The following is a 57,671-nucleotide window of genomic DNA, read 5'->3' as shown; positions in this document are numbered from 1 at the left end:
ACGACCACGCCAGCCGAGGCCGACGAGCGTCCGTCCGATCCGAGTGAGAAAGTGCTCGTCCCCGCCAACGGCTCCGCAGAGGTCGTCCCGTTCAGGCCACAGTACCTTCACGTGCGGTTCGTCACGCCCGGCGGTAAGACAGAGCACTGGCCCGAGTCTGTCCGCTCGATGGGCGAGTTCCCTGACGAGTACGCGGACGGTGACGAGGTTGACGTCTCGGTCGTCGTCAGGGACGACACTGGCGAACAGATCGAGGCAACCCTGACTGCCACCTACGACGGTGGCATCCTCGAGCCTTTCAACGTCCCGGCAGAGTTCTCCACGTAAACGACCTATACCTGCTCTTTTTTCACGCTACAGTAGCGAGACTCCGTTCGCTCAATCCGATCGATTGTACGCTGAACTCCGGCTTCGTGAGCCAGTTCCGTCGCCTCGTTGAGGTACGATCGACCACGATCTGAGTTACCTCGTTTGAACGCTACGAGCGACAGGACGCGAAGTGTTTCAGCAGCACCCTTCCTTCGGTCGGTCGAACGGTAGGTTTCCAGCCCGGCTTGTGCTCGTTCTTCCGCCTCCGACAATCGTCCCTCTTGATATGCGATTCGTGAGTCGATCTCGTCACAGGCAGCAAGGCCGGCCTGCGTTTCCATCTCTTCGGCCAGTGTTCGTGCTTCTTCGACGTGCTCCCGTGCAGAGTAGTACTGCTCTGCCTCCAGTTCGATACGGGCAAGGTTTCGATAGGCAGCCGCCACTCCGTATTTGTAACCGCTTTCTTCGAACGCGTCTAGACTGTCCTCGGCGTACTGCCGGCTTTGTTCCAGATTCCCGCGCTGGCGCTCGATTTCGCTGAGCAAATGGAGTGACTCTGCGACAACTCGCAGGACGTCCACCTCTCGACTCAGTTCGAGCGCCTTCGTCGCGTGGTCGACCGCCGTTTCGAGGTTTCCACGCTCCGACTCAACGCTCGCGATGTTCCACAGTGCGTTTGCTTCGGTGTGTCGTTCTCCTAATTCTCTGGCCAATCGCAGTTTCTCCCTGAACCGATCGAGTGCTCGCTCAAGTTCGCTCCTGTCTCGCGCCAAGACGCCCATATTACCCAGTGTATTAGCCTCGTTTCGACGATCGTTGATTTCACGGGAAAGATCAAGTGCCTGCTTGTATCGTTGGGTTGCACGATCGTACTTCCCGCGTTCCGAGAGAATCGCCCCGGACGCAGTCAAAGCACGCGCGCGTGCCTCTTTGTTTCCGACGCGTTTCGCTGCCTCGATACAGGCCTCGTACCGATCCAACGCCTCGTCGAAGTCGGCCCGTTTGTACGCAATATGGGCATAATCCAGTCGAGCAGGTGGCTCCCGGTCGTCGATGTCACCGTCCTTTACGACTTGGATGGCCTCTTCAGCGAACACAGCGGCTTCGTCCAGCTGACCTTGGTCACTGCGAATCGATACTTTGCCTGTCAAGCAGTCACACCGGAGTCGCTCGGCTTCGTCGGATGGGAGTTCGGTCAGCGAATCCAGCTTTCCTTCGAGCAACTCGTACTCCGCGAGCGCCGTGTCATGCATCCCGTGAACCTCGTACATCCGTCCTCGCCAACTGGAGATTCGAGCGGCCAGCACGTCGGAGCATTCGGACGGGAGCTCCAGATCCGTCTCCGAACTGGTGCCGAACATCGGTGCGAGTCGGTAATAGGTCAGACCGATCTGGAAGAGACGCGTGACGAACTCCTCGCTCCACGTTGTCGGATGGTATTCGATTTGACTGAGGTATGGAGTATCGTGTTCGATTTCCTTCGAGATACGGTCTCGATGTACTGGCTCGTCGACAAGAGATAGAACGGGCTGGATGGATCGTTCAAATCGCGTAGCTGGGTCGGGGGACGAGTGGACAAACTGTTCGAGAAAACGGACAGACCAGAGTTCGCTGTTCGTCCGATATTCACGCCCGAACTCCTCGTTCGTCGATTCGAAGAGGAGTGTTCCCTCTAACTTTTCGAGACTCCGAGAAACGACCTCCGTATCGTACTGGATAGACAAACTGTGGAGTAGTTCTGGAGCGATGGGGAGACCTGCAGCGTTGAAGACGTTGACGAGAAGAGCGAGATCGCCGAGGCAGTCCGACTCGGCGTTAACGAACTCGTCGTACCAGTACAGCACGTCTTCTTCGAAAGTAGTCGCCGTCGATGTCTCGTACGGCGCCATCGAGTCAAGTCTGGTCAACAAGAGCTGCTGAGCCAGAAACATCTCGCCCGGCCTTACCGCATCATCAGTGCGGCTGGTCTCGTGGACGCGTTCCACGATCGTTCCCCCGTCCAAGTCCATCGTTCCATCCGTTGCTTGGGCAGCCGTATCGACGAGACTCTGAGCTTCACGCTCGGTGAGTTCGGGCATCGACACCCGTGAAAGCACCTGCCGGCGAATGGAGTCCAACCGCGCATCTTTGAGAGGTTCTGTTGGATCGTCCCACTCCCGCTGTCGAGAGTCGAGCAAGAACGTCACATCACCGTCGTCTCTGAATGTCTCGACGACGGAGAGAATTTGACGGGACTCCAGACGGAGAGCGTCCTCAACGACTACCAACGTGTGGCCCTCAGAACGCTGTAGATAATCTTCAAGTGCAGCGACCGACTCGAAGGATCGACCGTGGTCGGCTTCACGATACACGACTGGGCCACGATCACGAACAGCCCACTCACGAGCGACCATCTTACAGACGGTGCTCTTCCCTGATCCCGGTGGCCCGAGGAGGACAGTGTCCGCTCCGTCGCGTAATTGGTCGATGAGTACGCTCGTCAGGGAGCGTTCCTCCCGGCCGTCCGACTCGATCGTCCGCTCGATGGCCAGCCCGTCGTCTATCTCGGCGAAGGAAAGCCCGACGCGTAGTGCTGTGTCAGGGGGAAGCCCATCCGATGCGAAGTCGGTCTCCGAGAGTAACTCGAAGCCCTCCTCACGAAGATCGAATGGGAACTTCCCTGATCCCGATGCTGTGTGTGGGGACTCGTTTCCCAACGGCGAGAGATGTGGCTCCTCTCTTGTCGGGATCGCTTTGAAATCCTCGGTTCGGTCAGTAGCTGTGGATTCAAGCTCACGAACCCGCCCGAGCGCCCACTCGACACCCGAATCATCGTCCGTTGCTAGACCGCCTTGCATCGCCCCGTCCTCAGAATACACGGTCACTGTAGCTTCACGGTTCGCTGACGGTGTGGAGACGATGATACCGTAAGAGGGGCCATTCACGAACTGGATGTCGACGTCTCCTCCGTTGGCAAGCTCGCCGAGTATCCCGGGGTAGTACGATAACAACGACTCGCCGAGGTCGGTCGAGACGAACAGTTTCAGTGACCCGTTTTCCTCGACCACGAGACGGCGGAAGACACGGAGGAGATGCGGGCCGGAGAGTGTCGGCAGATAGGCGTGGACGCGTCGACCGGTCGCTATCTGCTCCGAGATAACCTCGAGTGGCCGAAACGGCGGCGACTCCGCAGACCCAATCTTCCGAGCGTTCGCAACGAACTCTCGAGCGACCTCCTCGTCATCCGGAAGCGATTCGAGTAGTTGCCGGGCGCCGAATATCGAGCGAGCTTCGGATTTGTAGTCTCGGTACTGTTCAGTTAGGAGAGCACCGTGTGGTGTAACCGTATAGCCGTCTGTTCTCTTCTCTATCAGATCGGTCTCCTGCAGCTGACGAAGGGCTCGAGAGACCGTCGACCGAGAATGCGGAAGTTCGTCGACGATCTCGTTCGTCATCCACTCGCCATCAGAGAGTAACTCGAGAAACTCGATACGCTGCGCGACCCGATCGAGAACATCGTCAAGATCAGCCGAACTCTCTACCATTTGATGCCAGTTTCACAATCCCCGTACTATGAATTCGACGGAAGCGGCCGAACTTCCGACATAGTGTGTCGGGGAGTGAAGATAGGATGTCTCCGACGAACCATCCTGTTGCGAACTACCCATGACGGAAATCACGAACACTGACTACTTACACAACAGCCGACCCTTCGTCGTGCGAGCGGTTGGACAGGCCGATGACGGTCGTCGCATCGAAGGACTCGGAGCATCCTACCTAACGAGAGGTCGAGCAACGGACAAGGCGATCGCGGACGCCGAACAAAACGCCGAGCAGTTCGATGTCGGATTCCAAGTCCTGAACGTCGACTACCGGAAGACGGTGATCGCAGTCAAGGAGGACGAGTTCGATATTCAGAAGCGGACGCTGGCGTTCCCGCCGTACAAGGTTCGGATTTCTGCGTATCACGGTGAGAAGAGCGCGGACGCGTCGAGCAGCGGCTGGCTGCGCTTCTCGGGGACGCTCGGGAGTGCCGTGCGGAAAGCACAGTCGCGACTCGGAAAGTTCGACTGAACTGTATCAGGTGGTGAGTTAGTATCTCACCCGTTGACTACCTGATGGTACTGTGCCTTCTGACTCCTGAATGTCTGAACGTAAGCATCCACTTGGGACGGTTGCCGAACTCGATGAAGGGGCTATCAAGAGTCTCGACGACGACCTGCGCGGAGATCTGATTCTCCCTGATAGCGAAGAGTACGAAGATGCTCGTAACGTCTGGAACGGGCTGATAAACAAGTATCCCGCCATCATCACCCGCGTGAAAGGCGCAACCGACGTGGCGACCGCTATCCAGTTCGCTCGCGAGAACGGTCTCGAGATCTCCATCCGAGGCGGTGCGCACCATCAGGCTGGGAGTGCTATCGTCAATCAGGGCCTCGTGATCGACCTTGAGGACATGGACGGTGTTCATGTCGATCCCGAGGAGCAGGTCGCGCGCGTTGAGCCGGGCACCCGCGCCGAGGACGTGCTCGCCGAGACCCAGCAGCACGGCCTCGCGTTCCCCACCGGGAGTGCCGGCGACGTCGGCATCCCCGGTTCGACGCTCGGCGGCGGCATCGGCTGGATGCGCCGCAAGAACGGCCTCGGCGTCGACGCCCTCCAGAGCGTCGAACTCGTCACGCCCGAGGGAGAGCTGGTCAAGGCCTCGCCCGACCAGAACGAAGACCTGTTCTGGGCGGTGCGCGGCGGCGGTGGCAACTTCGGCGTCGTCACCAACTTCGAGTTCGAGCTGTACGAGGTCGGCCCCATCGTCGGCGGCCTCGGCATCTTCTACCCCGGTGACGTGGCCGAGGACGTGCTGGAGGCCTACCGCGAGTTCTCCGCCGACGCGCCCGAGGAGGCGACGACCATCCTACTCGACGCCGAGGTGCCCAACCTGCCGCCGATGCCCGACGAACTGGCCGGGCAGGACGCCGTCGGCATCCTCGGCTGCTACGCGGGCGACCCCGAGGAGGGCATGGAGGTGTTCGAGCCCCTCCGCAGCATCGCCGAGCCCATCATCGACATGAGCGAACCGATGCCGTACGAGATGCTCCACGACCTCGGCACTCAGATGTTCCCGTGGGGGCGCAAGTACTGCCACCGCTCGGTCTACGTCGACGAGCTGACCGACGAGGTGCTCGACATCTTCCACGAGCAGGCCGAGAAGGCCCCCTCGCCGCTGGCTGCCACCGGCATCTGGGCGATGGGCGGCAACGTCGGCCACGGCCCCGACGCCGCCTACCAGTGGGACGACAAGGAGTACATGCTCACCGTCGAGGCCAACTGGGAGGACTTCGACAACGCCGAAGTCTTCGAGTGGGCGCGCGAAACCGAGCGCATGCTCCGCGACGCCGGTGCCGAAGGCGCCTACGCCGGCTTCACGGGCGTCGAAGAGCAGGAGTGGGAGGACTGGGCCGATCAGGTGTACGGCGACGCCTACGACCGCCTCGCGGAAGTCAAGGCCGAATACGATCCGGACAACGTGTTCAGCCAGAACGTCAATATCTCCCCTCTGAAGCAACTGATCTCCCAGTAGGGGCGTCCCGTATTACGGACTCAACAGCGGTGGCCACACACTATTACCACCCGTTTGGGCCTCTTCGAAGTACCCAAGGGCCATCTGTACGGCGTCCCGCGGGGAATCAAATCGGGAATCGTGGTCGCGACCGTTATCGGCGATGTACTTCCGGGTGTGCTCGTAGACGGAGACATCAGCGTTGGTGTCGAATACGTAGTCTCCCGGCAGATGGTTTCCGGCCTCGATACCTCGAAGGTGATAGGGAGTTAAGCCTCGAAGTCATCAAGCCATTCCAAGACCTCGCCACGGACACGACGCGGGTACGCCCACGTATCGTCGTAATCCGGACGGTCGGGGTCTCGGAGGGTGAAGGCCCACGTCTGCGTCCAGTCTTCCACGCGAACGATGGTCTCGCCCTGTTCTGCGATGAACGCGGGCCTATCGGATTCGCCGATTGCTCCGTAGACGATGCCGAATCCCTCCTGCTCGAGTTCGTCGATGAGGTGCTGGAGTTCGTCCGGGAAGTCGGCGTAGCGGGTCACGCGTCATCACCGCCCTTCAGAGCCTCGTACTCATCCCATCGTTGCTTGAGAAACTCCTCCTCACCCGCGTTGACGCCTTTCAACTGGTGTGTGCTAACCGGGTCTGTCCAGACTTCGTCTCTGATCTCCTTGGGGGAGCCGTCGATAAATGCCACGTCGGGGTACTCGCGTAGGTACCACTGCACTGCCTTGGCGTGTGCGAGATGTAGTGCGTACTCGTCGATAGTGTATCCCATCACGAGTCATCACCGGCCTCTTTGACCGTCTCCGTGATTCCGAACGCGTACTGCGCGGCGTCCCGTGCGTTGTCGAACGCGGTCTCGCCGTCCGAGCCGCGAACGGCGTACTGCCCGAACGACTCGTAGACGGACGCGCCGCTGTGGATGTGGTGGACGTAGTCACCGGCGAGTTGGTTGCCCGCTTCAAGTTCGAGTCCTGCTTCTCGCCACCGCTGGGCGACTTTGCGGATGGCGTCGTTCTCGATTGCGTCGATGTCGCACGTCTCGACGCGATGCGGCTGGTTGTAAGTCGCTTCGTCGCTGTCGTAGGTTTTGTCTTCGCTCACTGCATTCTTACCGGGATTGAACTACCCGCGGATAAAGGTACAGACGAAAAACTGCTCAGCAGAAGGAGAATGGCCTCCGTCCAGATGACGCTCCAGTATGTCTCCCTCAATGTTGAAGGGTTCATCCCACGTCGCAACTTCGCACACGGCATCGAGAACAACGCCCCGCCTACCGACGAACACGCAAGACCCACGATGTCCGCGAGGATACAGGACGGACACTACCGCGCTGTCCTCACGCAGGTACACGCGTAGATCGACGACGCCACCATCCCGTTCGGGCTTGACAGTGATCGTGCCGGCGGGATAGGGATCGGTCTCCCAGATGTAGTTGGCGACGTGGAAGTCGCCGTCATCAGGGCCGTGTTTCGACGTTTCCGCGAAGGCATCATCCACGCGCTCTCTGATGTCGGTGAGTGTTGTGTGGAGCGTCCGCTTGTCGACGAATCCATTCAGTACCTCTTCGTCGTTCTGCGTCACGTTCCACCCGCTATTCAGCAGAAGCGATCGGATAAGGGCACTGTCCGAAGGGGTTAGAGAAACAGCGGACGCGGCGCGGCTCAGTCCGCCGTCGCGGTGGACGCCACCTCAACCCGCCTGTACTCAGAAGGGCGGTCGTCGAAGTCGTCGAACGTCGTCTGCTCTGGATGCATCTGCTTGCGGACGAGCGGCCCGTCCAGACCTCCAGCCGCGAACGTGAGCGCGTGCTCCGTGTACCACGCCCGCTCCCGGGTGAGCATCCACGCGTCACTCACCCTGACGAACGGGTACCGGTACGTTCGCGGGTTCTTTTTCGGCTTCGTGATCACCTCCGCGCGGTCGTCGTCCTTCTTCAGCCACGTTCCGTACTTCATCGTTGGTCACCTGCCTCCTCGGCGAGAACGTCGAAGTCGTCGCGAAGTACCTCGCACTCCGTGTGACGGGCGAGACGAACGACTGCCTTGTGTGTCTCTTCTACGTCGCCGCAATACGCGGTGTCCCCGATCATCATCCCCGGCACGTAGTCGATTACGACGACTCCCCCGTCACCCGCGACATACAGTTCGACGAAGACCTCGCCGTCACGGATGTCGAGTTGGGTGGCGGGGCGGCCCCCGGCGAGCTTCTCGGCGCCGGCGAAATCGACGAGCGGCTGGCACTCGGTGAGTGCCTCGTTGAGGAGAGACTCTACGTCACTCATTGTTGGTCACCCGCCTCCTCGGCGGTTGGGAACTCGTCGTCGTTGTGCGTCGTCTTCACGAGAGTGTCTCCACGTTTGGTGACCTCGATCTGCCAGAGCTTGCCGCCCTCAGCGACGGTCACCTCAACGTCCGCACCGCCCCACGAGATCAGCCAGCAGTCCTCGCGGCCACGACTCGTCACCAACATATCCGCCTGCTCGCCCACCTTGTCCTCGACGGTTTCCACAGACAGCTCAACGGCGGTGTCCGGCTCTACGCCGCCGTGAAGTGCCTCGTGGATGCGGCGCACGGCCTGCATCTCGGGGCAGGTCTCGGCATCAATCCGACGTAGCTCCGCGTCGAACGCGGCGAGCGCGTCGCCGTCAAGGAGCGCGATGTACCCGCACTCGGTACAGTCGGACGACACGTCGGCAAACTCTATCACATCTCCCTCCAGCGCGTTCACGTGCTCGCAGGATGGGCAGACGAAGCCGAAGTCACCATCGTCCGTCGCGGGAGTGAACGTCGTGCAGATGCCCGACGCGTCGGCGCCGGTCGCGCGCCCGGCCTGCTCGGCACCGACGGCGAAGGAGTACCAGTCGCTGGCTGCGTTGATGTAGGTCTCACAGAGAGCCTGCGTCGCCTCCGTGGCGTCGTCGGGGTCAGCCGTCGTCCAGTCGATGGTGAACTCATCCACCACGTCACCGCCACGACGCCGGATCTCGACGTGGTGACCGTCCTCGTCCTCGTTGATGCTGAACACGACTTCTGCGCGGACGTAGAACTTGCCGCGCGGCCCGCCAAGGCGCATCAGGAGGCCCATCTCGAGGCGGTCGTCGCTGACCTCCCGCGGGCGGATGCGATAGTTCTCGACGGGGGCTACGTCGCCCTGCCAGATTGCTCGGATACTGTGCTCGTTCTGTGACTCGTTCTCGCTCATTGGGGATCACGTTGGTTTGTCGTAGCGTCGTGGGTCACCTCGGGTGCGTCGTGTTCTTCTCATCCCTTCGTAGGAGATGGGGGCATATACGCTTTCAAACGAAAATCACTTTCAATCGGGGTAGGAGTCCTGTACCGCCATAATCCCATTTCTCAACGTGGTGAGACCGACACGTGAAACACGTGAAACAGGGAGTGGCAGATGAAACACGGTGGGGGTGCTAATCGCCGGACGGCAGAACACGTGAAACACACCCCCGGCTATACAGGACAGATGAAATGGGGGTGTGGTGTCTGCAGCCCTCGCGCCGACATTCAAGTACGAACCTGCCCGAAAAACATACCGGGTGGAAGAGGGAGGCCGCCCGGGACGATGACGCCGGCACGGGACGGGAGGCCCGTGCCCCCGCGCCTATTCCTCGCCGAACCGAGTGTCCCCATACCTTCTCCAGTCCTCGACGATGTCGGCGAGCGCCCGCTGCGCCCGCCTGTGAAAGTCCGCCACGTCCTCGGTGTCAAGCTCCGGCCCCGCGACGCCCTCGGGGTAATCCCGGTCGGCCATCTCCTGCATCCCCAGCGCGCGCTCCTCGATCAGGCTGGCCATCCACTCCTCGCGGTTGGCGGCCCACGCCAGCGCCGCCGTTACGTCTGCCACTTCGAGATCACGCTCGTCCGCGTACTCCTCGATAGTCACGTCGGTGCCACCGATCTGCAGGGCGACAGACAGCACGGAGATCCGACGGCCCGCGATGCGCGGCTCGCCATCCTCGGGTACCTCGACGTGCGCGTTAACCATCGAACACCTCCTCGATCATCTCGCGCACGTGCTGGTTCTTCCGCCAGTAGTACGCGACACGCCTCCTCTGCTGGCGCTCGTCCGCGTCCATCCCCTCGGCGATGGTTGCCTCCAACTCGTCCGGGCCGTCGACGCCGTACTCGTCCTGCCACTCGCGTTCCTCCTCGTCCTGACGGGCGAGTTCCGCCCGCAGATCCTCTTCAGGGAGGTCGGCCAGCTCCTTGCGCTTCTCCTCGCGCAGTTTCTCTTCGTCGTAGTCGGGGAGCGACAACGGTTCCGTTTCGCCGTCGTCGGCTTCGATGTCCTCAAGCATACACGCGTCTACGCGGTCGCGGCACTTCGTTCCTGTCAACATATATATGGATAGTCAAGGGCAGTAGGACGGGAGCGTAGTCCGCCCGCCGAACGCGGCGGACGGAAGCTCCTCCAGAACCGTGGAGATGCCGCCCGAGGCGCACGGACGGGGACTCCACCTAGCCCATCACCGAAGCGGGTGTCGGAGTGGGCGTTGCGTTCCTCCAACCCGCCCGGCACACGCGTCTCCATCGGCGAGCATCAAAAACGCTGCCCCGCGGGCATTAACGCCGGCTACACGCCGGCACTTATCCGACAGGGTAGGCACCAAAGCAGGTATGGACGAACTCGAAGAAGTCAAAGCGAAACTCGCCATGGCGGCCAGCGGCCTCGCCAAGACACACGAGAACGCCGAAGGTCTCGACGAGGTGGACGACGAAGCCCTCGCCGACATCGAGAACGCGAGGGAATCCGTCCGTAGTGCGTTGGAACGCGTCGACAACGAGGAGTAGCTCGCCGAGTCAGTCGTCGGCGGGCGCGGGTGCCTCGTCCGGCCAGACGACGCGCCTCTCCCATCCGATCTTCGCGCCGTCATCGAGAGCCCGGTACTTGTCAACCCGGTCAATCACTCGGCGTACAGTCCCCCGAGAGAGTCCGGTCTCCCGAGCAAGCCCGCGCTTCGAGACCTTGCCGTCTGACTCCTCCCATCGCTCAACAACTTCCATCACGGCGTCCCACTCGTCGTTGTGGGCGGGGACGAGGTACCTGCCGGCGTCATCGAACTCGGTTCCCGTCCACGGCCGCCCCTGATACTCGCCGCGGTCAATCCGCCGCTCGATCTCCTCGATGGCGTCCTCGATCTCCGCCTGCTTCTTCGCGTCGTCGGCGGCAGCCAGCATAGCCTCCTTTGCTGCGGCCCACGGATCGGAGATGTCGATGCGGTCGCGCTGGTGGCTGTGCAGTTCGACGCCGCGCCGTCGCATCGTGATCATCAAGTCCATTCGCTCGTCGAAGTCGCGCCCGAGGCGGGAGAGCGACTTGACGACAACCGCATCCACGTTACCGGCCCGGATCCGGTCGATCAACGACTGGTAGGCGTCCCTGTCCGGATCGTAACCACTCTCGTGTTCTCCGTCGTTGTGGATGGCCTGAAGTTCCAGCTCGTCGTGTTCCCGGCAGTAGTCGGTGATAAGCCTCCCCTGCGTCGGGATGTTGTCCTCGGCGCCGGACTGGGAGAGACGCGTGTAGCCCTCTGCTCGCTTCACGAGTCATCACCCTCCTCCTCGGAGATGAACTCGGGTCGGACGGGATGCTTCTCGTTCAAGTCGAACCTCCAGATCACCTTGTCGGCGTCCGCCGCCCCCTCGCCGCGGAGGACATCGACGGGGATAGCGGTCGCGCGACTTCCCTCCGAACGCTTCTGGATGGAGGTGGTGCGGCTGTAGATGTCGTCCGCGCGCTCATCAGACGCGCGCCCGAACTCGACGTAGATGCGGCGGTCGTCATCGTAGAGCCAGCGCACTTCGGCGTCCTCGACGTCGGGGGCTTGAGTCCACATCAAGATTCGCGGGGGGATGGTGGTTCCGCGGGAGCCACCGAGCGGCCAGATGTCGGTCTCGAACTCGTTTTCGCGGTCTTCCATCAACGTGTGTAATTACGTGTCTAATCTTTATAAGCTCAGTTCTGGGCTACTGATGTGGCCAGAAACCCCGGTATCTGACCACCCCTGAGCATCGCTCGCCGAGAATAGCAACCCGTTGCGCTCAGGTCAGAACTAGATCCCTGCCCGTCCAGCCGGGGTCGGGAACTCCTGACTACTGGAACACCTCCCTGACATCTTGGTTCTTGGAAACGCGGACAGAACAGACGGGTGGCACCTTGATGAACTCCATAGGCGATACGCCTCGTCAACAACCGAGCACACTCGGCGGTAGTTACTTCGAGTTGAAATGAGAACGCGACGAACAGAAATGGGGCTACTGGAACAGCTACGGGGACTCCATGGCCGCGTTAAGCGCAGTAAATACAAACCTTGGCAGGTCTACCTGCTCGCAGCAGCCATCGTAATTTGTGCCAGCCTCTACTTCGACATCGTCCTACTCACCGATGCCCTCCGCTCGCTTGAGGGAGCCGCTTCGGGGCTCCAATGGATCGTGATTCTGGCCATCCAAGGAGTCCTGATCGGGTTCGTCGCCGAGTACCTGTACGAGCAAGGAGATGGGTATGCGAAAGTTGGAAGCAACGAGTTCGACTCAAAGGACAAAACCCTCGCCGCTCGCGTGGGCATTATGACCGGCGTATCCGCCGTCATCACTCTCGCTGTACCTTCTGCCGTCCGGAGCGTCGCCGAGTACCTTGTGATCCAGACGGTGGGCGCAGTGATCGTCCTCGGTATCCTGCTCGTCCACGAAAGCTCCAGTGACTGGAACCCAGAAACGGAGTGGCCCGCCCTCGCTGCCGGGGTATTACTCGCAACCGCACCAACCGTCCTCTAGGATCGCCACTCTCCATGTGGAGTGTCCGCGGTCGCCGGGATCGCGGACACTACCCCAGCCACTATCACCGATGAATCAACGCAACCAACGCGGGTTCTTCCGGGCCTTCTCCGTCAACCCCTCGACTTCTTCGAAGTAGACGTGGTACCGGTTCCGCCGGACACCCTCGTCACTCACCTCCAATTCCCCATCCGAGAGACGCTCCCTGACCACTGACTGCACCTGATCGACATCCGTGTCGGCGGCCGACGCGATCCACTCTATCGAGCGCCAACGCGGGTACTCCCCTTTGAGGACGTGATCGACTCGATCCTCGGGCGTGTAGTCTGCCGGGTAGTCAGGTTCCAACTCGTCGGGGTCATCCGGCGGCATGAATGCCTCCTTCGCGCGTTCCAACGCCTCGTCAAGTGCGTCCACATCGCAGGCATCGTCGTCGGTCATACCACTTTGATAACTCTGCCGCTACTTAGACGCCGGCACCAGCCGTCAGCGAGCAGCACTTACCGCCGACGACAGCAGACGTCCAGTCGTGATCTCCTCAACTTCGTACTCGACACAGATCCGACGGCGGATCAACCGCTCGACCTCGCCGCGCGCGTGATACACGACTACCACCAACTCGCCGTCGTGCATCGAAGGAAACAGAACCATCACCCATGAGGACGGGAGCGGCTGGTAGTAGTCCTGCACGAGGTACTGGTATAGGTCTCGCGCCGCATCGACGTGCGCCCGACTCGCCGGACGCGTGTAGACGTACCCGCACTCGTTACAACCCAACCTTCGTGGTGTACGGTACGTCGTCACCACCATAACACTACGCCGCTGACCGGCAAAAGAGGCAGCCAGCGAGTATCAGAACTGAGGCGGTCGCTGGGAATACTCGCACGCATGTGACCAGTTCAGGCTCGAACTGGAGTGTGGCCACCGAACCCCATCCATCTCCTCGTCGACATCCACATAGAACTCTTCCTCCACACCTTCTGAAAGAGAGATGGGACGGTAAAGTGCGTCCTGCGTGTGCTTCTTTGTAATCGACTCCAACTCCTCCAACGCAGAGGGACGCTTCTTGCGCCACCGATTCACGACTCGCTGGTGAGCTCTGATCACTTCGCGAAAGCAGTTCTCATGTCGCCTCGTGTCCTGCATCAGCATCACCAGTTGGGGGCCCTCTATGGGATAAGCGGACTGACCGGGAGCATCCTTCCAAATCGCCTACTCGGCAGATCCAGCACAAACCCATTTTTACGATGATGGGCAAAGTCGCGTCGGAATGCCCGAGACCCCCGACGAATACGACGAAATGAGCACTGCAGAAGGACAGTCAGCAGTTAGCACCGGAACGCGTATCATGGAATTCGCAGCCGAAGACGGAGACACCTTCACCGTCTTCGAACGTATCAGAGGTGGATACGTGGGGCGGCACATCTCCTCCGATGATACAGAAACCTTCTACGAAATCAAGCCAGACAAAGTGGCTCAAGAGATCACAGGATGGCCGGGGCAAGTAGAGTCAGAAGCCGCTGAAGTCGCAACTCAACCACTAATGGCTGCTGGTTGGGAGATCACCTACTATGACGAGGAAAATGCCGCGATGCGAATGCAAGACCTCTACCGTGAGGACTAATCTTCGTGGGTGAGCAACCGCCTATCTGGATACCGTGATCCAGATACTCTGTACAGTTGATATTCCTCGAGATAATTCGGCAGCCTCGCCTCTCCAGTACTCTCGACTCCGAGAACAGAATCGGCGTCCTCGTTCTCGGCAGCACGGACACCTTCGTTGCAGAACTACGAACTAAGTCAAGTTCGCTTCGTAATCTCGCAACAGATTCATTCAGTTATGTCCGGGGTCGCTGGGATTCGTTACTAACGGGCCCTTGAACCCACCGAGGACGAGGTAACAAAGAAAACGTGGTCACACGGTGACAACCGGGCACTACAAATCAACCTGCTTGTAGCTGTGAAAGAACGCTCCCTCCTCGGTCACACACTCGGATGTAGCCGATCGGATCACCCTCATACTTCTCGCCGGGTTCGACGTGGTCATAAGCGCGTTTGCCACACTCAGGGCACTCGTCCACAGGCTTCCCATTAAGCACCACGCCCGACTATTCCTCGCGTAGACACCGTAAAAGCCGGCACGCGTCGTCGCAGAAAGTCTGAACCAGAGGTCGGGGGCGACGGCAGCGACAGAGGAACCTTGGTCTTGCATCTCGACGACAGCCTCCGTACCAAACTCGTCTCCCCTAACTCGACGAGCGTTACCTCTGCTCGCTGTACCGCTCGCCGATGTGCTCAATGAACTACTCCTCACTATCCACGGCGTTATCGACGTTCTTGCCGAGCGTGATCACGCTGAACGCAACGACGGCCGCATCACCTACAACTCAGACTAACTCTCGAGCGCGGTCGGTACCAAGGTACCAGAGAAAATAGAGGTACCAGCGTACCAACCTACTCTCGCACGAGACCCTGATTACATCTACCGTCTCGAATACGTGGAACCCCCTCGGACAGTGCCCTTAACCGACGCACTCCCTCCATCACCAACTGCAGTCGTGGAAGACACATACATCGACGAAACAGGCACGGAAGTCGACAGAGAAAGTGTAGTCGCGGTATTTGACGACGCAGACGTCTATACCATCATCGAAGTCAACAATCTCGTACTCCGCCGCGTCTGGCGGTTCGAAGACGCCAAGACGGCCATCGATGCACGGGAGTACCTCACTCGCGAGAACGAAGCCAGCTACACCCTCATCTCAAAATCACCAGAAGAGGCCATCGAAACCGCGATACAGAGCCCACTTCTCGAAGTCGACATCGATAGCTGACCGTTACCCGTCTGGGTTACAGTCCTCGCACTATGCGTCCGGCTCCATCAGGGAGTGACGGTGCGTGACTCGACACCTATCAAATGGTCTCCTCCCTCCACGTTCCGCAACCGCCCGAATTACACCCTGTCCGAGCAGCCTGCTGCGCAAACCCATTTTTACCATTACTGGCTACCCGGGGCCGTGACGGAGGACATAGACGCTCCCGAAGAAACTGGCACAGGCAAGAAGGCAACCTCTCGCTCAAATGGGAATGAAATCAGCGCCTCTGCAGCCGAATTCGTAAGGGAGAGACGCCATTGTTCCCCAGTCCATGAATACGTAGCAGATCACGGTGTGTCGGTGCCGAGTACCAACGTCGAACACACCAGCCTTGAAGGACGGAACATCGCACTATCGCAAGACGTGACCGACGACGAGCGAAAACTCATCGCCGAGGCCATCCGAGAAACCAAACCGCAAAAGAAGGCTTGCTTTGCTAACGCGATTCAATTGTGGAAATACGATCATCGGTTTGCATATGCAGAGGGATTTGCCGTGCCACCCGGCTTCGACGTTGCAATCGAGCATGCATGGTGTCTTCTTGATGGCGAGAAGCTCGTCGACATCACAATAGAGTTTGACGACTACTTCGGCGCGGTCGTCACTGACGAGGACACGCTTGCGCACTATACAAGGGATGACGAGCTTGGTCACGGTGTCATCGGCAACCACCACGACCATTACCAGTTCCTCCGAGAGCGAGGCTACGCCCACGCACAGGAGATGTAAAACTGTGAAAGCAACTCCTCACTAACCCCGTGGTGGATTTTCCACGAAGTCTACGAGCCTTGTACGATTCTTAAGGTCGACACCTTGCTCCGAATACCGAGATCGGCATCGGACAAAAGCCCTACCCCGACGATTAAACGCCTCTACGAAGTGACGTTCAGGTGGCTCGAATACCAGCCGGCGCCCTCTTGATCAAGTGCCCCATGGAAGACCTTGTTCAACTGAACGTCCCCGTCGTCATCTGGGATGACCGGCTCATCCCAGAACTCGACGTCGTCGACGACGAACTGAACGCGCGGGTTCTGGTTCAGGAGGAAGTTGACGCGTTCGGAGAGTAGCCGGTGGAGATGATCGCATATTTCGTCAGCATCTTCGGCGCCCCGGAGATAGGAGTCGAGGCCGTACACAGTCACGTCAAAGGGGATGTCGCCCATGGAGTTAACCCGGCGAAGAAACTCGACAATACTCATCTCGGTGTCGAAGGTATCCCCATCTTCGAGAACATCGCGCGAGACGACGTGGTATCCAATGTCGAAGTTCATCTGATTACTGTCAACTGAGTCGTTATACCACTTAAACCCGGCTCCTTGATCGTTACAAGATGTCGCCTCAGCTGGGGTCACCGCCAGCCGGATCCGGGTACTACCGGCTTAGCTGAAGTCTTGTAGGTCGAGCTGGGTGTCCGACCGTTCTTCTACATAGTCCGCGATGTCGGCGTAGTCATCCTCATTCTCGATTTCCGCGAGGCGGCGCAGCGCGGCAATCGATCCCTCTGTCGTCCACTTCCCGAATTTCTGTGCGAGCTGGTCGGTCTCGAACAGGTACTTGAGGTAGTGGGCTTGGTCGATGGCGAGCGGGTCACGTTTATTCTCGATCCGGTCGGCACGCTTCCCGGGGGATAGGATACGGAGCTGGTCGCCGTCCTGTTCAAGGAGGCTCTCTGTGACGAGTTCGGAGACGTCGACGCCGCGTGTGCGGAGATCTTTGTTCAGCGCGTTATAGGACACGGTATTCCCCCGACCGAGCACGTACGTGAGGTAGATGGCGCTGAGGGTGTCCATCTCGTCGCTCATGATCTGGACGCGTTCGGCCATCAGCTGTTCGTCGACGATGTCGCGTATCGTTTCGAGGGCCTGCTCGACGGACATCTGTTCGCCGTCGGCGGTGACGTTCGGGTAGTGCTCGGAGTACACTTCGAGGCACTTGCCCATCGTGACAGCGAACACGTCGCCCTGCGTGAGCCGCGACCCGCTCTCTTCGAGGCGGCTGATCTCCTCGCTAGCGCGGAAGTAGATGTCGTCCTCGAGCGAGCGCCAGCTCACTTCCTCCGGATCGTCGTCGCGGTCGCGGCAGACAACGATCATGTCGTACTCGATGTTGGCCTTGTCGTGGATGTGGGTGCTCCCACGCATCTCGCCGCGAATCGGGTACAGAGCGGTGACGTAGAACCCAGCGTCAAGGACGGACTGGAGAACGGTACTCCAGCCCTCGGTGGACTTGTGGTGGTACGTGAACGCCATCACACCGTCGTCCTTCAGCTTCTGGTTGGACTGGTCGAAGACGTTAGTTAGACCCGTGACGAAGTGTTCCTCGTCGCGGTAGGTGTCCACGCTATCCTCGCCGGCTGGGTCACTAACGACCTCGCTAGCCTTGGGAGTGAGTTCGGCGGTGAAGTGATCGTACTTATCTTCGAGGACTTGCTTCAGCCAGACATAGTAGAAGTCCGCCGTCTCGGAGTACATCACGTTGTCAAAGTACGGCGGGTCGGTGATGACCGCGTCTACGCTGTTATCCTCAATGGGGAGGTACTCGGAAGTTCCGCACCGAAGGTGTACGTTCCCCTCTTCGCCAAGATCGTCAGGATCGTCAACGAGGATGCCTTCGATTTTCCCGACGCCATCCTCCTCCTTTGTCTCTCCGTCTTCGACGTACTTCTCGTACGGATTCTGGCAGAACTCCTTCCCTGCACGCATCTTGTCGAACTCACCCGTGAATGTCCCACGGCCGTACTTCGTTCCCCAAACGTTGTTCTCAACCGGGGTATGTCGTGCGGTAATCGTGTGACGCTTGTAGATCCCGGTCAGTTTGTTGTAGGGCTTATCGTACTCACAGAAGAGGTTGTTATAGGCCAGTGAACTAGAGAACGCTAACAGCAGGAACTCTTTGAGATTCTGATCATCTAGACCGTTGATTTCTGCCAACAGCTTCGAGAGGCAGAGCAACTGCCGGTCGTTGAACATCTGATCATAAGTTTCGAATCCGTGTTTCCGAGCGCGGTCAGAACTCCCACGATAGCGTTCCGTGGTTGGGTACGGCAAATCGTCTTGCTTCTCGTCCAGTTCGGCAGAAGCTTCCGCAAAGAGATTCCGGTCGAATTCGGTCGCCGATTTGTACCCTTTCTCGTCGGCTTCCGGGCAATAGTATTCGACAGCGTAGAGTGATTGATTTGCTTTCCCGAACCGTTCTACGCTCTCAATGATCGACATCTCTGGGTGCTCATCGCAGTGGGGGCAGGTGTACGTACCCCGACTTACGTTGCCCGCATCACTGGGAACATACTCGTGTGAACACTCAGGACAAGTGGTCTCCGTCCGGTAGTCATCGGTCTCAAAGACGTGCCAGCAATCGGGACACGCGACGTTGTAATGATCGTCTTTGGATGAACGGGCGTTTGAGATCCGGTAGTCCTTGAATAGCGGAACATCTTCCCCACAGTTCCGACAGGGAAGTTCATTGACCCAGAAGTGGTACATCGAGTCCGCATAGTGATCGTCGCCCTCGCAGTGCGGGCACTCAGTGCGGTAGTAATCCTGAATCTCTTGACCGACACTTTCTTCAATACTCGCTAGGGTTGCGTCAAGTTCGTCGAGGTCGACCGATTCAACCTCCTTCTTCACGACGAACCACGCAACAGGGTTCAGTTCACTCCCGATGGCATTGCACCCCATCCGAATCGACTCTACGATGCTTGTCCCTCCTCCCATAAACGGATCGAGGATGGTTTTCCCGTCGAAGTCGACATCTTCGAGGTAATATTCCCACAACGCGTCAGGATTCTCCCAGTCAATCTCCGGAAGACCGTTGTCCTCACCGAATGTGGACTGACGCTCGCCGTCGACCGTCATCTCCTCGTCTGCGAGAGCGTACAGGATCATCGTCCGGAACACCGACCCAAGGCGGCGCGCCCACCACTTGTGCATCGTGTAGACGGGCCGGTAGTAGCGTTTCGCGTGTGCTTCCTTCTCCGCAATCTCGTTCACTTGGTCGATAGGGAACGAAATTTCGAGGGGTCGACGGTCGTTGTCTTCGGACATAGGTTAGTTAGTGATGGTAATTCGGGGAGTGATGCATTCAGGGAGACTAAGGCCACCGTGCGTGAACGTCGAGTACTTCCCGCGAGCTGGCCACGTGTACCGACCGATTGGCATATAGTACCCGTCTGCTTCCACGACGAGGCTCTCGCCGACGAGATCGTCCGCGTTCGTCTCCGCGACACTCACAAACCGCCCGCTGAACGTTTCCTGTAGTCGATTCTTCTGTGGCTCCGTTACGGGGAACGTGTTTCCAGCGTCCAGTCGGACGTACCCGTGGTCGGCACCGACCACAATCTGCTCAGCGTCGAGCTGGTCAAGGATCCGTCCGAACGTCCGCTCGGTCTTCTCGTACATCTCCTCGATGGACGAGAGTTTCGTTTTACCCTCCTGAATGTTTTCCAATAGAGCGTCCGGGAATCGGCACCACACGAGGTCTTCGTCGCCGTCAAGCGAGGGATCGTCGCTCTTCACCGTGCCCATTTTGTACTCACGCTTGATGTCTGAATAGCCGACGCGTTCGCGGTACGGCGTCGTCTCCGACGGCACCGTCGAGAACGAGTACCCCACCGACGGGTCGTAGCCTTCGTCGGCGAGGAAGTCGACGAACAGTCCAGCCTCTCGGACGCTCATTGCGTCCATCACCACGAACGCGCCGTCGTCCGGGATGTCGAGAGACGCATTGTTCACGCACCGGTCGGGCAGAATGTCCGTATAGAACTCCTCGTACACGTCGAGAAGGAGGTGCTCGTATTCCACCATCTGGTTCTCTCGCCTATAGTGGTCGGCTACTGACTCCCCCGCCGGCGACCAGATTCCCCACATCGCGTCCCACACACTCTCAACCGGGTCATCGTCCTCGACCAGCCGAGTGAGTACGTCAGTCCTGAACTTCACGCTCAATCACCACCGTTGCCTCGATGTGGTTCGCGCCGGGCAGCTGTTCAACCAGCTCGATGAGTTCCTCCTTCGAGAGATCGTCGACGTCGTAGGAGAGGTCGACGTGTGTGACCGTGTCCGTGTCTTCGTTGACCCGGGACTCGGCGTGACTGCGAAGGACGCGTGCGGACGGGCCTTCGAGGGTGACCTGCTTCGTCTCGGTCTGTGTTGCAACCGTCCCACCGCTACTTCCACCATCCTCGCCGCCAGCAGACGATCCTTCACTGGAGCCGCCACTAGATCCGCCGCTGAGTCCCTGCTGACCGCCACTACTGCTACCGCCGGCCGTGGTGGTTCCGCCACCTCCCTCGGAGATACCAGAAGTAGTGGTCTCTGTCTTCGTGTAGACAGCCTCGTCGAGATTCATCGGGCTATGAATGGTCAGCCCGTCGTTAAGGTCAGGGAGTGGATCGTTCTTGTGGGAAGCATAGAACTTTCCTCGGTCTCCTTCAAGCACGACCTTCTCGTCCCGGTAGAGTTTGCTAAGAGCGGACGTAAATACGCCCTTGTCGAGGATGACTGGCATCCGGCGGAACTGCCGGAAATCGTTCAGCATTGAGTCAAGGGAGATGCCGTTCTCGGCGTCCTCAACTTCGTCAAGGATTTTCTCGCCGACGTACGTCTTGTCGCGCCCAACTTTGTCCTTCACATCATCGACGTCGGCGATAACGGACTTCTTTCGCAACCGGACACCGCCACGCGGATCCTCACTCCACTTGATCCAGTTGCCGTACCGGTCTTCGAGTTCGTTGCGGAGTTCGCGTCTCTCGTCCCGGATGATCTTCCCGAGTTCGCCCTGTTCGTCTTCGACCTTCCCCTGAAGGTTTTCTGCACCGAGGACGCGTGCGGCCTTACTGATGATGTCGTCATCGCTGCGAATCTCCTGATTCGGCGCGACGAATAGTACCGTATTCTGATAGGTGCGCCCCTCGAAGAAGTCGTCCAACTCACTCCGGAGCGCGCCGTTGGAGAGGTAGTCAAGCAGGACAGAGACTTGAATCTCCTTGGACTCCGGGATGTCCTCATCGGGGTACACGTTGACGTCGCCGTCCCACACGTCGTCACGGACGACATCGACGAGCTTCCCTTCGATGTCCTCGTGGTCGCCATCGAGAACGCGTTCTTGCTCGCGGGTGACGAGCGCGGTGAGCTTCGGATCTTCGGTGATGAAGTAGTTATCCTTGGAGCTATCGCGGTCAAGGTAATGCGCTGTGCCGTATAGGTTTCCGAGGGACATGTCGAGCTTCGACACGGACGTCTTCTCGGGCTTGTACGTCCCGATCAGACACTCTGTGACTGACGCTTCCTGCCGGCGTTCATCGAGCGTGTACAACAAGATGACCTTCAAGAGGTCGTCGCCGTGGTCGATGTCCTCGACTGCCTCGATGTCGGAGCGATAGCGGTTGAAGAGTGTCTGATTGATGCCTCGGAACGCGGCGGCGTTGATGTCTGACGTGATGATGAGATCGGTCTCGTCGTGGAGTCGGCGAACGGTGTCGGCGAGCACGTTCATCGCGCCACGCACGTTCTGCCGCTCGCGTCCGCCTTCGTAAAGGCTGTCGAGCAGGTCAAGGAGTTCGGGATGGAACGGGTAGGTCTCCACCATCCGGTTCTCGTATCGTTTCTCTTCCTCGATCTCGATGGGGTAAGAGTAGTTGTCGACGTATTCGCGGACAACGTCGCGGACAGCACTCTCGTCGATGTCTTCGCGACGCGTCTCGAACAGGCGGTGGAGAATGATGCGTTCGCGGTCGCCCGTGGAGTTGAGGTCGACGGCGTACGGGCTGGTGCGGTTCAGGATGCGTTTCAGATCTTCGCTCTTGTCCAGCAACGTGACGAACGTAAACAGGTTGAAGTCGGGGTCGTTCGCCACTTCGAAGAGGTTCTGGAGGAAGAACTCGTTGCGTTCGACGAGTTCCTCGTCGGCGGTATCGCTGAACGACTCCCACCATGTCTCGATCTCGTCGAAGAAGATGGCGACGGTCTCGTCGACGGCGAGTTCCTCAATGTGGTCGGTCGTCGGGTAGCGGTTGATGTCGTCAAGGATGTCCTCACGGCCGAGGTCTTCGAAGATAGGTTCCCAGATACGGTCGGCGTCGGTCTTGCTGGTAGAGAGAATTGACGCACGCGCCGTATTGGGGAGGTTGAGTGGGATGTCCCACTCGTCTAGCCAATCTTGTGCGAGTTCGGGGCTGTCGAACAGGTGGTATAGGGTGAGGAGACCGTGTGACTTACCGGCGCCGTAGGGGCCGGAGAGCGTGATGCCGCCTTGGCTGTCACGGCCGCGAAGTTTGTTGTCGACGTGGTCGAATGCCGTCTGCAGGGCGTTCGAAGGATAGGTCATCGAGAGTAGTCGACTCGGATCGTTCTCGAGTCGGTCGTCCGATGACCCGACCTTATGGGCTTGGAGTACCCCTTGAAAACGTCCCTCAACGACTTCGTCGCGAGGGGTGAGGAAATTCGAGATCTCCATGATAGTCACTACTCGGTTAGTGCCTCACTTGATATTTTCCACATGCCTACGCACCCCCCGCAGTACTGTTCGAACGTCTATCCAATTCTGGCAGCGATAAAGAATAACCCATTGCCTTGTTGAGGTTTGGGTCAGTTTTATTCAGCCGAAAACTCGTTCCTGATGCCCTTGACGGCGTAGTTCGGCTCTTGGGCCCTGACATAGAGACGAGTCGATCGCTGACACTATTTATAAGAATCGAGTCCGAGAAGGAGAGGTTCACACAGCTATCCGGATTAACTGCATCTGGAACGCATTTGTCACCTTCTCCCACCAGTGGCCCTGATTAAGACGTTTGGTGGAATTGGAGCAGGCATCAGTTTCTACCTGCTCATGATGTTAATACCTAGTAAGCTGTTGTTGGAGGACGTAATATGACGTATCCACGAACCCACGTTGATCACCGCGACCCTGATCACCATGAGTCGATACATCCGACCCGGAATATCGGCAACGCACATGTCGTCGCTGGCGTATTCCTCACATCGCGGTTTCACGAGGCGCTCCAAACCGTTCTCCATCCGCTCGGGGAATCGCTTGATACCTATGACTTGAATGCCCTCAACGACCTTGGCATTGTTCACGCCGATGGTACGCTAAACGACCTCTCTCCAATCGTACGTGCCTACGTTAGTCTCGACGATTACTGGTCGCGTACCCATCGAACCGCCCTCAACGAGTTGTTCGCCGACCGGCGGGCTCACGTGCTGGAGTGCTGCACGCGTGGTTTTCGTTCTCGGTTTAAGCGGCACACATTCGAAGTTGAGGCTGGACGCGATGGTGCTGCGCTTGATGCCACGCTCGAACCACTTCTCGACAACGGCTTTATATCTCAAACAAACGGCGAAGAGATCACATACACGGTTGACGAACATCACGCGTTGTATCGGCACGCAGAACGGCTCTTTGATGCACTACTTGACCAAGCACCCATACTCTGCGGTCTCCTCCCACCGACCGACCATTAATGGCGTGCCATCTATCGAAGGACTTCAACGCTGATCTCCGCAGAAGATGTAGATGTTGAATGTTAGGACTTCGCGTGAACCGGACTTCTGCCACCAACAGTAATTACCCCACGTTGACAGAAAAGCGGTTTGTGGGAGGTGGCTACCCGAGCAGTTCATCTACGGCGTCCTCCAGCTCGTCGTTCCCGTCAGCTTTGGCCTCGCCTTTACGCTGATCTTCGAGGCTCCCGAGACGGTCGCGGCCAACCTCAGTACCGTACTCGTTCTCGATGCGTGAGAGGGTCGCGTTGAACACCACCGCGTCAAGGCCGTAGTCGTTGAACAGCGGCCCGATGTTGTGTTCGTCGGCGATGTGCCGAATGGCCGCCCACGGAATCGGGTCAGACGCCGGGATGTACCGTTCTTCCTTCGCGTGCTTCCACGCCTCCCACACCTCGCGGCGGCTGAGCGGGCCTTCGGGTGCCGAGGGATGGCGGACGCCTGCCTCGCACAGGATGTACGTCAGCGCATTGTACGCCACTTTATACTTGTGTTCGTAGGCGAGTTCGTCGCTGATGACGACGAAGTAGTCCTCTCGACTGCCGTGGTGGCCGAGCGGGTTGTTGAGGCGGTCGCCCTCGCTAAGCCCGGTGACGTCACGGAGCGTTAAGTCCCACAGTCTGGACTGCTGATGGTCGTCAGAATCGGTGTCAGAGTCCTCGTGCCGATTGCGTTCGCGGCGCGACTGCTCCCGGGCGGCGTTCTTGCGGGCTTCCTCGCTGGCGGCAGGGTGGTCTCCAGCTGGCTTTGCGGAGGCGGCGAGTGGGCGGATGTTGCCGTCCAACTCCTGCACGTAGTCGTCGACGTCCATCTTGTCCCCACCGGGGCGCGGCGGCGTTCCCACCCGTGCCTCGATGCCGCGGTCGGCGAGGTATTCGCCCGTCTTGACCGCACCCTTGATGCCGTGTCCGTGCTGCTCGATGCTGAGCACGTCCGTGATGCGGCTGGGATCATCTCGCTCGAGACGCGCGACGTTCGGCTCCTCGGAGTCTTGGAGGATGAACACCCGGTCGATCTCGTAGTCGTCGAGGACGCGGACGAGTCGTTCCTGCGCGTCACCGCTGAACTGGGTGGTAACCGGAGAGATTGCCGAGACGCCCTGATCGTGGAGCGTGTACGCGTCTGCGATGCCCTCGGTGATGACGGTCGGCTCGCCCTCCTCGATGGAGTCAAGGCCGCAGATGGGTTCCTTCAGAGGCACGTTGTCGCGGCTGATGAGCGGCTTGTCGTACTTGCCGTCCTTCCAGTCGGCCGGGTGGCCAGAGTCCCGCGAGATGGCGAACACGGGCTCGCCATCGTAGATGTACGGGATGACGTACCGGCCCTGCCACATCGTGTAGAGGTTGCCGTCGTCGTTCTCGCCGAACAGGCCGGTCGCCAGCATCTCCTCGCGGCTGAACCCCTGCTCGTGGAGGTGAACCATCAGGGCCTCGCCGTCCGCAGGCGCCCACCCAACCATCTTCTCCGCGATCAGGTCGTCGCTCCAGCCGCGCACCTCGGCGAAGTACTCGCGGGGCGTGTCAACTTCGACGTCGTCGACGCCGGCGAGGTCACGGTCGAGCTGTTCGTGGTAGTACCGGCACGCGACGTTCATCGCCGCGAGAGCGCGGTCAACGGAGACCGTTGGTTCGTCGCTGTCGGATTCATCGGGAGCGTCGTTCTCCTTGCTGTCGGGCTCAGAGCGTTCCTCGTCGTCCTGCCCCGGACGGTTGCCCGCGAGCCAGTACTGCCCATCGTCGCGCGCCAACCAGTCCTTCGCGACCGCTCGCTTAACCCGAGCGCGGGCGTCATCGGCCACCTCGAAGAACCGCTTGCCCGCGTGTTCGGCGAGGAGGTCTTCGGGGACGCCGGCGTCGCTGTCGAGTCCCGCGTCGTCGCGGGCGTCGGTGATGATCTCGTTCCAGTCGGATTCGGTGAGTTTGTCGTGCGCCATTGTCCTAGTCTGCGTGTTGGGTGTTCGGGCTGTTCGACGCGCTGTGCGGGAGACCATCTCGGAACAGCGGCATCTGGCGCCCGTCGAAGAACTCGCGGGCAATGACCAACTCCTCGCTGGCGCGAGTCGCGGCCACGTAGTACAGGCGTCGTTCCTCGGCGCGGAACTCGTCGTCGTCCCACCACTTCTCGGCGAGGTTGGCGGGGTATCCGGCGAAGGTCACGACCGCAGGGGCCTGCCGCCCCTTCGCGGCGTGGATGGTGCCGATCTTGATGTTCTCGGCGGCCTCGCGGATGTCCACGTCCGGGGACTCGGCGGCGGTCAGCACCATCTTCTTGCGCCATCCGCCGGTCTCGAGCTTCTGCGCGATGTCGGTGATGTCCGAGCAGCCCGGGAAGGCCGTCCAGATCGGGACGTCGGGTGCATCCTCCACGTCCGCCGGCGGCCCAGCGTACTCGGCGTCGCACTGCTCCCACCGGCGGTCGCTCGCTACTGCGGCGTCGATGAGCTGGTAGGCGTCCTCGTAGTTGAGGACGTCCGTGCCAGCGGCCATCCCTCGGAGGAGTTCGGCGACGGCGATCCAGCGGTCAGTCCACGGGTGCGTCTCCTCGGGATCGGCGTACGCTGGCGCGAACTTCGTGCCAATCCCCGAGAACGGAACACCCTGCTTTCGGAGTGCCCGAGCGATGCTCTTCGCGTGTCGGTTCGTGCGAGCGAGCAAGTACACGTCCCCGCCGTCGTCCGCATCGTGGCGGTCGAGGAGGCTGAGCGCAAGCTCCGCCGCCTCCACGTCCGTCCACAGGGACTTCTCCCGTGCAACACCCTCGTCGTCAAGCGCGCTGGTGATCCCGCTCTCGGGAAGGATGCCCCGGGCGACGCGAGTGACCGCCTTGGGGCATCGGTAGCTCTGCCTGCGGATGTTCTCGACGTCGGCGGGCGTCTCGTCGAACAGCCACGGCTTCGCGCCCTTGAACGAGTAGATGGACTGATTCTCGTCGCCGGCGATCACGGCGAGGTCGTACTGATCTGCGTCCATCCACTCGCGGAGGATGAGGTACTCCGCCGGTGCGTAATCCTGAAACTCGTCGATGAATAGCACGCTGCAGTCGGGCCAGCGCGCGTACTCCGGCTCTTCGTGGAGCTTCGTCGCGTACTCGCAGATGTAGTCGTGATGCTCGTAGATCCCCTGCTCGTCCTTCCACGCGCGGTACTCGGCGAGGATGGCGGCAACCTCCGAACCCGCGTACGTGGTGTCCACGGGCGCCTCGTCGATCCACTCGGGCGTGAGTTCGACGAGACTGGCCTCGATGGCGTCACCGTGCTGCATCAGCCACTGATCGATCGCGAGGAGCTTCTCGCCCTCGCTCATCTCCCGTGATTCGTCTTCCTCGGCCTTCCGCAGGGGATCACCGGCGGGCTGGAATCGGATGCCGCGGTCGGTGAAGAACTCGCGGATGGTGTCGTCGTCGCCCCCGCCCGTCACGATGTCGTCCCCGTTGACGCCGTTGAGCGACTTGACGAGCGAGTGGAGGGTCGTGACCCGCTCGGCCACGGCGTCGAAGTCGTCCGGCGTGAACGGGCCGTCGCCGCCGCAGAGGTCAGTCACGAGGTCTCGGGCGTGCGAGTTCGTGAAGCTGATCCAGCGGAAGTCGGTCAGCTCGTATTCGTCATCGAGGAGTTCCTCCGTGCGTTGGAGGATCTCCGTGGTCTTTCCCGCGCCCGGGACGCCGCGGATGCGGTACACGTCCGCATCGTTGAGTTCGTCGGCGTCGGGCATCATGCGTCGATCACCCGCTCGTCGGCGGACGTTTCGCTAGCCTCGTCATCACCTCCCATCAGGTCAGTCTCATCGATGTTGAGCGCCTCCGGATCGAACGGGTAGCAGTGAATCTGCTCCCCGTCGACGGTGACGCGGTGGGTGCTGTTGATCGTGTGGTCGTTGCGCTGAAGCGCGCCGGACAACTTCCCGTGGTAGCCGGTGCCCGACTTGTCCGTCTGCTCCTCGACAACCTCCTCGATGGCCTCGGACTTGACCCACACCGTCTCCGTGTCGAACCGGCTCTCGTCGGCGTCCTCGTACAGCGCGCCCCAGTGCCGGGAGACGAACTGTTCGCGGTCGCGCGTGACCGCGGTGCTGCACCGCTGCGCGACGCGATCCGTCACGCGGTCGGCGATGATGTCCTCCTCGGTCGCCTGCTCGGTCGTCGCCACGGTCTTCTGTGCGTTCCAGTCCTCCCAGATCGCGTTCCAGTCCTGATCGCCGATCTCCGGCTCGACGAGGAAGTTCTGGTAGTACTTCGCCTTCACCGTCTCGGCGCTGTCGCTCCGCCACTCGGAGAGATCGAAGCGGAAGATCCGCGTGTCGTCGATGGGGGACGAGGCGGGTGAATCCACCCATACCATCACGGTGAGGCCGTCGGCGGACTGGTACGCCTTCACGTCGCTCGTAAGTTCCTCCACGAGCTTCTTCGCATCGGGCGTCATTTCCGTCGTCTCGTCGTCCTTCATCGTCAGGGCCAGCTCGCGGAGCTTCGTTTTCAGCCAGCCGCTGTTGAGATCGTCGCGGTCGGCGGCGTCCGCCATCTGGTTGCCGTACTTCTTGCGCTTCTGCTCGCTCTCGAACCAATCGCGCTGCCAGTCGTCGCGGTACAGCATCTCGTCGTCCGACGCGTCGCGGAGACGGACGCGCATTTCGTCAGCGGAGACCTCGATGCTGAGGTGATAGTTGTTTCCAATGTCGATGACTAGCTCGTCGTCACCTGCGTCGCCTTCGCCCGGTCGCTGAATTACCTCGATTTCCTGCATGTTCGCTGGAGAGGGGCGAGTCCTCCGAGCTGGAATGGGCGCGCCGATTAGGGACGGCGCCCGGGTCTGGAGAGCCCATCGGACTCGCTCGAGCATATCCGGGAACAACATAAAAGCTACACGCTACAGGGGGTGGGAGATATACGGCTCGGGGTACTCTTTTACGTCTCCATCTATAACCAACACACAATGACGGGTCAGACTGACGCACCGCCACAGCTCTCCAAGACAGACGCCACGCTCCTTGATCATCTCCGTGACGGGCGGAGCACGCCTTCCATCCTTAGTGATGAAGACGATGTCTCCAGCAGCAGATCGTACGTCAGCAAACGTCTCTCCAAGATGCGTGACCAAGGCCTCGTCGAGCTGGTTGACGACCGGCACATCAGCCTCTATCAGATCACCCCAAAGGGCGATCGGGCTCTCGACGCGTGGCGCGAACTCCGAACAGCACTCGCCGAATCCTGACCCCTTCTCGCACACCTTTGGACTTCCTCACAACCAGTAGTGGTCTTTGCACCCTTATGCACGCGCGTTGAGGGGGCAGGTGGGGGGATACATACCCCTCTCTGCCGGATCGGGGGCGGGGGGTGAAGGATTTCGGCAGTAGAACCCCACCATATGCTCAATAACAGGCAGTAGAGCGATTGTTAGGGTCAAACCACCCCCAACATTCACCGGCGTTGTCTGGCGGTTGGAAATGTGGGGAACAAATCACGCTCTACATTTCCCGGCCTAGTCGGGAGGTTCCTGAAACCAGATCTAAGGATTATGGCGCTCAAAGGTGGGTTAGCGGCACGTTCGGCGGCAACGCGCCCGCGTAAAGAGGGCCAACACCTCCCGACTGGGTTCGTAGTACCGTGGCGGGTCTCGGCGGCGAACCCCGTCCTGCGTGAGGTTTACACCGGTTCAGGGCCTACTATCGGATGGAGCCGGTTGCTGGTTCCCGTGGTCTGGAGAGCCCACTTCCCTGCGCCTGCTTTCTGGGCGTGGGACGCTTCACGTCCCGCCAGCCCTGCATCTGTTTCGCGTCCACGATGCGGTGTGGCCGGATTCTGGGTCTTCTTTCTGAGGTAAAAGGTATCAGATAAGGCGGCGTCGAAAGCTAAAGGACTCGGTTGGCATCAGCAAGCGATGGCGCGCCGTACTGGCGAACGCTGTAGTGCCGTACGCGGCGTCCGAGGGAGGGGGTGACGTGGAGGACATACGAGAACGAAGAGGTCAAATCTGCGTCTGTGAGCGGGTTCCTTGAAGCGATGTCGGCGCGGGAGTTCTACAACCTTCTCGCCGAACAGGGAATGGAGGTATTCCCCGGACTCCTATTCTTTGGGCGGATACCAGAACGCCGTCTTTTCTACCTCCTCTTCAGAATAGTAATCAGTGAAGTAGTGACGTTTGCGGGGTTCAATCTCGTCCAGTGAGATTACCTCCGGCCACGGAACGCGTCGAAGCCTCTGACGCCCCATTGTCGGATGCTTACGTTTAGACACTGTTCCAGCCTTCCCTATCTGACCGGGAAAGACCATCTTTGTCGCCAAGACTGTACAATCTGCGTCAGGGATATAGACGAGAAGTGCGAATTTCCCTCGAGTAACAAGTTTTACCCACTGGTACTCCCAGACAGCGAATTCTCCGACCGAGCCATCTTCGTATTCGCACGCACAGGACTTGATCTCGACCAGTTCATCATCGTCAGTGCGCGCATCGTGCCACGACGCGTGATCCTCAATAAGGCCATATTCTTTGATTACGTGTGTTTCGGCCCGCTTCCAGCGCGGGGGTGGATCGATATGAGGGAGCATCTGTTCCTGCCATGAATACAACGACTTCACTGTCGAACACCTCGTGTTGTACGCCTGAAATCGAACGCTTGTCGGATGCTGACTGGTATAGACATGCCTGTATTGGTTCCAGTGAACGGAATCTTGTTGCCGCTACCGCGGCACCAGCTGGCTTCTATTGCTGGGGCCAGTCTCGAGGATCCTCCGATCGGTTATAAAAATTCTGTCAGAATCGCGATCTCGGATAGATCATCGAACTTGCGGTCTATCAGGATGTGCTATGAATGAGTAGAACGCTTCCGGAAAATCGTCTCCTTACCCTCTTACTCCCTTTTTTCGAACACGAGGAAGAATGAGTGGTTCTTGCGTGCTCGTCGTTGCTCGTACGTGCGGCCAATCGTCGGACGATCGGGCCTGACGACCACGAACAAGTCCTTAGCATGGAATCCCATCTCACTGAATATCTCGGTTATCTGAATATGAGTGAACCGCTGCTCGTTCTCGCTCACCTCGTCCTGCGTTTTGACGACGAGTACACCATCCTCTTCAAGCACGCGGTGAGCCTCTTTCCCCGCCGCTGCGTACATATTAATAACCGCCTCGTGATAGGTTGCAGATTGTTCGCCGAGGCCCCCGACGTACCGATCCGTCATCCAAAACTTGTTCTCTGAGGGCTTGTCCTCACTCTCGTAGAACCCGCCTTTGTACGGTGGATCAAGTACCACGCAGTCGAACGACTCGTCATCGTACGGCAGGTCGCGACAGTCGACTCCATCCGTTGAGTCGGGCGAGCGCGCCGGATCAATATCAGTCGCAGTCAGCTCATACTTGTCCGAGGGGACGCGTCGCCAGAAAGAGCCATTGCCGTAGGTGACATCGGCGATGTGCGATCCGGACTCAACGTGCAGATCGAGAACCTTCGGGAACACCTTGGCATTTTCACCGACATAGGCGGAGAGGATCACATCTTCTGGAGAGAGTTGTTCGGGATTGTCCTCATCGGTCTCCGAAGATGCGTCCGCTTCCTCCGTGTCGTTTGCCTCTTCGTCCGCCTCGGAACTCGGCTCTAACCGATCTTTGACTTGCTCGTAAGCTCCGTGAATCGATTGTTTGTCGCGGTCGAGTTTCGCGACCTCGTGTTGGGCCACAGTATCTCCGTCTTGAGCCGCCTTCCAGACCGTTTTCGCCTTGTCAAAGGTGCGGCCAGAACCGAACCCTGTCTCGTCGGCCACCTTATCGCGAGTTTTCCCGTATTCCTTGTCTGTCGAGGTATCTGCACTTGATGGTGAATTTTCCACGATGTCGGTGCGGGTACCCTGTCGTTCTTGGGCCCGCTCGCGCTCAATGCGCTCTAACTCCCGCGCCTCTCGCATGCGCTGGCTGAACGTTTTGTCTCGGTTTCGGTTATACTCGAGTAGTAGCTCTCGACGTTCGAGCTCCGATGCCAGCCGAAGTTCCTCTACTGGTACTTCGTCCAGATTTAGCTTCTTTGCGACCTCGACGCGTCGATGTCCGGAGATTATTGTCGGTTTATCGTCCGCCTCCCCAGCGTCGGGTTGTGGATCGACGATAATTGGGTTGAGAATACCATGTTTCTCGATGCTGGCTTCTAATGCCTTATCGGGTTCTGTACGGTCATCATAGATGTCGTCGTTGATAGGGTGCGGTTCCAACTCATCCGGAGAGAAGAAACCATCTATGTCGGTTCTCTCCTGTGCCATTATTGGCAGGGATATTCTCGAATCCAGAAAACCGCTTTGAGACGGAGTTGATATTATGATCTGGGCCTGTCGTTCGCTTACGTCAATGGAGTTGGCTTGCTCAAAGAGCGTGCAGTTTCGAGATAGAAGTTCGAGGAAATTAGATGATGAAGAGGAATAGCCAGAGCGGAAGCGTGGCCATGTTTTCTTCAATATCAGGTTCGGCGTCACGCGAGACCTTTACTCCAAGCGTGCAGTCGTGTTCCTCACAAAACGCCTCTATACGGTCTCCTGCTGCTCTATCTCCGCTCGGGTCGGGCGTAACTATCGGAATTGGCGTTCCGTCACCCGTTTCCAGAACGAAGTCGACGTCAGTATCTCCGCTCTCCCAGAAGTCTACCGGGGCGTTACTTCGGTGAAAACGGAAGCCAAGGCGCTTCAAGTGGTCAAAGGTCACTGCGGTTATCAACTTCTGCTCGACATCTGTCGGAAGTAGTCCGTCATAGTCAAGGTCAAGAAGCGAGCCCATGAGCACCGGGTCACGAACGTACAGCCGCACGCTCCGTCGACGCTCGTGCTTGTATTGATACGAGGGCGTTAGGATGAAGAAGTCCTCCAAAACGTCGATATAGCGTTGCAACGTTCGACGGTCACAGTCCAAAATCTCACTCAAGTTTTTCAGACCAAGCGTTTGACCCGGATACATCGCTGCAATAGCACACAACGCGTAGAGATCGCTTCGGTCGTCGAATTGCTGATAGCGGGGGACATCTCGATAGACAGTCAACTCCAAATTGTTGCGGACATCCTCGATAGTAACATCGCGTCCACTTCCTTGGAGGAACTCCCGCACACCGCGCTTCAGTGTACTTGCTGATTCGATCGAATCCAGTACTGAATTGACCGCCGACTCAAGACCTGTGACATCTCCGGTATCTGCAGCAGATTCCAACGCGTCGCGGACACTCCTGACTACTTCCTTGTTGACCTCAATGTCGCGGGTTTCGGTGATGACGTCGTAATACTTCGGTGGAAGGAGGAGATCGCTAGATGTCTCGATGTTCAGTTTTTCAATCGAGTCAGTGTTCGCTCGTGCTACTGTTGGCAGCGTCACGGCGATAGTGAGATTGTCGTATTTATCGAGACAATCGCGCACTTGCTCGCTCCACGAATCGGTCGCATGTGCGTCGTCAATCAATACGTATCCGGTTCCGGGATCGGTGTCTTGCCGCCAGTAGTATGTGGCAAACTCGTCAACAGCATCGGCCAGTACGTCACTACCAATTTGGAATCGGGAATCTCCGAGTGGTAGATACATGACGTTCTGCGGATAAACGCCATACTCGATCGTAAGATCGTGGGCGATCTGGTGTAGAATCGTTGTTTTGCCGCTTCCCGCTGCCCCGGCGATAGTCACGAATCGGTTGTTACGGACTCGGTCTAGTTTGTACTTGTAATCGGAGCGTCGTTCGGAGTGATACCGGTCTGCTTCGGAGACATCGCCGGAATCCCACCATGGATTCAGCTGCCTGTAATCTGGCGTGAAATCGGTTCTTTGCATAGTCGTGTTTGTACTCCCACAGCCATATTCTATTCGGTGTCCTATTTTAGCGTTACTACGACGTTCCGGAGAAGCACTCCGTATCGTTTGCGCTCACAATTTGACTCAATAGTAGGACTTTGGGGCAAGCTCATGTTCTAAACCATAAATATAAGTGACCGGCAAGAGTTGCTGAAGATAGAGATGTCTGACATGCGACTTCATCCTCCGCGACGGAGGTGCCACCGACCATGACGACTCGCATCCTTCACGTTAGCGACACCCACATCGGCTATCAGCAGTACCGGAACACGACGCGACGGGAGGACTTCTTCGACGCGTTCGAGCAAACGTTAGAAATCGCTCGTGGAGAACATCCCGACCATGACAACGAGCCGGTCGACGCTGTGTTACACACTGGTGATCTCTTCGATGACCAACTCACGAGCTTCGACGATGTTTACGCGTGCCACGAGGCCCTGCGCGAACTTCGCAAGGCGAACATCCCGTTCTACGTCATCGTCGGAAACCACGAACTCCGACGGAACACCGACTTCGTGGACGAGTTCGTTCTCACGGGCGACGCAATTCGCCTCACGCATACGCCGACAACGATCAACGGAGATGTCGCTTTGTATGGTATCGATTCCGTCAAGGGCCCAGACTGGGAGGACGCCGACTTCTCGCTCGAGCCAGCCGACGAAGGATTAGTTCGGCTGGTCGCCATGCACCAGCTGTTCTCCCCACCAATAGATCCAGTCGGACACGATTCCTCTAACATCCTCGACCTCGACCCCGTGTTCGACCGCTTCGGGACAGACGTCGACGGCATCGCGCTGGGTGACTGCCACGAGCGAATGGGCGACACCTGTCGCGGTGTCCCCGTATGGTACCCGGGATCGACCGAGCGGACGACGCGTGACACGCCGCAGCCGTCAGTCGATCTACTCACCATCCGACCGGACGAGGACTCGCCCATCAACCGCGAGCGACTGCTGCTCGACACACGCGAGTTCATCGAGATCGACATCGAGTTCGGTGAGTCCGACACGTTCGATCTCGTCGAGCGCAAGATACAGGAGAAGGGGCCCGTGGAGGATGCGGTTGTGTTCGTGGACGTCAGCGGTGCCGAGAACGGCGTGACCAAGCAGGGAATCCTCGACTACCTGCACGCACGCGATGTTGTCCATGCTGACGTAACCGACGAACGGGTAGTCGAGGCCATCACGGGTGATCTCGGTGACCTCGACACCGAGAGCGAGATTGACGTCGACGCCGAGCTAAACGACGCGGTCGGCGAGCTGGACATCAGCGAGGAGGCTCGCGAACTTGAAGATATGTTGCGTAACGCAGATCCCGACCTCGCCGATACGCGGCGGCGTGCGAACGCCAAGGAACGATTCCACGAACTGGCTTCCGAGCGATTTGGCGACACCTCAACGGAGGGAGACGCATGAAGTTCGAACGGCTCACCCTATCCAATTTCCAATCCTACGACGAACTGGAAATCGAGTTCGGTGAAGGACTAACGCTGATTTACGGCCCCAACGGTGCCGGTAAGTCGACTATCGCCCGCGCGCTGTACACGACACTGTACCCCTACCGCGGCCGGAATCGCATTGGTGCGCACGAACTCGTCGACCTGATTCAGGACGGCGCAGACAGTGCTACTTCCGAACTCGTCTTCAGCGTCGGCGACACTCGGTACCAGATTACAGTCGACGTCTCCCGGCGCAGTGACGGGGGCGCGAGGGCCCAAGCCGAGATGACTAACCTCGATACTGGGGAAACATACTCGGAGAAGTCGACCGACATCGAGGAGAAAGTAACGCGGCTACTGGGGATGGACTACGAGGCGTTCGCCAACAGCACCTACGCCCAGCAGACGGAACTGAACCGGCTGATCGAGGCCACCCCGAAGAAGCGTGCGGAGATCCTCGACAACCTGCTCGGCCTGACTGCTCCCGATGAGTACGAGGCGGACATCAACGAGGTTTCCAGCCCTGTCGAGGACTGGTTGGAAGACAAGCGGTCGCGTCTCTCGACTGTCCGTGACGACATCCGCCAACTCGAGGCAGACGATCCGAAGGCTACGATGCAGGCGAAAGCCGAGGAGGTCGAGGAACTGGACGGGCGCATGGAAAAACTGTCCGACGGCATCGAGGAGGCCCGCGAGCGACTGCGGGACATCAAGGACGACATCGACGATCACCAGCAACGGAAGTCCGAACTCGATGACTTGCGCGACGACCGCGACGACGTCAAAAATGCCATCAGCGACCTCGAAACGGAGATCGAGGAGTTGGGGGAGAATATCGATCGGTGCGACGCGAAAATCAGCGATCACCGGGAGCGCATCGTCGATCTTGACGACGAGATTGACGAATTTGATCTCACGGACGCTGAAGAGGCCAGCGAGGCGGTCGACCACTACGAGGACAGATATGACGCAGTAAGTAGCAACGCTGAACAGAAGCGAAGCGCCCTCAATAGCGCGCAGGAGACGGTCGGCCGACTAGAGGACGAACTTGACGACCTCAAAGATGATCTCGACGACGCTGAGGATCGGCAAGAGGACGCTCGCAGCGCCGTCAAGGAGGCCGAATCGGCGTTAGACGACGCAGAGGAGGAACTCGAACAGTATCGAGACGAGCGCGACGATCTGCTGCGTGACTATCTCGAGGCCCCACTGGGCGACATTGATGATCACGAGGCAGCCGTCCGCAGCAGGATGAACGACCTTCGAGACGAGAAATCTGATCTCGAATCGGAGCGGGAAACCAAGCGCGACCGTCGTTCACGCCTCGCTGACGAGATCAGCGAGATGGAGACAGAGCTGTCTGACGCACGCGACCGACACGAAGACATCCGTCAGAGCCTCGAGGCCGACGTGGACGACCCTGAGGCGGCGTTCGAGGCAGCGGTCAACCGAGCCAACGAGAAAGCGACCACACTCGGATTCTCCGTCTCCGCTGAAGACATCGATACCGTATTCACCGGGAGTCTCCCGGACGAGCTAGAAGCCGCTCTCGACAACCACCGTGGAGCGGCCGAAGATCTTGCGGACGCACGTGAGATCGTAGGGCGTACGACGGCACGGGTCGAGGATCTGCGGTCACTGGCGAATAGCGAGTGGCCACTTGACGGGGGCGACATCGGCGCCACTCACGACTACGGCGAACACATAGATCGGCTGGAGGACGAGAGGAACGCCGCTCGGTCGACTGCCGAAGTGGCCAGAGAAGACCTCGACACCGCGGACGAGCGACTCGCCCGCGTCCAAGCGGTCGCGGAGGCGCTCTTCGAGGCGGCCAGCTACCGAGCACTAGCCGACGCCGCGAACGAGATCGATGAACTTGAGGCCGACATCGAGGCGGCGCGCGATTCCCGAGACGCCCTGAAGGAAGACGTCGAATCTCTGACCGATGACATCGAACGCCTCGAAGCCGCAATCGAAGATGGCGAAGAGGCAATCGAAGCCATCACAGCGGTCGAGGACACCGTCGAGGCGGTCGAAGATGCCGAACGCGAACTCGAGGCGGCGCGCGATGAGCTGGCGGATGTCGAAGACGAAATCGAAGAGGTGGAGTCCCACATCGAGGATAAGCAGGCCGAAATCGACGAGGCCCGGGACGCGGTCGAGGACGCAGAGGACGAACTCGAGGACGCAGAGGAGAAGCTAACTACCGTGGAGTCGGCCCGCGACGCCGCCCGTGATGCTCGTGACGCTCACAGCGAAATCGACACGCTGGAGAGCGATCGTGAAGGGCATCGTTCGCGGCGCGACGACAAGGAAGAGCAGCTCGAGGAGAAGCGCGACGAACTACAGCAGCTCGAGGACGAGATCGAATCGCTGGAGACGGAACTCGACGATACGACGATGGAGGAGCTGCGAGAGCAGGAGCAGCAGGCAGAGAGCCTGATCGAGGACTTAGATGGCCAACTCGAGACCGCCCGGGAGAAGCGGGACGACGCGCAGGCAGCCAAAAGTAAGGCTGAGGATCGGCTCGGCCGGCTCCGAGACAAGCGCGACCAGAAGTCTGGCCTTGAGGAGCAGATCAAGTGGGCCCAGTCCCTTCTCGGCGACTTTGAGGCGATTACCGACACCTACGAAGAGGTACAGACGCGGATGCGAAAGCGTGTTCTCGACCGTCTGAAGCACCACACGAACAAGGTATTCCGCGATCTCTACCAGAACAGCACGTATGAGGCGGTCGACATTGACGAGGACTACAATCTCCGGCTGGTCAGCGGAACAGACACCGCACGCGACCCGCACAAAGCCAGCGGCGGCGAGGGCGTCCTTGTGACGATCGCCCTTCGAGCGGGTGTCTACCGTGTCCTTGCCGATCAGGCCGAGGGGCGCGACGATCGGCTTCCACCCTTCATTCTCGACGAACCGACCAACCACCTCGACGAGGCCCATATCGACCAGCTCGAGGAGGCCGTCGACAGCATCCGTGATTGGAACGTGCCGCAGGTGTTCGTCGTCGACCGCTATGAGGGTCTCATCCAAGATGCCGATCACCGCATTCACGTCGAGATGGACGACGGTGACGGAGCCTCTACGGTCGAGACTGATGTCGAGCAGGACGACACGAGCGACCCCAGTGAAGGGGCTGCTGCCGGGGATGATTAACCATGGTCTCGCACGACGCCGTCTCCGCGCTTGAAGAGGTGTTCCGCTTCATCGACGAGAATGCCGATGGAGACGACGACATTCCGAATGCACGAGAGCTATTCCGCGGCTATATGGCGCGTGATGGAGGCGAGATTGATACCCTTGAGCCCCCACGCGTCTACCGCGAATCGGCGGCGGAACTCGCCGATGGCGCGCTCTTCGACTGCTGGTACGGCGTCGATGCCAGCACGGTACCGTCCAAGAAATTCCGCAACGGAATGGTGGCTTCGGCCGCCGTGGCTAGCGGCGGGGCCCTCGGCGACTGCGATGAGAGCGTTGAAGAACTGGAGACCCTGACGGCGGCCGTTCACGCCGATTTCGAGGATGTCGACTCACCGGTCGACCTGATTGACGGCGACGTAAGCCTCACGCTCGTTCCCGTTGAGGAGGCGCCCGCCCGGAGCGAACTCGACCGATGGGTCGGCGCCTCGGCACGCGTCCCCGCCGAGTGCTGGCACAGCAAGCGACTAGCGGATGTGATTGACGGCCCCCTCTTCCTCGATGGGAGCCTCTATCCAATGTCTGTGCTCCCGTTCGTCAATATGACGCGGACGAGTCGCAGTGCGGACGCCGCGATCGAATTTGAGGAGATCGAGAAAATGGGGGTCGCCGCCTCTGCCATCCAGTCTCGTCTCGACGCGATCGACACGTTAGCCAGCCGAGGTCTGCCAACACTCGGGTTCGCTAAGACGCTCCGCTCCGATGATGTCGTGGCTGCGCTGACCGCAAAGACAGACGCTCTCGACGACTCGCCACGTATCCCGTGGGATGACGATTCCCAGTTCATCTCGTCCCTACTAGCGGACAGCGAGCCCGACCACCTGACGTTCACGTCGTGGCTCGTTCGCTCTAACCAGCGCGTCTACGGGAACGATGTCGAGCCGCTCGGTGGCTTCCAGATGGCGGAGGATCGCGAACCACGGGATTTCCGGCGAGCGTTCTTCTTCGTTCGGCTACCCGACGATATTGTCCTCCGCGTTGAGGCTCCGCTGATGTTGGTGGACTCGAGAGAGGATCGGCTACGTCTCCAGCAGCTCGCACTGGCCCACATCGCGGAGGCCGGAGACGTACCGTTCGCCGTGAAGAGGGCCGACGACCGGGCACGAATCTCCCGCGAGGCCCGCCGCCACCTCGTCAGCCTTATTCGAGGCACCGAGGAGGTCGGTGACTACAATACGGACAGGCGATGGGGTTTCGGCGGCGGCCCCAGCCTTGCGAGAGAGCCAGACATCGTTGCCTCGGATGACTCGGGGACATCCAACGGACGGGAAGCAACCGACTCCTCCACCGAACAGTCAACTGACAGCACGGAACCTACTACCAAACTATGAGTGACAGCGACACCGACGAGGACTTCGACCAGTTCGTCGACCGAATGAACGACCTTGCAGAGGGCGAGGACGAGAACGAATCGGACAAGACCGATGGACAAGACGGAACCGTCAACCTCGAATTCGGAGGGAGGCCCCAGACCCGGGGGCTCCGAACGACTGCGACGACCGAGCCGCTAGGGCACGTCACTGCCAGCGAGGGGCTCAGCGTCCGCCGCGGCGCTCACGAGATCATCGGCTACATTCGAAGTGACACGCGGGACGCCCTTCGCCTCGGCGACTACATCCAGATCCCGTACCCGGGTAGAGAAAACGAGTCTCACGCTGAACTCCTCACCGAGGTCATCGAAATCGGCTACGAACAGCGCGCAGACATCGATGATAAGTCGGACATCCGTAGGGGGATCGATGGCGAGACAATCGACGAGCGCCAATACGTGCAGGCCGCCGAACTCGATCCCATCGCAATTGTGGAGGGCATAGACGAGGACGACCTCGAGCGGTCAACGGTCGACCGCGTTCCGAAGCCATTTACGCAGATCTACGAAGCCACCGGAGACGCGTTCCTGCAGACTGGCCTGAACCTTCCCGACAGTGGCCCGTTCGTCGGCCACCTTGCTGTGGGCGGGGAACGACACCCCCCGGACAGCCCACTAGCCTTCCAACTGCCCGACGGGACGGGGAGCGCGTCGACGCCCGCGATCTATACGCACACGCTCGTGACTGGGTCGACGGACGCTGGGAAGACCCATTTCACCAAGAATCTATACCGGCAACTGGCGACTGACCAGACCTATGAAATCCCCGTTGCGGACGACGGCACCGAAGATCGGCTACTGGGAATGGTCATTGTTGATCCCGAAGCCGAGTACAGTGGCCTCGGTGACGATCCCGCCCCGGAAGACCTCCCGGACGACGTTCGCCAGCGCCTTGACGAGGAGGGAATCGAAGTTGGAGGTATTAACACAGGGGCTTGCGGATCGCACGATCTCCAGACGTTCGCCCCAGCCGTAGATGGGAAAACGGTACCTGACATCAACAATCTCCGCGAGTTCGGCATCCCGTTTGACCTTGTTCAGTCGAACCCCGAACTCATCATGCCGTTCGATCCCAAGCCTCCGACGCGTGCGGCTATCCGTGATTGCATCGAATCGTACTTCGGTGATGATCCGACGCCCACGTACGAAGGCTTCATCGACTACCTTGACGACAACGAGGATCGCCTCCAGACTCGCCACGACATCAACCAGAATATGTGGCGGGGGATGACTCGCCGGGTCGAGAAGAGCTATTTCACCGACGTTTTCGACTCGGGCACCCAGTCGCTCACCGATGTCTCGAACGAGTTATTCCAGCCGGGTCGCGTCACGATTGTCCCGGTGAACCACCTCGGCGACCCCGAAGACATGGAGATGCGGCTGGTTGTGATGGCGCTGCTGACCTACATCGTGGAGAACAAGCTCGCCACGGACGACCCCGATCCACACGTCGCTGATACGCCGCTCTTGCTCGGTCTTGACGAAGCCCACGAGTTCCTCGGCGACACGTCGACCGTGCAAACCCGCTCGATCGTCCAGTCGTTCCGGAGAATCGCCAAGCGTGGCCGCAAATACAACCTCGGCCTCGCGCTGGTGACGCAGGAGCCAACTGACATCGACGACCAGATTCGCTCACAGTTGCGGACGCGCATATACCTCCAGCTCGAGGAGGAAATAGGAGAGGACATCCCGATTCCCGGTCGGTATGCTCCTGAGGATCTTGCGACGTTCTCGCAGGGGCAGGCGGTGATTAAGGCGCCGAACGTCCGGCCGGTCGAGATTCGTGGACTCGACTACCCCGTGGTACGACACGACTGACGATCCTAAACAGGTGGTCAACCCATGAGCGACAATCCCAACACGATGCTGGAAGCGGAGGTGGAGTTCGCCGACACTGGCGAAAAAGCCACGCTCGAGCTGGCGACGCTGAAACGGTGGCAGAACTTCGAGACGTACTTTACGGAAGATGTGCGCAAAATTCGCGCCGTCACCTATTCCGAGTCACCGGAAATGCTCGACAGCGTTTTCGCCGACATTGATGTTGACGAGATGGAAGTCGTGGTCGGCGACAGCACGAAGGACTATCGAGAGTCGCTCCGGGGCAAGGAGCAGCTCGCCGCCCGCCTCGAACGACTCCAGCGCGAGGAACGCCTCCAGATCGTTCTCCCCGCAATCAACAACAACGAGGTACACTCCAAACTCTACATCCTCGAACACGAGGACGGTACACGGACGAACATCGTGGGATCACCGAATCTCAGCAAGAAGGCGTGGAAATCGACTTACCAGAAGAACGTCATCGTTGTCTTCTACACTGATGGCGGCCAACGCCTTGACGCCGTCTTCGAGGAATGGTACGAGGAGATGCGCGATTACGGTGAGGTGTTCATGGAGGATCTCACTGAACGCGTCGAAGAGCTCCCCGAAGAGAAACAGGAAGAAGAAGTTCACGCGTGGATCGCGGGACGGACAACTTCGGAGTCGGAGGAAGCCGAAGTCGAGCAGGCACTCACGGAGCGACTCGATGAGGCGAACGTCCGGAAAGCGACCATCATTGGAGACTTCGAGGAGGAGGAGGCAGACCTCACAGTCTCGATCACAGACGATGAGGAGGAGAGCGACGTCCAGATCTCCCAAACGCTACAGGGGTACGAGAACGTGCCCAACGATTGGAAGGACGAGTTTCGATCGCTCGACGGTTCTATCGAAGGAAGCGAACTTCGAGCGTCCCCCGGTGCGGTCAGTCAGCACGCGAAGGAGAAGTTCGGCGCTCCGAAGATGTGGTTCACCGATGACGATCAGCTGGTGTTGCAGACGCCTGACGACCTTCAGCTTGAGTTGATGCGCGAGGTACCGGACGACCCCGAACGCGTCGACGCGGCACTCGAACAGCTCGAGGAGTACTTTGAGGCCGTGGATAAGTTCGGCAAGACAGCGCATCCGGTGGCCGTAAAGGCACAGATGTTTGAGGCGATCATCTGGTTCTTCTGGGCACCGTTCGCTAATCGTTATGCTAGCGTCTACAAAAACCGCGGTATCGACCTCGACAAATTCCTGCCGAGCCTCTACATCTACGGTGAGCCGGGGAGCGGAAAGGGAACACTCGCACGGTATGCATTCCACATGCTCTCCGACGGTCACGTGTCCGAACCGGAGGACGGAGACAAACTCAACACGACGACGCTTCGTTCCGTACGACGGGTGGACTCGGTGTTCCCGGTCGTCTTCGACGACATGAACCCGAGTGACATCGACACCGAAGCTTACCTCAACTTCCGCCAGAAACACTGGACGGGCGATGCCGACTTCCCCGCACTCGCGTTTATCAGCAACGACAACTTGCCGCGGTCTCGCATTCAGCACCGGGCAAAGACGCTGTATCTGGATGTCCAGTTCGAGCAGACACACAAGACAGCAGAGTACGCGAGCAAGCTGACCGAACGCTCAAACCCGCTGTTCACGTGGTTCGCTCAGGAGTTCCGTGACCGTGACATCGTGATCCGAGAGGAAGACGACGACACGCTCGCGGAGGCACGGAACGTCTTCGCAGATCTGTACGAGCGTGCCGGTCGTGAACTGCCGGAATACTTCCCCGAACGCCCCGCTGAGGAGAAGTATGACCTCGGGAAGTACCTCTGGCAAGACGCCGTCGACGGCAATCTCGTTGAGTTCCAGCGCCGAAACGGTAAGCTAGTCGCCAAGTTTGACGAGTCCCTTAGCGTCTACAGCTCCGTCCGTGAGTACGCTCGAAGCCTCCCGAACGAAGCGCGAGCGAGCAACGACGGACACCAAGTCATCATCAAGGAGGAAGATGCGGTCGAAGATTGGTTCCCCTTCGACATCAACGAAGGTGGCCGCGGATTCCTCTCTCGAATCCTGTCATGATATTCATTACCTCCCGGACGAGACGGTATGGCAGAAGTGATGGTAACAACCCCGAGCTCGACGAACATCTGTGCCGAGAAACGACCGGTACAGCAGTCATCCGTCTGTCTTCCCAATCTCACGAACATGCGCATCTCTCCCTGAGGTAACATGAGCGGTTATCAAGTTGGCCTGAACTCGTTCGGAGAGAAAGATGCTAGTTACACGCACCAGCGCGAGGGGTATCTTGACCACATCACGTGGTACAAAGGGCGACCCGCGTTGCAATTCTTCGGGTTTGAACACCCCATAAACTGCGACGCGCTGATCGGTGAAGACGTTCGCATCACAATTCACGAGGATGAAGTGTGTCCCTCTTGTGGGGCGGACGTCGACCTAGATCGGGGTCTGTGCAGTAACTGCGCAGGGACACCTCCGATGACTCCCTGCATCTGGAATCCGGGCACCGAGTGTTCGTGGCGTAACTGCCCTTACCCCGAGTACAAACGAGACGCGTGTGCCCACAACTTCGTTGTTTATCTCGTCGCCAAGGACAAGGTCAAGGTTGGGATTACTCGCGCTGACCGCCGGCACACACGATGGGCTGAGCAGGGGGCAACCCACGCGATCATCATCGGCGAGTGCCACAATCGGAAGGTCGCCGGGCTCATCGAGACCCAACTCGCCGAGGAGTATCCGAGCAAGGCGGACAACTCGTGGTATGTCCCGACCGAACAGCCGGTCGAGCAACTCGTACAGACCGCCCGTGAAGCAGCTACATACTTCCCTGAACGGCTCAAGGATTGCTACGCGTTAGAGGGACTCTCTACCGACAAAGTCCGGGAACGGATTGTATCGGTTTCTCACCGAGCAAGTGATGTGAATAATGAAGTAGTGTCGACGCACTCGGAGCTGGCTACCGGGGATCGTCAGGAGGGACGTGTAGTCGGCATTCGGGGGAGCGTCATTGCGACCGAATCGTTCACATTCAACGTCAAACGGCACGCTGGAGCGAAAATTACGTTCGAGACGACGAGCGGTCTCTCAATCCCCGACACAGACTCTACTCATGACTGACGAAGAAATCCGATTGGACGAGACTGACGTATCGCAAGACCTCGAGGAGTATCAGACGTACACCGTCGTCATTCAGGTCGAGGGCGCGTACAGCAATCCGAGCCAAGGCCCGGGCAACAAGAAGCTACAGTACACGGACGGAACAGGGACAAGCCGGTATATCACCCTCTGGTCGAATAGTACTCCCGAGGAAGTCTATGAACACGACTTCGACCGGGACGCGACATACACGCTCTCGGATATTCGATTCACCACGAATGAATCGAGTGGCCGAGTGTTTTACAACCTGAATGCGACCGAGGATACCCAAATCAGCCGGGGAACGCCCGAAGATAGTGGTATTGGAGATGGTACGTCAGAATCAGACACTCCGAATCCCTCCTCGCAGGATACTTCGCTAGACGGTGCGCCACTCGAGACGAAGACACAGTCAAATGACGGTGGGCAGGAGGAAGATACCTCCTCGCTTGACGATGAAATCGACGACGCTCTCGCAGACGTCCCTGATCCGGCGATGACCACGACCGGACACGCCCTGACCGGCTTTGCGAGTAAGGGACGCGTCCCACCACTACAAATCTATGAGTACGAACTAGTCACGATCGACGGCTATCTTCCGGATGATGAGGAGGAGGCTCTCCGAGACACGTACAAGGCCCGTCGAGAGATTATCCGTCAACACGACCAGCCACCGGTCGTCGCGGTAGTCGAACCGCTCCGGCTTGTCAGTCTCGACCGAATCGACCCTACATCGGTCAGTCTCGACGACTTCCGGATCAACCACGTAGAAGATTCCCGCCAACTCGATTACGAACGCTACGAGGATCGGAGGATCCTCAAGGACTTTCTCGAGACAGTCGCCAAGCGCCAACTGTCCGACGACTACCGCACGGATCACGGTATTCACAAGATACTGTCACAAGAGCCGATCGTAGAGAAGGAAGGTTTCCGGTTACACGAGAGGTATAACCTCGCCTTTTCTGTGACCACTAAGGGACGCGTCTACCTCTTCATCGACTTCCGTCACAAGATTATCTCGGATTACCGGCTCGATGACGTGGATCAGTCGCGGCTGTATCGAGGGCTCCGTTTGAACGTTAGCTATCGAGAATCCGGGAAGGGAGCATATTTCGACGAACTCCTGCAGGCAAAGGCCCAAGACAAACTTCGGCAGTTGGGCAATCAGAGTGTCGTCGAATATCATAGAGGGGCGAAAAAGGTCGCTCCGACAACGATCGATGAATTCGAGCAGGCCAACAATCGTGTCGTGCAGGTCACGAAACAGGGGAGTCTCAACACGGAAGCATATCCCCAAGAGTTGCTCGTTCTCCAGCCGCATTTCGAGAATCTCAAATCATTTGCTTCAGAGTTCAATAGCGACATACAAGGGAAGACTCGGCTGTCCGCACAGCGATGTCTTGAGCGAAGCACCACGTTCGTGGAAGACCTTGACGCGGTTCCGCTGCAGGACTTGAATGTGGTGTTTGATCCAACCCCATTGTCCGAGAGCGAGACATACTCCATCGAACGACTCTTTGAGAAGGACGCTGACATCCTCCAGTTCGGTGAAGGACAGTCGGGTGACCACCCGAAACGAATTACTTCGAATTCGGTCTACCAGCCTCCAGACGAGTTCAACGTCTGTATCATCCATCCAAACAAGGGCCCACACGAAGATCGATGGGAAAATCTCGAGAGGATTCTCTCCCGAATCGGTTCTGAAGCCGACAGTGTCGACCGTTACGAGTACAACATCGATGACAGCGCCGATGCAATCTACGGCGATCTGATTTACGACATCCCGGATGACAACAAGTACACAGCCGCGTGCGTGATTCTTCCACCAGACGGATTCAATCTCGGCGCGAGCGATCCGAGCGACATCTACCACGAGGTGAAGAAAGCACTCCGACAGAAACGTGTCGACAGTCAGATGGCGCACATCGACACGCTTGGCGACGACAACGCTCTCCCGAACATCGCTCTTGGACTCGTTGCAGCCGCCGGTGGCGTTCCGTTTACCGCGGAGGACTCTATGCCCGGGGAGGCAGACCTCTTCATCGGGATTGACGTTTCCCATCGGTACCCGAAGGATAGTGACGATCGCGTTCACGTTGCTGCCTCCACGACGAGCATCTACGACGATGGCACGATTCTCGGCTACACATCCGCGAATCCTCAGGCCGGGGAGAAGATTCCACCCGGCAAGCTCAAGGACATCGTCCGACAGGCTATCGTGGGGTACAAACAGGAACGGGAGTCGTATCCCGGGCACATCGTCATCCACCGTGACGGCTTCATGAACGAGAATCTGGGGCCTGTCAAGGAACTTCTCGAGGAATTTTCGATCACCTACGACATCGTTGAGATCCGGAAGCAGTCACCTGCACGCGTCCTCAACCTACAGGGTGGTCAGGCAAACGTTCCGGACAAAGGAATCGCGGCCCTGAACGAGAAGGAAGCACACGCCATCTTAGCTTCATTCGGAAAACCGGAGTCGCAAGCAACCAGCCAGTACACCGGTCTTCCCCAGCCAATTCAGGTGGAGCGAAAGGAGGGAACTACAGACATCGAAACCCTCACATCACAGGTGTATCTCCTCTCTCAATCTCATATCGGTGCAATCAGCGCGACTGCCCGACTTCCGATAACGACCTATTATGCGGACAGGGCGAGTGAAGCTGCTGCAGAGGGATACCTACCATCGACGTCACGACTCCGGAAGAACATTGGTTTCCTGTAGTTGAGGGAGATCTACGACGCTATCGTAGAGACCGGCAGAGGTGCCGAGATGCTACACCCGGTGACCGTAACGGAAGTTGACGACTGAAGACAGGTCATCGCTACCTGTCCTAGCTCCACGCAGCCGGATTCGAGTGGTCAGCTGGTTATAGGTCGACTCCAGTAAGATGTGCGAACCGAGTTCCTTCAATGGTAGCCCGATGCGCTTCTGGGTACTCCTCTGGACAGAAGGAGCAGTCATCGCTCCCGCTGGAGGCGTACTGCATTACTGCACCGACGCCGCTTAGATCGGTCAACGTTCGGACGAGCGCAATGGGCTCGACAAACGGGTGCTCGTCGAACGGGAGTTTTGCAAGTTCGGCGGCGATGAAACACCCTGCCAGAAACGACGCGAAGGGAAAAGCAGCGTCCGGCCCTTCGTCCTCTGACTCGTCACCGGCTGGTGCTCCCCCCGCGGCACAGGCCGCGTCTGTTTCAGCGGTGTCGGGAGGGAAGTGACACAGGAGGCAAGGTTCCTCGAGCGGGATATTCCGTCGGACGAATACGTCTGACTGCCCAGTCGAGGCATGTATCATCAGCGGCGGGCGGTCGTATTGGATGCTGCGGCGGACGTTCCGCTCGTTCGCGAGTGGGAGGACGACATCCGCCTGCTCTGGATCAGTGGCAGTAAACGCGTCGTAGCCGTCCTCGAAGGTCTGGACGTCCATGTGACCGGTCAGAAACTCACGGGCAGCCTCGACCTTGGCGGTTCCCTCGAGCGCATGGCTGGCGGTGAACAGTGGCGACCGGTTGAGATTTACCAGTTCCACCGGGTCGTAGTCGATTAGCTGGAGAGTTCCTTCTATTGGGAGTCGTCGGAGGAAGTACGCAGCTGCGGAGCCAACGGAGCCGACGCCAACCATTCGTACCGTCCCTAAATTGATCGATGTGGGGAGTTCGGGATGGGCTGGCGAGATGACATCCTCATGCGCCTTGTGGTTGAACGCGTCGTAGGTGATCGCATCCGTGAGGGCTGTCTCGGGTGCCCCGACAACGGTCTTGAAGACCTCGGCACTTCCAAGACACCCAGCTACTACAGGCCCGATTGGGTTCTCGGTACTGGCCGAGACGATCTCCACGGACTCGTCCCGAACGACACGGGCGAGCCACCCTCCACCATCAAGCCGGATTGTTGGAGTGGCTCGCGTTTCAAGGTCGGGATTCCCGACGGCGACTATACAGTCGTACGACACGGGATCTGGGGAGCGCGTCCAGCCGAAGCGGCCGTGTGGATCAGCGGCCCACATTTCACGGAGCGACTGTTCTGCGAGCGTCGGTGCTGCCGGCCCCAATTCGTCGTCAGCCGCGACGGAGGGAAACGCAACGTCAACGTTGCGGGCGAACCGACTGAGGAGATTCAGGGTCGTTCGCGCGGCGACCCGGCCGGCGTACGTTGAGAGCACCTCTCGCTCGCCCGCAACGAGGATCGCCGCGTCGCGATAGTCCGTCCCATCGCTGAGCCTGTTCGTTCGATCGTCACGAGCGGCGTAGAACTCGCCCGGAGGTGGTAGTTTCGTCATTGTTCTCTGGTGTCGACGTAGGAGGGGGCGGAAGGGAGCGTCTCGACCCGGTCTTCGATCGCCGACGCGTCCAACTCGACGAACGTACCATCGCGGTAGACGTGGACGCCACATTCGGTGTAGGGGCGGACTCCGTCCTCCGCATAGTTCGGAACGACGATCGAGAAGTACCCGTCGTGTGGCAGTTGAGCTGCCTCGCTGTCCAGATCAGAGTGGCTCGTCCTCTCACCGGGATGGCTGTGAACGGTGGCTATCAGCTCGAGATCGTGTTCGTGGATGGCGTTAATCACCGCCGCGTTCGCCACCGAAGAGACGTCGTACGATCCGGGGGTTGTGGTGGCCTCTGGAACGACGACCGAGAGGGCGACCTTCGTGGATTCGTCCGGGATAGACCGGCCCGCCCAGTAGACAACACCCTCGTGGTCTTCGTGTGGAGGCGAGTGGCTGCGAAGGCCCCGACGCGTCTTGCTACAGACGTCCGCGGTGACGAGGAGACGCGGCGTCATCCACTCCTCCTCTGGCCTATCAGGAGGGTGAGCACTGAAGATACGCCTAATGGCAGTATGAAGGGTAGTGATGACGCTCATCGTTGGCCGTCATACCTCCCTTGATAGCGTTCCGGATCGCTGATTCGGTGGTAGATGTCGGCAACGATGTCACCGAGCGTGGTCAGATTGTCCGCGTCGGATTGCCAGTCGGCCATCGTCCAGTTTCCATGGGGTGTGGCGTCGTCCTCGTAGATGCGTCGGTTGTACTGGTGACAGAGGACTGGGTCTTTCTTCCCATCCCCATACGCGATAATGTTGGGGTTCTTTCCCCGGTCATCGAAGTACGCCTCGTAGTCGCCGACCTCGCCTGTTTCTGGATGCACCATCTCGACGTAGGGTGGTTTTTCGTCGAATCCTTCGCAGTCGAGATGGATGACATATTCTTCGTCGTCAACGGGACTCTGCATCCGGACTTCGACAGCGAGTGCTTCGAGGTCGGCTTCGACCTCCCAGTTGTTCGTCTGGGCCAGCTCGCGCACGTCCGCGAGCTGCTTTTCTACCACCGTTCGGGTGACGTCAGCTTGCACGCTTAGACGCCTTTCTCCTCGTTGACGAGGGTTACAGTATCACCGTCAAGGTGGTACGGTGCGAGAGGCTTGTTGCGGTCGAGTTCTCCCTCCTCGGGGTGGACGAAGGTAGGGTCGTTGGGGTCGTACCCGTATTCCTCGGCGACCTCCTTAGCGGCATCACCTACCTTGGTGCCCTTCTCGAACTCGAACTCCTGATTATCTCCACGTCCAGATTTGACGGTGAACGTGACGGTCGATGCGCCTTGATCGGTGCCGCGCTCGGCGGCGTCGTTAGGTTCACTCATGGTTGAGAGTGGGGCTGACTAGAGCGCGGCAGACGCAGGTTTCAAGACGAACTCCCGCCCACTTGAGAATGGGCAACTGGAGTCGCTTTGCGTCCACCGCGGCGACTCTGCCCGCGTCACGAGCCCGCCGACCCTTCCACAGAACGCCGGGCGCGTGACGCCGAACTTGCCGTCGCGAATACCAACGTATCGTCTTCATCGTCCAATTCCGCCTCTTCAGGCGTTAGTAGACTATAACCACCCGACCAACTTTAATCTTTGCCTTTGGCCCATCCTGATGTCGTAACTTCCCCTATGTTGGTTCAGAAGGACGATTCTGTTCTGAAGAGTTGGAGTGTTCTGGCGTTCCAAGATACGTGGAGTGACAGAACGAACTCCATTGAGAATCACGGTCGAAGAGCGGAGATTAATAGTCAGAACAAATCAAGAAGAGTGATTGTAGGATCCGTGCTTCGGTAAATTCGGGAGGAAAAAACGAAGTAGCAATTCCGGAGTGTCACACCTTGTGGTTAGTTTTCCACGATGTAGTACTATCTTATTCTCCAATTTTGCGCGGTTCGGGATTGGCGAAGAAACCGGGGCACGACCTCGGTCAAGGGAGGAAGAAATAGTCAACACCCACACAGATGCGGCCGATTATGTCCAAATCGAACCACCGGCCACTATCCGAGCAGCCCGCCGGCAGATCCCTTTATCCCATCACCGGATACCCCAGAAGTGCGTATGAATACCCCTGACTATCCACGGATGATCAGACCCCGAGACCGCGAATTCGACTCCAACGGCGAATACGAGTACCAAGAGTTCGATCTCGCGGACTCTGACCTCACGGTGAATCTCACCCACCGGCCCGACGGCGACACGACGATCCTCATCAGCCGGGAAGGAGACGGCGTCGAGGCAGCCATCATCGCCGACGAAGACGACCGCATGACCGCACGCGTGGAGGAAGAAAACGAGGAGGAGAAGGTGTGACGATGCAGCCCACCGACTACCTCCCCGACAGCGCGCCCGACGCGCTCACCTTGACAGACCACCTCGCCACCCAAACCGACGACTGCCGTGAACACGAATTCGACGTCACCGCCGTCGACGGCACCCTCACCGCGCTCAACACGGACAACCACTACCCCGTGATTCGCGCTGATTCCGTCGTCGAACACATCAACTGGCAAGACCACAGCGCGCCCGAGATGGACGACTGGGCGGTCAACGTCGAAGAAGTCACCACGTCGATGCCCGCCACCGCCGTCGACACCCACCGCGACTACATCGCGTACGTGCCCGGCGATGCCGTCCTCGGCGTCGACGGCGGGTTGCGGTACGGCGTCACCATCCGCCTGCTCGCCTTCGCGAGCGAGGACGACGCGATACCCACCGGCCTGCACGCCGTCTGCATCGCGCCCGAAGCCCACCCCTCGGCGATGGCCCTCGCCGAAGCGCGCCGCCACGCCCTCGGCGAACACCTCGCAGACCTCCCGCACGGCACCGTTCTCGCGCCCGATGGACGCGGAATCTCCTCCACGAACGACGACTGGGCGGTGAACGCGTGGGAGGGCTACTGCCGCACCCTCGACAGAATCATCGACCGCCCGGGCGTCCAGCGCGCGCTGGACGACATCCACGTCGGTGAATAGAGGGTCACTCGCCACGTCGCCAACCGCGCAGAAGCGACGACTCGGATAGCTCGTCAAACAGCCCGTCGAACTCGTCTACCTTCTGCCGGAACCACCGCACGTTCTCTTCAATCCACTCTAAACGCGCCGCAACGGTTCCATCGGTCTCGTCCAGATCACCGAGCATCTCCTCCCGGCGCTCCTTCTCGTCCTCCAGTTGCTTCTCCAGTATGGCCACCGCGTCATCAAGATCCTCGACTTGCTCGCGTAGCTCCTCTACCTCGTCCACGGCCTCCTCGGCGTCCTCCCGGGCGGTGTCCGCCGTCGACACCGCACCCTGCACGGCCTCCGCTGCGCCCTCAACCTCGTCCTCGGCGCGCCCAAGCCGGTCGCCGAATCCCTCCAGTCGCTCGCCAACCTCGGACTCCATTACGTCCACGCGTGTCTCCACATCCTCGATACGGCCAACTGCCTCCGCCAGCCCCACCTGCACGTCTGCCGCCTCCGCGGCGTCCGTCACGGGTTCGTCGCGCTCGTTGAGGTACATCTCGCCCCACTCCGTCAGTCGGAACACGTGTGCGTCAGATACGCCACCATCGGTCTCGATGGCGTCCTCTTCGCGCTCCACGTGACCCGACGGCTCCAGCTTGCGGTTGATCCGGTCGTGAATCCGGCCCCTGTCGTCCTCGGTCAGGTCATCGTACGCGTCCACGATGTCGCTCACCGTAGCACCGTCCTCGCCCGTCGCTCGCACGAACGCAAGGATGCGCTCGGAGAGATCGTCCAGATCGGGTTGCTGTACTTCCTCGTTCACACCTGAATGTACGTGTCAAACACTTATAAGATATTTCACAGGATTTGATAGAAAATCGGCGCTCCGTCCGAGGCCGAAGACCTGTCCCCCCTACGGGGGGACAGGCGGCCCCCGTCATAAAAAGGGTAGCTCCGCGATTGCTCGCCGAGTGACTGGCGCCGACGTGCGACTGGACACAGAGGCTCTCAGAGTCAAGGGCCGAGCCCCAGATCATCCCCGGGCCAAGAACAGGAACCTCGAGGAACAGAGTCTCGTCACCATCTGTCGAGAGGTAAGACAGACCCGCGTCACCGCAAGCAGGGATCCCACCATGTCCTCGAGAAAGAGGAGTCCACGCGTCTCGACGTGCAGGCAGCGGAGCAGGTACTCCAGCGCGCCCAGAACACTAAGCACCAAGAACACCTACACATCCACGTGACCAGCGACGACGAAATGACCCCGAGAGAAGAACAAGCCATCGAGGCCCGCATCGACGAGATCAACGACGAAGACAAGCAGTACACCACCGAAGAAGTAGCAGAAGCCCTCGACATCGATCTCGACGACGAGTAACCCACTCTTCTCTCTCGCGTACAGGCAGGGTTCCCCAAGGGTCTACGCACAGGAAGGTTCCCGATCAGTCTCGACGGCGAGCAGGGGCTCCAACATCGACGCGAAGAGGTTCCCCGCTGGCTCCTCGAGCAGGAGTGGTTCCCGATGGAGAGACTACGAGTTACAACTCCTCAGGATCAGGATTCATCTCGACAACCTCCTCCGGATGGAGAAGGTGCGCTCGAAGGCGGTGGAGCGCGTCGTGTTGCTGGTCGCCTACGTGCGCTACGCGTGCGAGGAGGGCGAGTCCGACGTGTAGGTCGAGTATGTTCGGGAAGCCTCGGAGCCGTCGCTCTCGGGCTCCCTGACGTGGCTCGAGGAGGACGACGTTGGACGGTTGCTCGACGAGGCCATCGGGATGTTCCCCCGTCGCGAGGACGTGCTGGACGCGTCGGGGCAGACGGGCTGGGATGCAGTGTTCGCGCTCCAGCACTCCCACGGGGATTGAGTCTCAGTTGTTGCCACGGATGTTTGGCCTGTCGGTGGCAGATAAAGGTTCGTGAGGCAGGGTACTGCAGCCGTTCGTGCCTTTATCTGGGGGTCATGTCTACCGCAGGAGCGCCGATGAACACGGCAACCATCGACGACGAGCGCATCGAAGAGCGAATCGAGAACCCGGAACCCAAGCACCTGCTCCGCCTGCGCGAGGGGCGGGTGATTGGTGTCCATACGGACAGCTATGACATCATTGGGCGCGTCACCGAAGAGGGAGAGTTGGAGGTTGCCTCCGACGGCGAGGTTGGCGTCATCGTCAGCATCTACATCTTGCTCGGGGGTGGCGAGTCCCAGTTCGCGTATCTGATCTACAGCAACGACAGTCTCGGCGAGAAGATGGAGTTGAATATTGTCGGCCCGGGTGGCGAGAGCGAACCGCTGGAGGGCCTCGAGGTGGTCAGCGATGAGTGATTCGCCGGTGGGGATCGTCGACGGCGTTCACCGAGCGGTCGATCGTGGCGGATGGGCCGTGATCCAGCTCGCCGATGGCCGCGAGATGGGTGTCCGAATCGAGAACGTCGAGATCGCCGAGTCCGACGGCGAGCGCGAGACGCGTTCGCTGGCGGCCCCGTTCGCTCGCCGAAGCGGTGAGTATCCGTGGATGAGCGGAGTGTTGTTCGCATCAGAGCGCGCGCCGTTCAGGTGGCACGTGTGGGCGCGCTGGCTGGAGGCTGGGCCGTCGGCGATCGACGACCGGCGGGCACGCGTCGATGCCATTGATCCCGTCCCCGAGTCAGAGATCGTCGGGTAGGAGTCTCGTCACATCTTGTCTAGGGCGTCGCGCCGCTCCTCTGGTGGGGCCTGATCGTACTTGAGGGTGGTCTGCGACGACTTGTGGCGCAACTGCTGTTGCGTCGCGCCGAGACCGGCCTCCGCCGACATGTACGTCCCGACCGAGTGTCGGATGGCGTACCACGTCACGTCCCTGTCGATGTCGGTGTGTTCCAGCACCCGGCTGAGGAGGCCGTTACAGCTCGACGAGGAGTACGGGTTACCGCGCCGCGTGAGCCAGAGGGCGTCCGTGTCGTCGTACTTGGTGTACGACTCGCGCTCGGTGAGCCAGCGGTCGAGGTAGTCCGCCGTGCGTTCCGAGAGTGCGACCGTCCAGTTCTCCCGGTTCTTGCTGGACTCGCCCTTCGGGATGCGCAGCACCTCGTTGCTGATGTCCACCCACTCCGTCGTCGCGCGCCCGACTTCGACCGGGCGGAGGCCGGCGTCGAGTGCGGTGAACACCATCGAGGGGTACTTCCACGACCGTTCTTCCTTCCAGTCGTCCTTGCCGATCTCGCTGAGCGGCTTCGAGAGGCGGACGGCGAGGAGTTTCTTGATGCGGCGGCGTTCCTCGGGTGAGACGGACTTGTAGGAGGGAATCTCGTCGCCGAGTTCGAGGACGCCTTCACGGAGTTGCTGACGTTCGTCGCGGGAGAGGTAGTCTCGGGGCTGGCTGGAGCTGTCGCTGGTGGCGAACGTGAGGGCGGGATCCCAGTCGTGGTCTTCGCCGAGATCGTGCGACCTCCACTTGAAGAGCATCTGGAGGGCCTTCTTGTACTTGTTCGCCGTGCTCCTCGACAGGTCATCTCGGTAGGCCAACTCCTTGAGATACTGATCTGCCTGATCTTCGGTGACTTGCGTGGTGTACCCGTCCGACGCGTTGTTCCAGACCCACCGGTAGAAGCGGTCGATGTGACCCGCACGGACGCGGATGGTGTCCTCGGAGTACCCCACGGCTTCATCGGGATTTTTGCCGAGGTTGAGGCACCACTTTAGCATCCGCTTGCGGTGGTGTTGGTAGTCGGTGATCTGCTTCTCGGTCAATGCAACCTTGGACGGCTGGGTGGCCGTGGGGATTCCACGGACTTGCCCTTCGCCGTCTTGCGATTTGTCGCGGCTCATAGTGGTCAATCCTACCGTGAACGGCCCCTTTCGGGAGTTTGTGACCACGACCAGCTTTGACGAAAAATGCCTTTAGAAGCCTTGAGAACGGTGAAATCAAGCCAAGGGCCGGATTTGAACCGGCGGTGGGCGGCTCTGCAGGCCGCTGCGTTAGGCCAGACTCTGCCACCTTGGCGCGAATAGAAGTATTCAGTTCGGTCGTTTAAGCGTAGCGGATTCGATCAGCCCTCGCCCTCTGACTGGCCCGGCTCACTGACCCCTTCAAACGGAATAGAGTTGTAGATCGACGATTGCGCTTCGTCGGGAGAGTCAAACCGCTCGTCCTCGATCCGATCCAGTGCCGCAGCTAACGGTTCGGTACCGTCCGCGTACACGAGCCGTACATCCTCAAACTCCTGACGCGCAGTCGCGACCGAGATCGGGTACGTCGCCGTTTCGAGAAGTTCCGTGAGGTCAGCTTGACTTCGCGAGCCATACAGCACCCACTCGGGCGATTATGTAGTTGCCAACCGCTGTACAAATACGGAAAGCCCACTCGGGAGAGAAGTCTCTCCTGAGTGGGCTATGAAAGGTATGAATGGTGGCGGCGAACCGCGTTTCCCAGAGGCTCGCGCACTCCAGTACTCCCCGGAACGCTGGTGGGCTTATCTTCCGTGTTCGGGATGGGTACGGGAGGCAACCCCACCGCTATGGCCGCCTAACGTCGAGTCGCGGAATCGAACCGCGAGGGTACCAGTCTCGATTGACTCCACCGTGTGTCCGTGCGATCCAGTTTGCGCCTGGACTCGTTCAGCGACGAGTAAATCGTCGGTGAATGAGTCACAGTGCGTATGAATGATGGCTTTGGTCTGTTAGTGCTCGTGGGCTTAACGTCTCGTTACCTCGACGCGCACACCCCGAGTCTATCGACCGCGTCTTCTACGCGGGACCTCGGCGGTGTCTCTTTTCCAAGTGGGTTTCGAGCTTAGATGCGTTCAGCTCTTACCCCGTGTGGCGTGGCTACCCGGCACGTGCCTTCTCAGACAACCGGTACACCAGTGGCCACCAACCGTAGTTCCTCTCGTACTATACGGTCGTTCTTGTCAGACACCATTACACACCCAGTAGATAGCAGCCGACCTGTCTCACGACGGTCTAAACCCAGCTCACGACCTCCTTTAATAGGCGAACAACCTCACCCTTGCCCGCTTCTGCACGGGCAGGATGGAGGGAACCGACATCGAGGTAGCAAGCCACTCGGTCGATATGTGCTCTTGCGAGTGACGACTCTGTTATCCCTAGGGTAGCTTTTCTGTCATCAATTGCCCGCATCAAGCAGGCTAATTGGTTCGCTAGACCACGCTTTCGCGTCAGCGTTCCTCGTTGGGAAGAACACTGTCAAGCTATCTTTTGCTCTTGCACTCTTCGCCGGGTCTCTGTCCCGGCTGAGATAGCCATAGGGCGCGCTCGATATCTTTTCGAGCGCGTACCGCCCCAGTCAAACTGCCCGGCTATCGGTGTCTTCCTCCCGGAGTGAGAGTCGCAGTCACCGACGGGTAGTATTTCACTGTTGTCTGGGTGGCCCGCTAGCGCGGGTACCTCTGTAACGACTCCTACCTATGCTGCACATCGGCGACCACGTCTCAGCGACAGCCTGCAGTAAAGCTCCATAGGGTCTTCGCTTCCCCCTGGGTGTCTCCAGACTCCGCACTGGAATGTACAGTTCACCGGGCCCAACGTTGGGACAGTGAAGCTCTGGTTAATCCATTCATGCAAGCCGCTACTGATGCGGCAAGGTACTACGCTACCTTAAGAGGGTCATAGTTACCCCCGCCGTTGACAGGTCCTTCGTCCTCT

54 protein-coding genes, 1 tRNA gene and 2 rRNA genes (1 of these 57 running past the window's edge) are annotated in these 57,671 nt (G+C 59.3%); 22 read left to right on the top strand and 35 right to left on the bottom strand.

Annotated elements, in window-relative coordinates; genetic code table 11:
• Positions 1-327: the final stretch of a hypothetical protein gene (locus AMS69_RS18000; protein WP_053969428.1), read on the top strand. The gene continues 567 nt to the left of window position 1, outside the view; only the last 327 of its 894 coding nucleotides appear in the window; the start codon falls outside the window, past its left edge; its stop codon occupies positions 325-327.
• 5 nt (positions 328-332) lie between these two features.
• On the opposite strand, the gene AMS69_RS17995 is transcribed toward AMS69_RS18000, so the two are convergent.
• Complete coding sequence (locus AMS69_RS17995; RefSeq protein WP_053969427.1) at positions 333-3,833, bottom strand: tetratricopeptide repeat protein; 3,501 nt, start codon at positions 3,831-3,833, stop codon at positions 333-335.
• Positions 3,834-3,954: 121 nt separating this feature from the next.
• Here AMS69_RS17995 and AMS69_RS17990 point away from each other — a divergent pair, with 121 nt between their 5' ends.
• From AMS69_RS17990 to AMS69_RS17980, 3 genes are all read left to right on the top strand, one after another.
• Positions 3,955-4,362: a hypothetical protein gene (locus AMS69_RS17990; RefSeq protein ID WP_053969426.1), complete on the top strand. Its 408-nt coding sequence runs from the start codon at positions 3,955-3,957 to the stop codon at positions 4,360-4,362.
• 70 nt (positions 4,363-4,432) lie between these two features.
• Positions 4,433-5,866 carry an FAD-binding oxidoreductase gene (locus AMS69_RS17985; protein WP_053969425.1) on the top strand — a complete coding sequence of 478 codons (1,434 nt, stop codon included), beginning with the start codon at positions 4,433-4,435 and terminating at the stop codon, positions 5,864-5,866.
• 54 nt (positions 5,867-5,920) lie between these two features.
• On the top strand, positions 5,921-6,118 hold the full coding sequence (locus AMS69_RS17980) for a hypothetical protein (RefSeq protein WP_053969424.1): 198 nt from the start codon (positions 5,921-5,923) through the stop codon (positions 6,116-6,118).
• On the opposite strand, the gene AMS69_RS17975 is transcribed toward AMS69_RS17980, so the two are convergent.
• The 9 genes from AMS69_RS17975 to AMS69_RS17935 form a co-directional block, all read right to left on the bottom strand.
• On the bottom strand, positions 6,115-6,390 hold the full coding sequence (locus AMS69_RS17975) for a hypothetical protein (RefSeq protein WP_053969423.1): 276 nt from the start codon (positions 6,388-6,390) through the stop codon (positions 6,115-6,117). The two genes, AMS69_RS17980 and AMS69_RS17975, sit on opposite strands and share 4 nt — an antisense overlap.
• On the bottom strand, positions 6,387-6,626 hold the full coding sequence (locus tag AMS69_RS17970; RefSeq protein WP_053969422.1) for a hypothetical protein: 240 nt from the start codon (positions 6,624-6,626) through the stop codon (positions 6,387-6,389). Before AMS69_RS17970 ends, AMS69_RS17975 begins: the two co-directional genes overlap by 4 nt.
• Positions 6,626-6,955 (bottom strand): hypothetical protein, encoded by a 330-nt coding sequence (locus AMS69_RS17965; RefSeq protein ID WP_053969421.1) that lies wholly within the window; start codon positions 6,953-6,955, stop codon positions 6,626-6,628. Before AMS69_RS17965 ends, AMS69_RS17970 begins: the two co-directional genes overlap by 1 nt.
• A gap of 21 nt (positions 6,956-6,976) precedes the next feature.
• On the bottom strand, positions 6,977-7,435 hold the full coding sequence (locus AMS69_RS17960) for a hypothetical protein (protein WP_053969420.1): 459 nt from the start codon (positions 7,433-7,435) through the stop codon (positions 6,977-6,979).
• 80 nt (positions 7,436-7,515) lie between these two features.
• Positions 7,516-7,809 carry a hypothetical protein gene (locus AMS69_RS17955; RefSeq protein WP_053969419.1) on the bottom strand — a complete coding sequence of 98 codons (294 nt, stop codon included), beginning with the start codon at positions 7,807-7,809 and terminating at the stop codon, positions 7,516-7,518.
• Positions 7,806-8,135 (bottom strand): hypothetical protein, encoded by a 330-nt coding sequence (locus AMS69_RS17950; RefSeq protein WP_053969418.1) that lies wholly within the window; start codon positions 8,133-8,135, stop codon positions 7,806-7,808. Before AMS69_RS17950 ends, AMS69_RS17955 begins: the two co-directional genes overlap by 4 nt.
• Entirely contained in the window at positions 8,132-9,055 is a 924-nt protein-coding gene (locus AMS69_RS17945) for a hypothetical protein (protein ID WP_053969417.1), read from the bottom strand. Before AMS69_RS17945 ends, AMS69_RS17950 begins: the two co-directional genes overlap by 4 nt.
• A 411-nt stretch (positions 9,056-9,466) precedes the next feature.
• Positions 9,467-9,850, bottom strand: a complete 384-nt coding sequence (locus AMS69_RS17940; RefSeq protein WP_053969416.1) for a DUF433 domain-containing protein — start codon at positions 9,848-9,850, stop codon at positions 9,467-9,469.
• Positions 9,843-10,163, bottom strand: a complete 321-nt coding sequence (locus AMS69_RS17935; RefSeq protein ID WP_162230997.1) for a DUF7342 family protein — start codon at positions 10,161-10,163, stop codon at positions 9,843-9,845. Before AMS69_RS17935 ends, AMS69_RS17940 begins: the two co-directional genes overlap by 8 nt.
• A 319-nt stretch (positions 10,164-10,482) precedes the next feature.
• Between AMS69_RS17935 and AMS69_RS20355 the strand changes: the two genes are divergently transcribed.
• Positions 10,483-10,656, top strand: coding sequence for a hypothetical protein (locus AMS69_RS20355; protein ID WP_155119999.1), 174 nt, complete (start codon positions 10,483-10,485; stop codon positions 10,654-10,656).
• 9 nt (positions 10,657-10,665) lie between these two features.
• Here the strand turns inward: AMS69_RS20355 and AMS69_RS17930 are convergent, their stop codons facing one another.
• On the bottom strand, positions 10,666-11,409 hold the full coding sequence (locus AMS69_RS17930) for a recombinase family protein (protein ID WP_053969414.1): 744 nt from the start codon (positions 11,407-11,409) through the stop codon (positions 10,666-10,668).
• A complete protein-coding gene (locus AMS69_RS17925) occupies positions 11,406-11,786 on the bottom strand; it encodes a hypothetical protein (RefSeq protein WP_053969413.1) in 381 nt (126 codons plus the stop codon). Before AMS69_RS17925 ends, AMS69_RS17930 begins: the two co-directional genes overlap by 4 nt.
• A gap of 307 nt (positions 11,787-12,093) precedes the next feature.
• On the opposite strand from AMS69_RS17925, the gene AMS69_RS17920 reads away from it, so the two are divergent.
• Positions 12,094-12,639, top strand: coding sequence for a hypothetical protein (locus AMS69_RS17920; RefSeq protein ID WP_238378576.1), 546 nt, complete (start codon positions 12,094-12,096; stop codon positions 12,637-12,639).
• A gap of 75 nt (positions 12,640-12,714) precedes the next feature.
• Here AMS69_RS17920 and AMS69_RS17915 read toward each other — a convergent pair whose 3' ends face one another.
• Both AMS69_RS17915 and AMS69_RS17910 read right to left on the bottom strand, forming a co-directional pair.
• Complete coding sequence (locus AMS69_RS17915) at positions 12,715-13,080, bottom strand: hypothetical protein (protein WP_053969411.1); 366 nt, start codon at positions 13,078-13,080, stop codon at positions 12,715-12,717.
• Positions 13,081-13,125: 45 nt separating this feature from the next.
• On the bottom strand, positions 13,126-13,443 hold the full coding sequence (locus AMS69_RS17910; protein ID WP_155119998.1) for a hypothetical protein: 318 nt from the start codon (positions 13,441-13,443) through the stop codon (positions 13,126-13,128).
• A 466-nt stretch (positions 13,444-13,909) separates the two neighbouring features.
• On the opposite strand from AMS69_RS17910, the gene AMS69_RS17900 reads away from it, so the two are divergent.
• The 3 genes from AMS69_RS17900 (at position 13,910) to AMS69_RS17885 (ending at position 16,244) form a co-directional block, all read left to right on the top strand.
• Positions 13,910-14,263, top strand: coding sequence for a hypothetical protein (locus AMS69_RS17900; RefSeq protein WP_053969408.1), 354 nt, complete (start codon positions 13,910-13,912; stop codon positions 14,261-14,263).
• An 892-nt stretch (positions 14,264-15,155) separates the two neighbouring features.
• Entirely contained in the window at positions 15,156-15,473 is a 318-nt protein-coding gene (locus tag AMS69_RS17890; protein ID WP_155119997.1) for a hypothetical protein, read from the top strand.
• Between the two features lie 183 nt (positions 15,474-15,656).
• Entirely contained in the window at positions 15,657-16,244 is a 588-nt protein-coding gene (locus AMS69_RS17885) for a hypothetical protein (protein WP_155119996.1), read from the top strand.
• Positions 16,245-16,387: 143 nt separating this feature from the next.
• Here the strand turns inward: AMS69_RS17885 and AMS69_RS17880 are convergent, their stop codons facing one another.
• From AMS69_RS17880 to AMS69_RS17865, 4 genes are all read right to left on the bottom strand, one after another.
• Positions 16,388-16,786 (bottom strand): hypothetical protein, encoded by a 399-nt coding sequence (locus AMS69_RS17880; protein ID WP_053969404.1) that lies wholly within the window; start codon positions 16,784-16,786, stop codon positions 16,388-16,390.
• Between the two features lie 108 nt (positions 16,787-16,894).
• The gene (locus tag AMS69_RS17875) at positions 16,895-19,558 is read right to left on the bottom strand and encodes a DUF1156 domain-containing protein (RefSeq protein WP_053969403.1); all 2,664 of its coding nucleotides are present in this window, start codon (positions 19,556-19,558) and stop codon (positions 16,895-16,897) included.
• Positions 19,559-19,561: 3 nt separating this feature from the next.
• Positions 19,562-20,452 carry a hypothetical protein gene (locus AMS69_RS17870; RefSeq protein ID WP_053969402.1) on the bottom strand — a complete coding sequence of 297 codons (891 nt, stop codon included), beginning with the start codon at positions 20,450-20,452 and terminating at the stop codon, positions 19,562-19,564.
• Positions 20,436-22,838, bottom strand: coding sequence for a DUF499 domain-containing protein (locus AMS69_RS17865; protein ID WP_080508865.1), 2,403 nt, complete (start codon positions 22,836-22,838; stop codon positions 20,436-20,438). The genes AMS69_RS17870 and AMS69_RS17865 overlap by 17 nt, the downstream gene beginning before the upstream one ends.
• A 542-nt stretch (positions 22,839-23,380) precedes the next feature.
• On the opposite strand from AMS69_RS17865, the gene AMS69_RS19870 reads away from it, so the two are divergent.
• Positions 23,381-23,974, top strand: a complete 594-nt coding sequence (locus AMS69_RS19870) for a hypothetical protein (RefSeq protein ID WP_077067829.1) — start codon at positions 23,381-23,383, stop codon at positions 23,972-23,974.
• A gap of 142 nt (positions 23,975-24,116) precedes the next feature.
• Here the strand turns inward: AMS69_RS19870 and AMS69_RS17850 are convergent, their stop codons facing one another.
• Genes AMS69_RS17850 through AMS69_RS17840 form a run of 3 tightly spaced genes read right to left on the bottom strand, consistent with a single transcriptional unit; the run spans position 24,117 to position 28,751 of the window.
• Positions 24,117-25,946, bottom strand: coding sequence for a hypothetical protein (locus AMS69_RS17850; RefSeq protein ID WP_053969398.1), 1,830 nt, complete (start codon positions 25,944-25,946; stop codon positions 24,117-24,119).
• A gap of 4 nt (positions 25,947-25,950) precedes the next feature.
• Entirely contained in the window at positions 25,951-27,723 is a 1,773-nt protein-coding gene (locus AMS69_RS17845; protein WP_053969397.1) for an ATP-dependent helicase, read from the bottom strand.
• A complete protein-coding gene (locus AMS69_RS17840; protein ID WP_053969396.1) occupies positions 27,723-28,751 on the bottom strand; it encodes a hypothetical protein in 1,029 nt (342 codons plus the stop codon). Before AMS69_RS17840 ends, AMS69_RS17845 begins: the two co-directional genes overlap by 1 nt.
• 189 nt (positions 28,752-28,940) lie before the next feature.
• Between AMS69_RS17840 and AMS69_RS17835 the strand changes: the two genes are divergently transcribed.
• Complete coding sequence (locus tag AMS69_RS17835; protein WP_053969395.1) at positions 28,941-29,219, top strand: winged helix-turn-helix domain-containing protein; 279 nt, start codon at positions 28,941-28,943, stop codon at positions 29,217-29,219.
• Between the two features lie 851 nt (positions 29,220-30,070).
• Here AMS69_RS17835 and AMS69_RS20350 read toward each other — a convergent pair.
• From AMS69_RS20350 to AMS69_RS17815, 3 genes are all read right to left on the bottom strand, one after another.
• Positions 30,071-30,553 carry a hypothetical protein gene (locus AMS69_RS20350; RefSeq protein WP_155119995.1) on the bottom strand — a complete coding sequence of 161 codons (483 nt, stop codon included), beginning with the start codon at positions 30,551-30,553 and terminating at the stop codon, positions 30,071-30,073.
• 302 nt (positions 30,554-30,855) lie between these two features.
• Positions 30,856-32,253, bottom strand: a complete 1,398-nt coding sequence (locus AMS69_RS20040) for a ParB/RepB/Spo0J family partition protein (protein ID WP_053969392.1) — start codon at positions 32,251-32,253, stop codon at positions 30,856-30,858.
• Between the two features lie 139 nt (positions 32,254-32,392).
• A complete protein-coding gene (locus tag AMS69_RS17815) occupies positions 32,393-33,793 on the bottom strand; it encodes an ATP-binding protein (protein ID WP_053969391.1) in 1,401 nt (466 codons plus the stop codon).
• A gap of 230 nt (positions 33,794-34,023) precedes the next feature.
• Here AMS69_RS17815 and AMS69_RS17810 point away from each other — a divergent pair, with 230 nt between their 5' ends.
• From AMS69_RS17810 to AMS69_RS17780, 7 genes are all read left to right on the top strand, one after another.
• Positions 34,024-35,229 (top strand): DNA repair exonuclease, encoded by a 1,206-nt coding sequence (locus tag AMS69_RS17810; RefSeq protein WP_053969390.1) that lies wholly within the window; start codon positions 34,024-34,026, stop codon positions 35,227-35,229.
• Complete coding sequence (locus AMS69_RS17805) at positions 35,226-38,411, top strand: AAA family ATPase (RefSeq protein WP_053969389.1); 3,186 nt, start codon at positions 35,226-35,228, stop codon at positions 38,409-38,411. Before AMS69_RS17810 ends, AMS69_RS17805 begins: the two co-directional genes overlap by 4 nt.
• Positions 38,412-38,413: 2 nt before the next feature.
• Entirely contained in the window at positions 38,414-39,784 is a 1,371-nt protein-coding gene (locus tag AMS69_RS17800; protein WP_053969388.1) for a DNA double-strand break repair nuclease NurA, read from the top strand.
• Positions 39,781-41,640, top strand: a complete 1,860-nt coding sequence (locus tag AMS69_RS17795; protein ID WP_053969387.1) for an ATP-binding protein — start codon at positions 39,781-39,783, stop codon at positions 41,638-41,640. Before AMS69_RS17800 ends, AMS69_RS17795 begins: the two co-directional genes overlap by 4 nt.
• A gap of 24 nt (positions 41,641-41,664) precedes the next feature.
• Positions 41,665-43,707 (top strand): phospholipase D-like domain-containing protein, encoded by a 2,043-nt coding sequence (locus tag AMS69_RS17790; protein WP_053969386.1) that lies wholly within the window; start codon positions 41,665-41,667, stop codon positions 43,705-43,707.
• 150 nt (positions 43,708-43,857) lie between these two features.
• Positions 43,858-44,763, top strand: a complete 906-nt coding sequence (locus AMS69_RS17785; RefSeq protein WP_053969385.1) for a DUF2797 domain-containing protein — start codon at positions 43,858-43,860, stop codon at positions 44,761-44,763.
• Entirely contained in the window at positions 44,756-47,506 is a 2,751-nt protein-coding gene (locus AMS69_RS17780; RefSeq protein WP_238378575.1) for a Piwi domain-containing protein, read from the top strand. The genes AMS69_RS17785 and AMS69_RS17780 overlap by 8 nt, the downstream gene beginning before the upstream one ends.
• Positions 47,507-47,651: 145 nt before the next feature.
• Here AMS69_RS17780 and AMS69_RS17775 read toward each other — a convergent pair whose 3' ends face one another.
• From AMS69_RS17775 to AMS69_RS17760, 4 genes are read right to left on the bottom strand one after another with little or no spacing between them, the layout of a single operon-like run.
• On the bottom strand, positions 47,652-49,064 hold the full coding sequence (locus tag AMS69_RS17775) for a ThiF family adenylyltransferase (RefSeq protein ID WP_053969384.1): 1,413 nt from the start codon (positions 49,062-49,064) through the stop codon (positions 47,652-47,654).
• Positions 49,061-49,651: a Mov34/MPN/PAD-1 family protein gene (locus AMS69_RS17770; protein WP_080508861.1), complete on the bottom strand. Its 591-nt coding sequence runs from the start codon at positions 49,649-49,651 to the stop codon at positions 49,061-49,063. The genes AMS69_RS17775 and AMS69_RS17770 overlap by 4 nt, the downstream gene beginning before the upstream one ends.
• Complete coding sequence (locus AMS69_RS17765; RefSeq protein WP_053969382.1) at positions 49,648-50,139, bottom strand: hypothetical protein; 492 nt, start codon at positions 50,137-50,139, stop codon at positions 49,648-49,650. The genes AMS69_RS17770 and AMS69_RS17765 overlap by 4 nt, the downstream gene beginning before the upstream one ends.
• 2 nt (positions 50,140-50,141) lie before the next feature.
• Positions 50,142-50,426, bottom strand: coding sequence for a hypothetical protein (locus AMS69_RS17760; protein ID WP_053969381.1), 285 nt, complete (start codon positions 50,424-50,426; stop codon positions 50,142-50,144).
• A gap of 723 nt (positions 50,427-51,149) precedes the next feature.
• Between AMS69_RS17760 and AMS69_RS17755 the strand changes: the two genes are divergently transcribed.
• Both AMS69_RS17755 and AMS69_RS17750 read left to right on the top strand, forming a co-directional pair.
• Entirely contained in the window at positions 51,150-51,401 is a 252-nt protein-coding gene (locus tag AMS69_RS17755; protein WP_155119994.1) for a hypothetical protein, read from the top strand.
• The gene (locus tag AMS69_RS17750) at positions 51,398-52,063 is read left to right on the top strand and encodes a hypothetical protein (protein WP_155119993.1); all 666 of its coding nucleotides are present in this window, start codon (positions 51,398-51,400) and stop codon (positions 52,061-52,063) included. The genes AMS69_RS17755 and AMS69_RS17750 overlap by 4 nt, the downstream gene beginning before the upstream one ends.
• A 4-nt stretch (positions 52,064-52,067) precedes the next feature.
• Here AMS69_RS17750 and AMS69_RS17745 read toward each other — a convergent pair whose 3' ends face one another.
• Together AMS69_RS17745 and AMS69_RS20345 are read right to left on the bottom strand one after the other, a co-directional pair.
• Positions 52,068-52,856 (bottom strand): hypothetical protein, encoded by a 789-nt coding sequence (locus AMS69_RS17745; RefSeq protein WP_053969378.1) that lies wholly within the window; start codon positions 52,854-52,856, stop codon positions 52,068-52,070.
• Positions 52,857-53,568: 712 nt separating this feature from the next.
• A complete protein-coding gene (locus AMS69_RS20345; protein ID WP_155119992.1) occupies positions 53,569-53,886 on the bottom strand; it encodes a hypothetical protein in 318 nt (105 codons plus the stop codon).
• A gap of 125 nt (positions 53,887-54,011) precedes the next feature.
• Between AMS69_RS20345 and AMS69_RS17735 the strand changes: the two genes are divergently transcribed.
• The gene (locus tag AMS69_RS17735; protein WP_053969376.1) at positions 54,012-54,353 is read left to right on the top strand and encodes a hypothetical protein; all 342 of its coding nucleotides are present in this window, start codon (positions 54,012-54,014) and stop codon (positions 54,351-54,353) included.
• Positions 54,346-54,693, top strand: a complete 348-nt coding sequence (locus AMS69_RS17730; RefSeq protein ID WP_155119991.1) for a hypothetical protein — start codon at positions 54,346-54,348, stop codon at positions 54,691-54,693. The genes AMS69_RS17735 and AMS69_RS17730 overlap by 8 nt, the downstream gene beginning before the upstream one ends.
• A gap of 8 nt (positions 54,694-54,701) precedes the next feature.
• Here AMS69_RS17730 and AMS69_RS17725 read toward each other — a convergent pair whose 3' ends face one another.
• The 5 genes from AMS69_RS17725 to AMS69_RS20775 form a co-directional block, all read right to left on the bottom strand.
• Positions 54,702-55,835 (bottom strand): tyrosine-type recombinase/integrase, encoded by a 1,134-nt coding sequence (locus AMS69_RS17725; RefSeq protein WP_053969374.1) that lies wholly within the window; start codon positions 55,833-55,835, stop codon positions 54,702-54,704.
• Between the two features lie 99 nt (positions 55,836-55,934).
• Positions 55,935-56,010 (bottom strand) — tRNA-Cys (locus tag AMS69_RS17720).
• A 46-nt stretch (positions 56,011-56,056) separates the two neighbouring features.
• Positions 56,057-56,317: a DUF5789 family protein gene (locus AMS69_RS17715; protein ID WP_238378574.1), complete on the bottom strand. Its 261-nt coding sequence runs from the start codon at positions 56,315-56,317 to the stop codon at positions 56,057-56,059.
• Between the two features lie 96 nt (positions 56,318-56,413).
• Positions 56,414-56,536, bottom strand: a 5S ribosomal RNA gene (gene rrf, locus AMS69_RS17710).
• Between the two features lie 130 nt (positions 56,537-56,666).
• Positions 56,667-57,671: ribosomal RNA gene (locus AMS69_RS20775) — 23S ribosomal RNA — on the bottom strand; the annotation flags it as partial.

The sequence above is a fragment of the Haloarcula rubripromontorii genome, assembly GCF_001280425.1.
Lineage (GTDB): Archaea > Halobacteriota > Halobacteria > Halobacteriales > Haloarculaceae > Haloarcula > Haloarcula rubripromontorii.
Note: the sequence above shows the minus strand (reverse complement) of the source record. Positions and strands in the feature narration are given on the sequence as shown.

Coding starts and splice junctions, on each gene's coding strand:
- AMS69_RS17995 (WP_053969427.1), bottom strand. CDS start 3,833: ATGGTAGAGAGTTCGGCTGATCTTGACGATGTTCTCGATCGGGTCGCG.
- AMS69_RS17990 (WP_053969426.1), top strand. CDS start 3,955: ATGACGGAAATCACGAACACTGACTACTTACACAACAGCCGACCCTTC.
- AMS69_RS17985 (WP_053969425.1), top strand. CDS start 4,433: ATGTCTGAACGTAAGCATCCACTTGGGACGGTTGCCGAACTCGATGAA.
- AMS69_RS17970 (WP_053969422.1), bottom strand. CDS start 6,626: ATGGGATACACTATCGACGAGTACGCACTACATCTCGCACACGCCAAG.
- AMS69_RS17955 (WP_053969419.1), bottom strand. CDS start 7,809: ATGAAGTACGGAACGTGGCTGAAGAAGGACGACGACCGCGCGGAGGTG.
- AMS69_RS17950 (WP_053969418.1), bottom strand. CDS start 8,135: ATGAGTGACGTAGAGTCTCTCCTCAACGAGGCACTCACCGAGTGCCAG.
- AMS69_RS17945 (WP_053969417.1), bottom strand. CDS start 9,055: ATGAGCGAGAACGAGTCACAGAACGAGCACAGTATCCGAGCAATCTGG.
- AMS69_RS17940 (WP_053969416.1), bottom strand. CDS start 9,850: ATGGTTAACGCGCACGTCGAGGTACCCGAGGATGGCGAGCCGCGCATC.
- AMS69_RS17935 (WP_162230997.1), bottom strand. CDS start 10,163: ATGCTTGAGGACATCGAAGCCGACGACGGCGAAACGGAACCGTTGTCG.
- AMS69_RS20355 (WP_155119999.1), top strand. CDS start 10,483: ATGGACGAACTCGAAGAAGTCAAAGCGAAACTCGCCATGGCGGCCAGC.
- AMS69_RS17925 (WP_053969413.1), bottom strand. CDS start 11,786: ATGGAAGACCGCGAAAACGAGTTCGAGACCGACATCTGGCCGCTCGGT.
- AMS69_RS17920 (WP_238378576.1), top strand. CDS start 12,094: ATGAGAACGCGACGAACAGAAATGGGGCTACTGGAACAGCTACGGGGA.
- AMS69_RS17915 (WP_053969411.1), bottom strand. CDS start 13,080: ATGACCGACGACGATGCCTGCGATGTGGACGCACTTGACGAGGCGTTG.
- AMS69_RS17900 (WP_053969408.1), top strand. CDS start 13,910: ATGCCCGAGACCCCCGACGAATACGACGAAATGAGCACTGCAGAAGGA.
- AMS69_RS17880 (WP_053969404.1), bottom strand. CDS start 16,786: ATGAACTTCGACATTGGATACCACGTCGTCTCGCGCGATGTTCTCGAA.
- AMS69_RS17875 (WP_053969403.1), bottom strand. CDS start 19,558: ATGTCCGAAGACAACGACCGTCGACCCCTCGAAATTTCGTTCCCTATC.
- AMS69_RS17865 (WP_080508865.1), bottom strand. CDS start 22,838: ATGACCTATCCTTCGAACGCCCTGCAGACGGCATTCGACCACGTCGAC.
- AMS69_RS19870 (WP_077067829.1), top strand. CDS start 23,381: ATGACGTATCCACGAACCCACGTTGATCACCGCGACCCTGATCACCAT.
- AMS69_RS17850 (WP_053969398.1), bottom strand. CDS start 25,946: ATGGCGCACGACAAACTCACCGAATCCGACTGGAACGAGATCATCACC.
- AMS69_RS17845 (WP_053969397.1), bottom strand. CDS start 27,723: ATGCCCGACGCCGACGAACTCAACGATGCGGACGTGTACCGCATCCGC.
- AMS69_RS17840 (WP_053969396.1), bottom strand. CDS start 28,751: ATGCAGGAAATCGAGGTAATTCAGCGACCGGGCGAAGGCGACGCAGGT.
- AMS69_RS17835 (WP_053969395.1), top strand. CDS start 28,941: ATGACGGGTCAGACTGACGCACCGCCACAGCTCTCCAAGACAGACGCC.
- AMS69_RS20350 (WP_155119995.1), bottom strand. CDS start 30,553: ATGCTCCCTCATATCGATCCACCCCCGCGCTGGAAGCGGGCCGAAACA.
- AMS69_RS20040 (WP_053969392.1), bottom strand. CDS start 32,253: ATGGCACAGGAGAGAACCGACATAGATGGTTTCTTCTCTCCGGATGAG.
- AMS69_RS17815 (WP_053969391.1), bottom strand. CDS start 33,793: ATGCAAAGAACCGATTTCACGCCAGATTACAGGCAGCTGAATCCATGG.
- AMS69_RS17810 (WP_053969390.1), top strand. CDS start 34,024: ATGACGACTCGCATCCTTCACGTTAGCGACACCCACATCGGCTATCAG.
- AMS69_RS17805 (WP_053969389.1), top strand. CDS start 35,226: ATGAAGTTCGAACGGCTCACCCTATCCAATTTCCAATCCTACGACGAA.
- AMS69_RS17800 (WP_053969388.1), top strand. CDS start 38,414: ATGGTCTCGCACGACGCCGTCTCCGCGCTTGAAGAGGTGTTCCGCTTC.
- AMS69_RS17795 (WP_053969387.1), top strand. CDS start 39,781: ATGAGTGACAGCGACACCGACGAGGACTTCGACCAGTTCGTCGACCGA.
- AMS69_RS17790 (WP_053969386.1), top strand. CDS start 41,665: ATGAGCGACAATCCCAACACGATGCTGGAAGCGGAGGTGGAGTTCGCC.
- AMS69_RS17785 (WP_053969385.1), top strand. CDS start 43,858: ATGAGCGGTTATCAAGTTGGCCTGAACTCGTTCGGAGAGAAAGATGCT.
- AMS69_RS17780 (WP_238378575.1), top strand. CDS start 44,756: ATGACTGACGAAGAAATCCGATTGGACGAGACTGACGTATCGCAAGAC.
- AMS69_RS17775 (WP_053969384.1), bottom strand. CDS start 49,064: ATGACGAAACTACCACCTCCGGGCGAGTTCTACGCCGCTCGTGACGAT.
- AMS69_RS17770 (WP_080508861.1), bottom strand. CDS start 49,651: ATGAGCGTCATCACTACCCTTCATACTGCCATTAGGCGTATCTTCAGT.
- AMS69_RS17760 (WP_053969381.1), bottom strand. CDS start 50,426: ATGAGTGAACCTAACGACGCCGCCGAGCGCGGCACCGATCAAGGCGCA.
- AMS69_RS17755 (WP_155119994.1), top strand. CDS start 51,150: ATGAATACCCCTGACTATCCACGGATGATCAGACCCCGAGACCGCGAA.
- AMS69_RS17735 (WP_053969376.1), top strand. CDS start 54,012: ATGAACACGGCAACCATCGACGACGAGCGCATCGAAGAGCGAATCGAG.
- AMS69_RS17730 (WP_155119991.1), top strand. CDS start 54,346: ATGAGTGATTCGCCGGTGGGGATCGTCGACGGCGTTCACCGAGCGGTC.
- AMS69_RS17725 (WP_053969374.1), bottom strand. CDS start 55,835: ATGAGCCGCGACAAATCGCAAGACGGCGAAGGGCAAGTCCGTGGAATC.